Raw genomic sequence first — 56,783 nt, forward strand, 5'->3', positions numbered from 1 at the left:
AGAGCGCAAAAACCGCGGCGAGCGCGCCGGCGAGCGCGTAGTCACCACGAAGTTGCGAGATCATCGTCACGATTCCGATACCGATCATGGCGATCGGCAGCCTTGCGACAAATCCGGCGGCCGAGAAGGCGACCGATCCGGGGGCGGCAAAGATCTCGCGGTAGGCGCTCAGCAGGCCTTTGTTGGTGGATTCGCTCATGTCAGCTTCTCGTGCACTGAACAAGGTTCACAGAGCCGAGGCCGACTCGACAAATCGTTTTCACTGTGCGCTCGGGTTGACCTGTCGGTAACTTGCCTTACGATTGCGCGAATGAGTGTCCTGGTGTGTTTCCACGCCCATCCCGATGACGAAGTTTTCACTACGGGCGGCGTGATGAGAATGGCCGCCGACGCAGGTCACCGCGTCGTAGTCGTCACCGCTACCGACGGTGCTCTCGGTGAATTCCCCGACGGACTGTTGGACGAATACGAGACGTTGGCTCAGCGCCGCAGCCGTGAGCTCGAGGCGTCCACCGACGCGTTGGGTGCCAGTCGCGTCGTGTCCCTGCACTACCCGGATTCGGGGATGGTGGGTACGCCCGAGAACGAGAATCCGGAAGCGTTCTGCAACGTCGACGTCGAGAAGGCCGCCGAGCGTCTGGCCGAGGTTCTTCGTGAAGAGAACGCCGATGTCCTGACCATCTACGACCCCAACGGCGGATACGGCCACCCGGATCACATCCAGGTCCACCACGTCGGCGTTCGTGCTGCAGAACTCGCGGGCACGCCGTTCGTCTACGAGGCGTCCACCAACCGCGATCACATGAAGATGCTGATGCAGGCCAACCCCGAGTGGACCGAGGAGGCGCAGCCGCCGGACATCGAATCGTTCGGGCTTCCGGCTGACCAACTCACCACCGCGGTCGATGTCAGTTCGGTGATCTCGTCCAAGCGCGCGGCCATGTACGCGCACGCAACGCAGGTCGGCGATTTCGGCCCGTTCCTCGAAATGCCAACGGAGCAGCTCGCCGCGGCATTCGGCACCGAGTGGTTCCGTCGTCGCAACGCGCCGGAAGGGCTGTCGGAAACCGCCCTGCCCCTGTGAGTCACCGCCCTCGATAAACCGAAGTCCCGACGGAGGTTTCGGCGGCTCGTTAACATCGGTAGGCATGGACCTCGAACAACTTGTCGCGAGCATGCCTTTTGCAGTTCACACCGGAATTCAGTTGGACAGCGCGGCACCCGAACAGGTTGTCGGCCATCTGGATTGGGACAGCCACCGCACCACCGCCGGCAACGGAATGCACGGCGGCGCCTTGATGACGCTGGCAGACAGCGTCGGCGCCGTCTGTGCATTCCTCAATCTGCCGTCCGGCGCAAGTACGTCCACCACCAGTTCGTCGACCGTCTTCACTCGCGGCGTGCGCAAGGGCACGGTCACCGCCACCGCCCGGCCACTGCACGCGGGGCGCAGCACCGTCGCGGTGGTGACCGAGATCCGCGACGACGAGGGCCGCCTCGTCGCTCAGGTCACCGCATCACAGGCAGTACTGGGACCGTGAAGCTTCCCGCGTACCGCGCCTCGGGTGCCACCCTGCCGTACGGCAATCTGCTTGCCTCCCATGACGTTGCGATGGAGGGTTACTTCTGGCGATTCACGATGCCAGACAGCGGACGGGTGGTGATCGCGCTCGCCGGAATCAACAAGGCCGACGGCGGCAGCTGGTCGACGCTCGGTCTCGCGGCACACCCAGGCGGATTCCTCCGCACTGCTGAGCATCCGAACGGATCGGCCGATCCCCGTATCCTGGGGGCCTACGCCGACAACGCTTTCCGCGGCAATGCCGATCGACTCCAGGTCGATTTCGGCGACAGTCATCTCGACGTACGCATCAGTAATCAGCGATTCTGGCCGCACCGCCGCTTCGGGGGGTCGAGTTACTTCCAATCAGTTCCCGCACTCAATCAGTACTGGCATCCGTGGCTGCTCGGCGGCCGGGTCGAGGGAAGAGCCGTCATCGACGGACAGAGCTGGGATCTCACCGGAGCGCAGGTGTACGGCGAGAAGAACTGGGGAAAGGGAGGATTCCCGGAATCCTGGTGGTGGGGACAGGCACAGGGGTTCACCGATCCTCGAGCCTGCGTGGCGTTTGCCGGCGGACAGGTCAGCGCCGGACCTCTGCGCACCGAAGTCACCGCCGTCGTTGCCGCGCTACCGGACGGAACGGTGTTGCGGCTGGGTAATCCTCTGACGTCACAGGTGGAGACGACGGTGTCCGACGATCGCTGGACGCTTCGGGGTTACAGCCGGAAGTGGAGCGTCGACATCGACGGGACCGCACCCATCGCCGACGCACACATACTTCCTGTTCCGATACCTGCCGAGCGTCGAAACGTGCCAGGAGCGCTCGAGCATCTCGGTGGAACGATGTCGGTCATCGTCCGGCGACGCGGCACCATCGTCTGGAAGGACAGGTCGAGGTTGGCTGCTCTCGAGCACGGCGGATTGGATCGGGCGCAGGCCGAACTCACTCGGCGGGAACAGCTCTCGCAAGATCGATGAGAGCGGAGGCCGCAGGATTCTTGCCGCCCGACGAACGCCAGACCAATTCCAGCCGAGATCGCGCCTCCGGTTCGAGATCGATCCGATGCAACTCCCCCACTGCCGACTCGGGAAGCACGGCCATTCCCAGCCCCTGCGCTGCCAATGAAACGATGATGCCGAGGTTGCTTGCCTCGAGCGCAACCGTCGGCGTGGTGCCGGCCGCGGCGCACGCGAAGTTCAGACACGTCCTGATACCGGTTCCCTCCGGCAGACAGATGACCGATCGCGTGGCGAACTCGGCAAACGGTAGAGACGACACCTCGGCCAGCGGATGATCCGTTGCCACTCCGGCCACCAGTCGTTCGTCGGTGATCACCCTCGATTCGAGCCCTTCCGGCAGCTCTCCCGCCACCCCGATGACGGCTATGTCGAAGGTTCCGTCCAACACTCCGGCAAGCAGACTGCGCGAATCGTCCTCGGCCAGCGAAATGTCCAGTCCGGGGTGTTTGTTGTGCAACCGACTCAGCAGATCTGTGAGGTCGGCGGAAGCGCAGGCGGTAACCATCCCGACCGAAACGGAACCCCGGACCAGTCCGTTCAAGGCATCGACAGCGTCGCGGGTGCTCTGAACGGCAGCAAGTGCAGCGTAGGCGTGCGGGAGGACAGCTCGCCCGGCGTCGGTCAGACAAACGGTTCGACCACTACGATCGAGCAATTCCTGCCCCAACTCACGTTCGAGCCGTTTGACCTGGGCACTCACACCGGGTTGGGCTACGTGAAGCCGCTCGGCGGCGCGAGTGAAGTTGGCTTCCTCCACTACCGTGACAAAGTATTCGAGCTGCCGAAGTTCCATAACTGCTGATTCTAGCTGCGAGACAAACTAGATCTTGGACTTATCGCCGGAGTACTAGAACGATGGAAGCATGACAACAACAGATGACGTTCAGAAGGCCGGAACCCCGGAAGACATCGCGAAGCTTTTTGTGCAGTTCGCCAACGCTGGTGACGCAGACGCCGTCGCCGCACTCTACGAGGAGGATGCGGTGATGGCCTTCCCTCCCGGATCCCTCACCGTGGGCCGCCAAGCCATCCGCGAGGTGATCTCTCAGATGCTGGCAGCTGCACCGAGATTCACCGTCGAGGAATCTCTACCGACGGTGATCAGCGGCGACCTGGCCATGACCTCGACCAAACCTTCCGACGGAACCGGCGGGCGCACGCAGGTCGCGCGCCGCCAGCCCGACGGATCATGGTTGCGAGTCTTGGATCGACCGGAACTCTGACTGCCCTCTTCGCAGTCAGACGGCCGACGCGCGGCGCATAGCCGCAGCGGGATCAGCAAACAGTGAGCTCAGTGACACGACCGTGGAAGCGTATTCCTGAACCCGATTGCCGAAACCGGTAATTCGAATGTCCTTACGCTCCAAGGAGGATGCCGTCGAGAAAGCCTCGGCGACATGGGGCACCCCGGCCGGATAGTCGGTGAATGCCTGACCACCCAGAATCACACGATCCGGGTTGAACAGGTCACGCAGCATCGCCACTGTCCGGCCGAGGACGCGTGCTCGATCAACCAGAAGCTCGTGTGCCGGAATGGAACCCGACGACGCGGCCCGGTAGACGTCCGCGATCGTGACACGCTCGCTGCCCTGGATCACGGCGCCCGAAGACAAAGCCTGCGCGACTACGGCGCGGTCACTGATCGTCGCTTCAAGGCAACCCACGGCTCCGCAGGTGCACCGTGCGGACGAACCGGTGGGGAGGTGCGCGATCGAACCGGGTCCGCTGGACGGCGTGTGCACTCGCCCTTCGAAAGTGATTGCGATGCCGGCAGTTTCACGAGCGTAGAAGTACAGGCCGGTAGTGCCCGGCGTCGGGGCTTCGGCACGGTCGGTGCTGAGCAGTAGTTCCGACGCGGCCATCGCCTCGACGTGGGCGGCTACCGATACAGGGAGATCCAAGCCGGCTCCGATGATGGACCCGACCTTGGCGCCCTTCCATCCCAGACGCGGGTGATCGACGACTCCGGTCGCTGAATCGACGCGACCGCCGATGGCCACGCCGACGGCGAGCGGACGACGCTTGTGCCACCGCGAGGCAAAGGATTTGGCCGAGCGCGCAATGGTGGCAAGCGCGACAGCAGAATTGGTGGCAGGCGTCGGAATCTCGACGGCGCCGAGCACCTTTCCACGAATGTCGCTGGCGATGATGCTGGTGACGACGGCACCGATGTGGATGCCGACTGTCAGATAAGGCTCGTGGTTGACCTCGAACGGAACTCGCGGACGCCCGATTGCTCCGGAGGCCGTCAGGTCCGCGCGTTCGCGCAGGATCCCGAGGTCCAGCAGGCTCGTGACCTGCCGGTTCACGGTGGCGATGCTCAGCCCTGATGCCTTTGCCGCAGTGTCACGTGAGAGCGGCCCACGGGATCGAGCAATACGCAACACAGTCGCGGACGGACCGTCGGCGATGCGTAGTTCGGGCGCAACTATCTGGGTACGGGTCCGGGTTCCCGAGAGCGCGGTTCGCGATCGGATGTTCGGAATGGCGGAGATTGTGGGTGTCGACATGGCTGTCCCTTGCAGAAGGAGGAGAAGGCGCATATCTCTGTCGACCGAGAAATCAGCGTTTCCACTGGTCACACGAAGAAATAGACAGAAAAGGCGCAGAAATTAGCTGCAGAAAGAACGGCGGCGACAACACAGCTCTCGCGCCAGAGGCAGACGCGAACCAAGCGCAGCGGTCACATAGGTGACCCGCAAAGCGGCAGGCTGGTCGGTCGACATGGCTCCAAAAGTAGCAGCTTCACCGAGATTCACAAATCAGGTGCGGTAACGATCACACTGAACGCAACCCTGTCGGGGCGAAATCTCGCGTGTTTGGGTGGGCACACTCCCCACGAAAGGTGCACCATGTCTACAGCTTTCGCCAAGCCGACCCTCACGAATTCGGCATCAACGAACGGAGCGGCCGTTGACGCCGCTCGCGGCACTGTCACCACCCTCGGCGCGCATATCGGCGCCCGAATCGACGGAATCACTCTCGGCGGGCATCTCGACCCGGCGACGATTTCCCTCATCCGGCAAGCACTTCTCGAACACAAGGTGATCTTCTTTCGCGGGCAAGACCACCTCGACAACGATTCGCAGTACGAGTTCGCCCAGCTGCTGGGTACCCCGACCACTGCCCACCCCACCGTGAAGTCGCACGGCGCAAAAGTTCTGCCCATCGACTCGGACCTGGGCAAGGCCAACAGCTGGCACACCGACGTCACCTTCGTCGACCGCATCCCCAAGGCTTCGATCCTGCGCGCGGTGCAGCTACCCGAATACGGCGGTTCCACGACGTGGGCGTCGGGGGTAGCCGCCTACAACGGACTGCCGGATCCGCTCAAGGCGCTCGCGGAGAACCTCTGGGCTCGCCACACGAACGTCTACGACTATGCGGCAACCAGCGCCGAGCGGCTCACCGAAGATCGCACGGCCGCCTACCGCGAGGAGTTCCAGTCCACGTACTTCGAGACGGAACACCCGGTGGTGCGGGTCCACCCCGAAACCGGAGAACGCACGCTCGTCCTCGGACATTTTGTCAAGAACTTCGTCGGGTTGAGCACCGAACAGTCGAACGGTGTATTCAAGCTCTTGCAGGATCACGCCATCAAGCTCGAGTACACGACGCGGTGGAACTGGGAAGCCGGTGACGTCGCGATCTGGGACAACCGCGCCACCCAGCACTACGCGATCGCCGACTACGACGATCAGTACCGGCGTCTGGAGCGCATCACCCTTGCCGGCGACATCCCGGTCAACATCCACGGGGAACGAAGCCGCAGCATCGCCGGCGACGCTTCCGAATACTCGATCATCGAAGGCGCCTCGACTCTCCCATGACTTCACCGGATTCCGCCCCTCCTCCGCACGCCCGCGGATACGAAGGCTTCGAGGGTCGAATCGGCCGCACCGCAGCCGATTCGACCCCGTCGTGGCCCACCTCCACGACCCCGATTCCCGGATCACCCAACATCGTCGTGGTTCTGATCGACGACATGGGGTACAGCGACATCGGGCCGTTCGGCTCCGAGATCGAGACTCCCACCCTCGACCGCCTTGCCGCGCAGGGCATTCGGATGACCAACTATCACACGACGCCCCTCTGCTCGCCGTCGCGCGCAGCTCTTCTCACCGGCCTGAATCCGCACCGCGCCGGGTACGGTTTTGTCGCCAACGCCGACCCGGGCTACCCCGGACTGCGTCTGGAATTGGCCGACGACGTCCAGACACTCCCCGAAATCCTCCGCGGCGCGGGCTATGCGACCTATGCCGTCGGCAAGTGGCACCTCGTACGCGACGCCAACCTGGCCCCGGGACGAAATCGTGACTCCTGGCCGACGCAGCGCGGTTTCGATCGCTACTACGGCTCACTCGAAGGCCTCAACTCCTTCTACTATCCCAATCAACTGATCTCCGACAATTCTGTGGTCGACGTGGACGAGTACCCCGAGGGGTACTACCTCACCGACGATCTGACCGACAAAGCGGTCGGGTACATCAAGGACCTCCGCGCCCACGATCAGGACAAGCCGTTCTTCCTCTACTTCGCACACGTCGCCATGCACGGACCGTTGCAGGCCAAGCCTGCCGACCAGGAAAAGTACCGCGGCCGCTACGACGAAGGGTGGGATCGAATCCGCGAGTCGCGGTTCGCCTCTCAGCTCGTGCAAGGCCTCTTTCCGGAAGGTACGCAACAAGCACCGCGAAACTCCGAACCCGGCTTCGACGTCCCCGAATGGGAATCACTCACGCCGGAAGTGCAGTCCAGGTTCGCCCGCTACATGGAGGTGTACGCGGCGATGGTCGACTCGATCGATCAGAGCGTCGGACGCATCGTCGACACCCTGGACGAACTCGGCGAGCTCGACAACACGATCATCGTCTTCACCTCCGACAACGGCGGCACCGCCGAGGGCGGTTCGGACGGGACCCGAAGCTACTTCGCACAGTTCGCGCATATTCAGGATCCGGACTGGGTGGGCGATGTCCCCCACGACGAATCCCTCATCGGCGGACCTGCATTGGGCGTCCACTATCCACGTGGATGGGGACAGACGTCCAACACCCCGTTCCGGTTCTACAAAGGGCAATCCTTTGCCGGCGGGATCCGTGTTCCTTTTCTCCTGTCCTGGCCCGCTGGATTGAAACCCGGAGCAGACGACAACGGGATTCGCGACCAGTTCGCGTACGTCACCGACCTGACCCCTACGCTGCTCGAACTGGCCGGAATCGACGCACCCAGTGTGCGAAACGGGCTCCCGGTGAAAGAGTTCGACGGGGTGTCTTCCGCGCCCGTTCTGCGTTCGTCTGCCGCTCCGAGCACTCACACCGAGCAGTACACCGAGATGACCGGCAACCGTGGCTACTACAAGGACGGCTGGAAACTGCTGGCTCTCACCCCGGCGGACATCGACAAACCGCACTGGCAGTTGTTCGACGTCCGCACCGACCCGACCGAGCTCGACGACCTGGCATCACGGTTTCCCGACAAGGTTCGCGAACTCGCCGAGGCCTGGGACCACTCGGCGTGGGCGAACACCGTGTTTCCTCTACTCGGCAATACCGTCGGCGCGGTTCGCCGTCCGGAGGAAGGAGCACTCTCACGCCCGGTGCGACTACTTGCCGGAACGCCCCCGCTGGAGCGCTACCGCTCATCCAAGCTGATCGGGTTCCGCGACTTCGACATCACGGTCGAACTCGACGGTTACCGCGAAGGTGACGCCGGTGTCCTTGTCGCCCATGGCGATCCGCAGGGTGGGTACCTTCTCTACGTCGAGGACGGGCACCTGCATCTCGGGTACAACGCGTTCGGTTCCTACTCCGTTGTCGACGCCGGACCGCTGGCGCTCGGCACCGAACGCATCGAGCTGTCGGTGACGGTGGTACCGCGGTTGCGTTGGGATCTCCACGTCAGCGTCGACGGCATTCACGCGGGCCGGCTGCTCGGGCAAGTACAACTGGTGGGAATGGCGCCGTGGACCGGTATCTCGGTCGGTGTCGACGCCAGGGGACCTGTGTCGTGGGAGGTACGACGACGCCATGGTCCCTTCCGGTACAGCGGCGCGCTGCGCGCCGTCACCTACACACCCGGTCGGATACAAGTACCGCGTCGTCACATCGAATCCATCGAACGGGAAGCAGAGTATGCCGCCGACTAGCCCTACGATTGCATCATGACCATTTCTTCCGATGCCCGCATCGCCGTAGTCACCGGAGCCAGCTCCGGAATCGGTGAGGCCACCGCCCGCACCCTGGCAGCTCAAGGATTCCACGTCGTGATCGGTGCTCGCCGCGTCGATCGTCTCGAGAAGATCGCCGAGGAAATCGGTGGTACCGCTCTCGAACTCGACGTCACCGACGAGGATTCCGTCGACGCGTTTGCGGCCGTGGTCCCACGTGTCGACGTGTTGGTCAACAACGCGGGTGGTGCAAAGGGTCTGGCAACAGTCCTGGACGCGGATCTGGACGACTGGCGGTGGATGTGGGAGACCAATGTTCTGGGCACGTTGCGTGTGACGAAGGCACTGCTGCCCAAGCTGATCGATTCGGGTGACGGTCTGGTCGTGACCATCACCTCGGTGGCCGCGCTGGAGGCATACGACAACGGCTCGGGCTACACCACCGCCAAGCACGCTCAAGCCGTCCTTCATCGGACATTGCGTGGTGAACTGTTGGGCAAGCCCGTTCGACTGACCGAAATCGCGCCGGGAGCCGTCGAGACGGAGTTCTCACTCGTCCGGTTCGAGGGCGATCAGGACAAGGCCGACAAGGTGTACGAGGGAATCACACCGTTGGTGGCGCAGGACATCGCCGAGATCATCGGTTTTGTCGCGTCGCGGCCGTCACATGTGAACCTCGATCAGATCATCGTCAAGCCGAGGGATCAGGCAAGCCCCGGTCGGTTCCACCGCACCACCAGCTAGTTCGAATCGTTCTGACTAACCAGTGCGAATCACCCGGTGCAGGACGAGGCCGAGATTGCGCGCAATCTCGGCCTCCGTCATTTCCGTGGAAGCGCTACGGGCACTTACGGTTTCACCAGCGGTGATGATGTACCGACCATCTCCGGCATAGTCGTACCAGTGGAACGTTATGCCGTCGTCTGTCGGTCTGCTGTCCACCGCTCCTCGCGGGTATGTGGTGACTTCACCGATCGAGGTCCGCTCTCGGTCGAAGAATCTGCTCACTTCCTCGCTCCCGCGCGCACCGGCAGCACTGCTCAGGAAGCTCGCTCTACCGGAAGTTTTCGGCCTTTCGATGCTCACACCACGCTCCGATCCAGCGGGGCAGGTCGGCAGGTGATCGACGAGCATCCGTGGAATTGCCGATGGGCGTACCACGGTGAAAACCACGTCGGAGCCACAGTCGACAGTCCTGCCGGGCAGTTGAGTCAGGAGCACCCCCAGGTCGCCGGCAACAACGCCGTGCAATCGCGTCACCGTACTCATGTTCTGCCCGTGAAAACCGGAAACCTCCACGCGAGCATCAGGATTCGCAAGAGCACCGAGAACGTGATGCAGCCGATCGTCGAGCAACCAAGCCAGGTGTGCTCCCGCTCGACGTCGCTCTTCTGTCAGCTCGTTCATGGTTTCGGCCGTCGGACGAAACCGCAGCGGGTACGGGAGTCGGTCACGTCCGACCGCTTCCCAGAGAATCTGGAATTCGAGGCCGGTGAACTGCCACTGCATGGTGGTCATTCGCCCAGCACCGCCGGGGAGACCATCGGTAGGTCGCCGACCAGGGCGTTGCCGTTCTCGACTGTGACGAGGTAGCCGGGGGTGTCGTGAACGTTGTCTTCGTCTTGCCCTTGCCCTCGTCCCGGTGCCATGCCGCCGACGCCACCCATCGCACCCCGACCGCTCTGCGCGCCCGTCGCCGAGGTACCGCCAGTTCCGTTGACGCCCCCACGCCCGCCATTGGCGAGGCCGCCCACGCCGCCAGGGCCGAGAGCGCCACCTCCGGTTCCACCTGGCCCGAAGCCGCCGGTACCGATTCCACCTGCGGAACCACCACCCGAACCGCTACCCATGAGGCCTGAAGGCACTCCGGAACCGAGCTGAGCACCATTCGGAGTTGCACGAGCTAGGCCATCTGGCGCTGCACCGGCGGACAGTGGACCGGCATGTGCCGCGGTGGTCCCGGCCTGGTCGGAATCGGTTCCGGATCGAACTGCATCGACGTTCGGATTCCCTTGGGCATCAACACCGCTACGGTTGTCACCATTTCCGGAATCGGTGCCGGATGGATTCTGACCGGAACCGTGTCCGGGCGGGTTTGCCCCGCCGGAGTTTCCACCGTCCGCTCCCCCGCCAACTCCGCCACCCGATGTAGATGGCGCGCCGAGCCCGTTTCCTGAACCCGAAAAGTTCCCGCCGTCGGCACCACCACCACCGAATGCGCCGCCACTTCCAGCCCCGCCACTTCCAGCCCCTCCACCGCCGGTGACCGGATTGAATGCGGCCGGGAGGATCGGCACCTGATCGTCCGCACGCTTCATGGACGGCAGATACACGTCCTTCATCACCTGGCGCGCTTGACGTTCGGCTTCTTCCGCTTCGTATTGGGCCTGCTTCCATGTAGCCCCGGGAACCATGCTGAGAAACCTCTCGACCGTCGAGGCGCCGTCGGGGGCCGGAATCGAGCGTTTGGCCTCGTCGAGTGCGATCTTCGCCTCCTCGATCTTGTTCGAGATCAGATCGACCCGCACCTTCAGCTCACCCGCATCAGCCGAGTAGGCCAGCACTGCTTCCAGCGCAGCCGAGCCGCCGCGCCCCTGCCAGCCTTCGGTGATCGCACCGTTCACGTCGTTCTGGAACTTCCCGATGCCGGCTTCTACCCGGCCTGCAATGGCCTTCCAAGCCTCACCGATCGCACTCAGGGTTGCCGGATTCATCTCGTTGACGTGGTCGAAGATTTCGGAGTGCGACATCGCATCGAACGGATCGTCGTCCACGATTGCGTGTTCGCTGTACTCGAGCGACGACGTCTGGGCGGTGAGGGCATCGCGCTCACCCCAGGCTCGTGCGCGCTCCACATCGGCGTCGACGGTCGCAGCAGCCATCTCGTCGTCGAACGCGCCGCGGTCGTCGGTTATGGATTGCACCAGAGCAGATGTAGCGATTGCGCTCGCGATGGGAGTGCCGACAACTGGCAATGCCGCCACGCCAGGAGGCACGGCCTGCGTCGCTTCGGAGATTCTTCCCAGCACGTCTTCCAGAAATGGAATGCCCACCGCTGTCCCCCTGAAGTCGAAAACCCCCGTCGGACTCCCCCGAGCCGACAGCACTTACCTGTACAGACGCAAGCAGAGCCCGGACGGTTCCCTCATCCACGGATTTACCGCAGTACAGAGTTACGGCAGTGCCGACATCGACTTCCAGGTCGGCAGATCGATTGCCCAGTCGTAGATGTCGCCGTCCGCAGGAGACAGGTCGATCGACGTGCCGGTCACCTCGACGGGGTCACCGTAGAGGGCGGTTCCGAAGTATTCCTGCGCGTCGGATGTCGACAGGTTGATGCAACCGTTCGTGACGTTCGACGAGCCCTGCACCCCGGTGGTCTCAGGATTGGCGTGGATGAATTCGCCGTTGTTGGAGATGCGCACGGCCCAACGCTCACGCACGTTCTCGTAGAACGGCGGATTGGACATCATGAAGTCTTCGTACTTCTCCGTCACCATGTGAATGCCGCTGCGCGTGACGTTGCGAGGTTCGTTTCCCTCGCCGTAGCTGACGGGAATGTCCATGATCGTCTGACCGTCGCGCACCACCTGCATGCGGTGGCTGGGCGCATTCGCCTTCACGATCTGGCTACGACCGATCGTGAAGTCGAGCGTGAGATCCTGGTCGCCGAAGGCGCCACCGCCGTAGTTCAAGCCGTAGAGCTTGGCGTCCAGATGGACAGTCGTGCCCGGCACCCAGTAATCGGCCGGACGCCAATGGGCCCGCGATCCGCCGTTGTCGTCGGCCAGCCAAGCCCACGATCCGGCGGTGGGCGGCACGGTGGTCACGACAAGCGCCTTCTCGACGGCCGCCTTGTCGACGACGGAGTTGTCGAACTGCAACGTGATCGGTGCCGCGATGCCAACTTCTTGGCCGTCGGCGATGTTGAGGGTGGCGCCGGTGGTCGACTCCGGGGCAACCGTCGTAAAGCTCCCTTGGACTGGCACGGATTTACCGTCGGTTCCGGTTGCCGAGCCCGACCACGAATACGTGGTGCCGTAGCCGAGTGCCTCACTGACGGTGAACGATGTCTTGTCAGGCGACAATTGTCCTGCAACGGCTTTACCGGCTGCGTTGCTGAGGCTGACGTCGGACAGCGTTCCCTGGGTCACGGCTACCGAGACGGGGGCGACCGGGCTGACATCTTTGGTGCCGGGCGCCGGCGTCGACACCACGGTCGCCACCGGTGCTGGTTCGGCGGCCGCCGCGCCGCCCTGTCCGTCCTTGCCGCCGATCGTGCAGCCGACGACGGCCACCATCACAGCGAGCAATACAGCTACCAACGCAACAAGACGCGAACGACTTCTCCTACCACCCAGCTCATGCACTTCAACAGGCTACCTGCGGGCTCTGTCAGGAATCAGACGGTGCAGCCCACAGTTACCGGTTCCGGTTCCAGGTGCACACCGAACGCGGCTTCGACGCCGTCGCGCACTGTCCGCGCGAGCGAGACCACATCCGCGCTCGTTGCCGACCCTCTGTTGGTCAACGCCAAGGTGTGTTTCGTCGACAGCCTGGCCGGTGCATCTTCACCGGGATAACCCTTCGAGAATCCGGCCCGTTCGATCAACCATCCGGCCGAGAGCTTGGTTCCACCACTGCCCGGGAACTGCGGCACGGTGACGTCTCCGAGCTGTTCGGTTATTGCTCCGAGCACAGCGGGCAGCTTGTCGTCCGGCACCACGGGGTTGGTGAAGAAGGAACCCGCGCTCCAAGTGTCGTGGTCGTACGGATCGAGGACCATCGCCTTACCCGTCCGAAGACCCAGAACTGCCTCGCGGACCTGCGACGCAGGTAACCGCTCGCCTTCTTCGGCCCCGAGTGCGGTGAACAGTTCGCGGTACGCGAGCGGGGCACTCAGTCCGTCGGTCGACGCATCGAATTCGACGGCGAGAACCACTGCTGCATCGGAATGCTTGAGGACGCTCGACCGGTAACCCAATTCGAGTTTCGACGGTTCGACCCACGACACTTCGCCACTGCGTCGGTCGAGCAATTGAACCCGCCGGAGCCGCGAGCCCACCTCGACGCCGTACGCGCCGACGTTCTGCACCGGCGTCGCACCGGTCGAGCCCGGAATCCCGGACAGGCACTCGAGGCCACCCAGTTCCGCGGCGACCGATTGACCGACTACTTCGTCCCACACCGCGCCCGCTTCGGCGACGACGCGGTCCGTGTCGAGGCTCACGGTGGTGTTGGCCACACGAACGACAACTCCGTCGAATCCCGAGTCGGAGATCACGAGATTGGATCCGCCGGCGAGAATCAGCGTCGGGATCTGCTCGCGATCGAGCAGCGTCACGACGTCGATCAACGACTGCGTCGTCGGACATTCGGCGAGCAGCCGCGCCGGTCCCCCGATTCGGAGCGTCGTCAATCCCGACAAGTCAACGTTCTCGGACACGAAAGCGCCTGATTCCACGACGCGTCTGCCAATGGTTACGTCCCACACATCGATAAACGGTAGCCTCCACAATCGTGAGCCGTCGCATCGAGCATTCGTCGAAGTACACAGTCCCCGCCGAGAAGGTCCATGAGGCGGTGACCTCCGAGCAGTACTGGCGCGACCGAATCGTCGCTGTCGGTGGTCCCGGCGCAACGATCGAAGAGCTGACCGTTCGCGACGAAACCGTCGCGGTCACGATGTCGCAGATCATTGCCGCAGAGCATCTCCCCAGCATGGTGTCGAAAGTCGTCAACGGCGACATCGTCATCAAGCGCAGTGAAACGATGGCGCCTTTCAAGGACGGCAAGGCCACCGGCACCTTCTCCGCCCACGTCGACGGCGTTCCCGCCCGTGTCGAGGGCACGCAGGTGCTGACAGGTGACGAGAACTCCGCCACTCTCGAGATCGACGGTGAGGTCGAGGTCAAGATCCCGTTCCTCGGCGGAAAGATCGAAAGTGCGATTGTCGACGAGGTTGTCCGGCTCATCCAGGCCGAACAGGACTTCACCCGGGAGTGGATCGCGAAGTAAAACCCTGCGGGCGGCGGCAGTTGTGGATACAGCCGATTTGGCTTGTCACAGCGTGTAACCGGTATTCTTTTCGATCATGGCTCGCCGCATCGACTACTCCGCCCGCTATCAGCACTCCCCCGAGCAGGTCTATGCGGCGCTGGCGGACCGCTCGTACTGGGAGGCCCGTGTCGAGGAGATGCGCAAGCATTCCGAGAACCATGTGGAACATTTCGAGGTCACCGATTCCGGAATCGATCTCGTGCTCCACCACATTCTTCCGCGCACGGATTTGCCTGACATCGCTCAGACAGTGATGAAGAAGGATCTTGTCATCACTCGTAAGGAGTCGTACGGCGCCTTCGGTGACACCGTGACCGGAACGTACGAAGCGTCCATCCCGGCCGGGCCGGGGAGTTTGTCCGGCACCATGGAGTTGTTCGCGACCGATACCGGGTCCACGCTGCGAACCACGTCCGAGGCCAAGGTCTTCATACCGTTCATCGGCGCGAAGTTGGAGCAACTGATGCTCATCAACCTCGTAGATCTGTTCCGCACCGAAGCCCAGGTCACCGCGACCTGGCTCGCCGCACGCTGAACCCGGCGTGAAGAAAGCTCCACCCCCGAAGATCGAGGGGGTCATCACCCGTGGCACGACGGGAATCAACAGACTGCGACGTAGTGACCGGTGGATCGTGCACAACCGCACTATCGCGCACGCCCTGAACAACGCGACCGATCCGTTGATCGTCGACCTCGGGTACGGGGCGAGGCCGGACACCACCTTCGAGATGGCAAGCCGCCTCACCGCTGTCCGGCGGGATCGACGCGTCATCGGGCTCGAGATCGACCCCGCCCGCGTGGTCGAGAGTCGTGACGGTGTCAGCTTCGCCCGTGGTGGATTCGAACTTGCCGGTCTCACACCCGTCTTCGTACGCGCCTTCAACGTGCTCCGGCAGTATCCGGAGGAGGCTGTGGACTCTGCGTGGGCACACATTCAGTCCGGTCTCGCGCCGGGCGGGCTGCTACTCGACGGAACCTGCGACGAACTCGGGAGACGTTGCGCCTGGGTGCTTCTCGACGCTGATCGTCCATTGACCCTGACACTGGCCTGGGATCCCTTCGACATCGAGCGCCCTTCCGACATCGCGGAACGTCTCCCGAAGGCTCTCATCCACCGCAACGTTCCCGGTGAGCCGATCCACGCGTTGCTCAGCGCGGCCGATCGAGCCTGGGCCACCGCCGCGCCGCACGCCTCGTTCGGACCTCGCCATCGTTGGGCTGCCGCATTGGAAATACTTCGGGCGCAAGGAATTCCCGTGCAACCCGCGCGGCGACGTCTTCGTGACTGCATCCTGACCGTGCCCTGGCACGTCGTAGCGCCGAATCCCTGAACTCACAGACGGGAAACGCCCCGCCGCGGAGGTGTTCTCCGCAGCGAGGCGTCCGTGTGCAGGCGTCGGGCTAGGACCCGAAGATGTTTTCCAGGCTTCCCAGTGAACCGGTCGAACTGCCGCCGTTGCCCGGATCGCCGCCGTCGGACGCTGCCGTCACCTTGACGGTGACTGCGGCCTGGGTCTCGGAACCGAGATAGCCGTCAGTTCCACTGAACACCGCGGTGATTCGGCGATCTCCGAGTTCAGTGAAGGTGTGCGAGAGCGTGGCCTTACCGTTCACCACCGCAACTGGTCCACCGATCGGGGTGGTTCCGTCCATGAACTGAACCGTTCCTGCGCTGAGCGTAGGTACCACTGCCGCAACAAGATCGACCTTCGCGCCCTTGACCGCTGACGCCGGAGCGCTCACGGTGATGGACGTTTCCTGATCCTCCGCGGCCGGAGCCGTGACCGAAACCGACTGAGCAGCCGAGGTAGAGGTGAGGAATCCCGCGGCACCCGAGTACACGGCCGTGATGTCATGCGTGCCGACGCTCGCGAACTCGTGCATGATCGACGCCTTGCCCTCGACGACCGGCACCGGCGAGCCGAGATTGCCCGAGCCGTCCTTGAACTGCACTGTGCCGCCCACCGGCGTCGGCGTGACGGTTACCGACAGACCAACTGCCGTACCGGTTTTTGCATCCGCCGGAACGGTCAAGACCGTCTGGGTCTGCTGGTCGGTGGGAGCCGGCGCCTTGACGTTCACGGTCTGGGCGTTCGATGTCGAACCCAAGTAGTTACCCGAACCCGAGAACACTGCGGTGATGCTGTACTCACCCGCCACGTTGAAGGTCGGCGTGGTTGTTGCCTTACCTGAGGCATCCACGGGAACCGGGGATCCCAGATCCCTGCCACCTTCCTTGAACTGCACGGTTCCGCCTGCAGCACCGGTCGAGACGGAGGCAGTGAACGACAAGGCCTCCCCTGTCGAACCTGTCGACGGGCCGACGAGGGTAGTCGTTGTGTTCTCCTCGACCACCACCGGAGCGACTGTCAGCGCATGTGGCGCCGATGTCGAAGTCTGGTAGACACCGGAACCGGAGTACACCGCCACGATCGAATGCGCTCCGACTGCATAGGAATTCGTCAGCGAAGCCTTGCCGTTGGCATCGACGGGAACGGCGCCGCCGAGGTCGGTTGCACCGTCCTTGAACTGCACCGTGCCACCCGCCGGAGTGGGCGACACCGTAGCCTCGACGGTCACGGAATCACCTGCAACTGCACTTGCGGGACCGGTGATCGCGGTTGCAGTGCTCTTGTCCGCTTCGGACACTACGACGTCGACAGCTGACGACGTGGAAGACGCCACCTTTGCATTACCGAGATACTTGGCCGTCACGCTGTGGGTTCGGACGTCAGCCGGTGTCCAGGCAAGCGTTGCAACACCATTGGCGAGCGCGCCCGCACCGATCTTGGTGGCACCGTCGAAGAACTCCACCGAATCACCGTCGGCACCACCGGTCACCGTCGCGCTCAACGTCACCGGCTGTCCCAACTTCACGCCACTGGTCGGTGACAGCGTCGTCGTCGAGATGTTCTTCTGAACGTTGATCGACGGACCACGACCATTCGTCGTGTCGTCAACGAACACCGTCCCGTCGAAATGCACCGTCGTCGACAAATCAGTACCACGAGCACAATCCGCACCGACGCGATACTGGAATTCGAACGTCTTGACGTCACCACCCCACATCGGCCATTCGACATACGTCATACACGCCGGATGAAAATCGCGCACCGCATACAGATTGTGAACCGCGGCAGTTCGCTTGAACACCGTCTTCGACGTGATCACATCACCCTCGGACGGCGTCCCGTTACTGATCGTCCGAGTCACCTTGTACCCGTCGGAATTGAACTCCGCCGTCACCGGAGCCGCACCAGCAACCCCGACACCCGCAACCACCGCGAAACCCGCAGCAACAGCAAACACACTCAAACCTGCAACTGCACGGCGTGCAGAACCTACAGACATAGCTTTTCCTTCTCGAGAAGTGAGCGAAATGGGTGATGCCCCACCGCCGAACGCGGGCGGGGCATCACCAGGTGTCGGCGACTAGGAGCCGAAGATGTTGCCGAGGCTGCCGAGCGAACCGGTGCCGTTGCCTGGTTCTTCACCGTCGACGGGTGCGGCGATCTGGACGGAGACCTGATCGGACGATGCCGTCACCGTGCCGGCGCCCGAGTACTCCGCCGCGACAACTCGCTGCCCTTGAGTTGCGGGCTTCCACGAAAGGCTGGCCTTTCCGGATGAATCGACCGTGGCCGTGCCGATGACGGTCTCGCCGTCCTTGAAGGTGACTGTGCCACCCGCATTGGCGGGGCTGATTTGAGCGGAGATCGTCTGGGCAACGCCGACCTGGCCCGCCACTACGCTGAGATCTGTTGTGGAGCTTGTTGTTCCGGCGGGCTGTTCGGCGACTGTCACATTCGCGGTGGTACTCGACCCAGTGACGCCGGATCTGCCGGAGAACACAGCCTCGACGGTCTGCGCACCGGCAACCGTCGGAACCCAGGCGTAGGTCGCTTCACCGTTGCCTGCCACCGGCACCGAAGCGAGCACCGTTCCGCCGACCTTGAACGTGACCGTTCCACCGGTGCCCGACGCGGACACAGTCGCTTTGAGATTGGTCGACTTGCCGACCTGCGCGCCCGAGATCGGCGCCAGCGTCGTACTGGACTGAGCATCGGCCTGCGAAACGTTCACGATCAGCGCTGCCGAAGCGGAACCGACGGCACGCGCCGTGTCGGCGAACTTCGCTGTGATCGAGTGGTCTCCACGGGTGGTCGGTGTCCAGGCAAGTGTTGCAACACCATTGGCGAGCGCGCCCGCACCGATCTTGGAACCGGCGTCGAAGAACTCCACCGAATCACCGTCGGCACCACCGGTCACCGTCGCGCTCAGCGTCACCGGCTGCCCCACCTGAGCGCCACTGACCGGTGACACGGCGGTCGTCGACACGTTCTTCTGAACGTTGATCGACGGACCACGACCATTTGTCGTGTCGTCAACGAACACCGTCCCGTCGAAATGCACCGTCGTCGACAAATCAGTACCACGAGCACAATCCGCACCGACGCGATACTGGAATTCGAACGTCTTGACGTCACCACCCCACATCGGCCACTCCGTAACACCCGCACTCAAACGAACAGAATCAGTAGCCACCTCGTTGACACGGAACGCACTACCGTTCACCGTCGCCGAACCATCGACATACGTCATACACGCCGGATGAAAATCGCGCACCGCATACAGATTGTGAACCCCAGCAGTTCGCTTGAACACCGTCTTCGACGTGATCACATCACCCTCGGACGGCGTCCCGTTACTGATCGTCCGAGTCACCTTGTACCCGTCGGAATTGAACTCCGCCGTCACCGGAGCCGCACCAGCAACCCCGACACCCGCAACCACCGCGAAACCCGCAGCAACAGCAAAAACACTCAACCCACCGACAACACGACGAACACCACTCACGGACATCCAGATCCCTCTCGACAACGGGGCAGACAGGCGTCCAGGACAAGCGTCCGTCTGCTTTCGATGCCGTGACGTTATCCCATTGACTGTAAAGTAACTACGCTTTTCGCAGATTTAGTTCATCGGCGACATCGCCGAACTGCAGTAACAGTGGGCTGAACGTCCCGAACCGCACATCTGGATGCGTTCTTACCTGCGCTAAAGACAAAACAGTCGCCCGAAAATAGCGATTTACAAATCTCTGATATCGGCGTCATATTCGATTTCGGGCGTGATGCCAGAAGGTCGCAGGAGCCTCGAAGATCTCTCTCGGCTACAGGCTTGCGGCCAGAGCCAACTCGACCCGAACAGCAACGTCGACGCTCGCGTTCTCACACGAGAGATACAACTCGTGCGCGTCCAGTCGGCCTATCGCGACCGCATCGGCGACTACTTCGTTGAGCAGAACTTGAGAGATTCCACCGGAAGCGAGGTCGTGCACGGTGCGCAAAGGCGTGGTGATGCGGATGGGCCCGATCTGTTCACACTCGTCGTCCGCGAGCGGCAGTCGGTGCAGTGCTACCTGGCGGGTCGGCGCCGCGAGAGGGTGCGCAACGGAGAGGTGGATGAAGCGAGGTTGCAGGTGCCCGAGGCCATGCAGATCTGCGGCACTGTAGTGCGAGACGGTGGCGCTACCGGCGAACCACGTGCACCACTTCGCGAACTCGTCCAAGGCGGTATGTCTGACGCGTTCGAGGCGAAAAAGCCCGCGGCACTCACATGTCCATGTTCCGGATTCCGTCATTTCTTCCATCAACGCCAGACCGAAACCCAGTTCGGATGCCTGGAGAGCCGTGACAAATCCGCACTGTCGCAGCGCCAGCAGCTCGAGTGATTCGTAGTCCGAAGCCATGACCACCTCCGGTGACCGTCGAAAACGCCGTTTCGAACAGACTACGGGCGAGTGTGTCGCGCATCACAGGAATGAGGAAGTGCGTATTCACAGAGTTCGTTCAGACTCGTCGGGAAGAATCTGGCGAATGACTGTCGCAGCGAACAATCCTCGTCCGCGCAACCGAGTGCTCATCATCCTTCTCGTGGTGATCGCCGTACTCGTCGCGGCGCTCGTCGGTGGAGAACTGTACGTACGCAACCAGGTGAAGACCTGCATGGCCGATCAGTTCCAGAGCGAACTGGGATCCCAGGTCGACGTCGGGTTGAGCTGGAAGCCCGTACTCCTGCAGGCAGTCGACAAGAAGGTGCCGTACATCAGCATCGACAGTGACGACTCTTCGTTCGGCCCCGCAACGGGAATGCAGGTTCACGCGAAGGTGAACGACATCAACTTGCAGCCCTCGGCGGGCAACAGCGGCACCGTCGGCAGCTCCAGCGCCGACGTCACCTGGTCTACCGCAGGCATTCTCGCCACCTTGCAGGAACAGACCTTCGGCGGGCTCGTCTCCGGCGTCACCGCCGACTCGAGCGCCGGAACACTCGCGTTCGACGTCGGTCCGGTCGGGCTCGCGAAGCTCACGGTCAAGCCCACCGTCACCAACGGTGTGGTCGACGTCCAGACCGTCGGCGCCGAGATTCTCGGATTGGGTCTGCCGACCGATCTGGTCGACGGCATCGTCCAGACACTCACCGACAGCCTGCAGACCTACCCGCTGGACATGAAGCCCACGAAGCTGACCGTCACCGACGACGCTATCCAGATCTCGTTGGAGGGCGGCGCTTACGCCATGCCCGTCGCCGACGCGAACAACCAGAACACCTCGGCGGTTCCGGACAGCTGCGGCCTGCTGACCTAGTCGGCCAGACCGTCCAATACTGCTCGACTTCCGGATAGTCCGAGGCGGGTGGCGCCGGCCGCGATCATGTCGAGCGCTGCCTGCGTCGTACGTATTCCGCCACTGGCCTTGACTCCCACGCCCGGGCCAACCGTCTGCGCCATCAGTGCGACGGCCTCGACCGTCGCTCCACCCGCGGGGTGGAAGCCGGTGGAGGTCTTGACGAAGTTCGCCCCGGCACGCACAGCTGCGCGGCAACATTCGACGATGGCCTCGTCGGACAGCGCTGCGGTTTCGAGGATCACTTTGAGGATCGCACTCTCCCCCATCGCCTCGCGGACGGTGAGGATATCGGCCAACACCGCGCTGTAGTCGCCGGCGACCGCCGCTCCTACGTCGATGACCATGTCGATCTCGGCTGCGCCTTGATCGACGGCCAGTCGCGCTTCAGCACCCTTGACCAGCGAATGATGCTTCCCCGACGGGAATCCGACGACGGCCGCCGTCACAAGTCCCTCGGCGCGAATCGGCAACATCGACGGCGAGACACAGACAGCCAGCACACCGAGGCTGCGTGCTTCGTCGATCAGGGCGGTCACATCGGCCGCGGTGGCTTCGGGTTTGAGGAGAGTGTGGTCCACCATCGCGGCAACCTGGGAACGAGTGAGTGCAGCTTCAGACATGTTGGAAAGCTTGGCACACCACCACGCGACCGTCGCTGCAGCCGCACCTGAGAGACTAGGCCGCATGACCGCTGCACCATCGATCGATGATCGTCGCTATGTTCTGTCCCTCGGCTGCCCCGACACCACGGGCATCGTCGCACGCATCTCGACCTTTCTCACCGACGTCGGTGGATGGATCGTGGAGGCCGCATACCACGCCGATGCCGACACCGGATGGTTCTTCACGCGTCAGGCGGTCCGTGCATCGTCGGTGAGCATGAGCATCGACGAGCTTCGTGAACGGTTCAAAGCTGTTGCGGCCGAGATCGGTCCGGAAACCGAGTGGACTCTTCACGACTCCGGCGCACCCAAGAAGATCGTGTTGCTCGTGAGCAAGGAAGGTCACTGCTTGCATGACCTCCTTGGCCGCGCCGCGGGCGGGGAACTCCCCGCAGAAATCAGCGCCGTCATCGGAAACCACGAAGATCTGCGCAGTGTCACCGAGCGCCACGGGATCGACTTCCACCATGTTCCGTTCGCCAAGGACCCGGCAGAACGGGGACCGTCCTTCGAGAAGGTCCGCGCCCTGGTCGACGCTCACAATCCCGACGCCGTGGTGCTTGCCCGATTCATGCAGGTGCTGCCCGAATCACTGTGCGAGCACTGGGCCGGGCGCGCGATCAACATCCACCACAGCTTCTTGCCGTCGTTCATCGGTGCCCGCCCCTATCACCAGGCGTTCGCCCGCGGCGTGAAGTTGATCGGCGCCACCTGCCACTACGTGACCGCCGAACTCGATGCCGGTCCGATCATCGAGCAGGACGTGATCCGTGTGGACCACGCCGACGATGTCGCCGACATGGTCCGTCAGGGTCGAGACATCGAAAAGCTCGTACTCTCCCGCGGACTGCGCTGGCACCTCGAGGATCGTGTGCTGGTCCACGGGCGCAAGACGGTCGTCTTCAGCTAGAGCTGCGTTGCGCTAGAGATTGCGCAGTCGCACGATTTCCTTGTCGAACTCGTCGATGTTCTCGATCGACGACATGTGACCGACGCCCGGCAACACGATCAACCGTTCGAGGTTGCCGGCGTCGTCGAGGACCTGCGCAAGCTTGCGCGCATGGACCGGCGGAGTGAGCCGATCGAGCGAACCGACGAGCACGGTGGTCGGCACTTCGAGATTGTCGAGTCCCTCGTGAATGTCGAGGGTGCTCAGCGCTGCTCCCCAACCTCCACGGATGCGGGGCTTGCACTCACGAACGATGTTCTCGCAGAACTGAATCTCGGCCTTGGTCGCGTTCGGTGACATCGAGACGTACTGGATCGCCTTCGTCATGGCGCCCGAGGAGACGAACGGAACGGGCGAACTGAGGATGGCGCGGCCCACGGGGACCGGCACGCGAGGGAAACGATTAGGCAGTGGGATGACCGTGGTCTCGGCGATCAACCTTTCGCTCGCGGTGCTCGCGAGCATGACCGCCGACGCGTACTTCTTGACCTCGTCGGGGTGACGACCCGCCCAGGCGATGATACTCATCCCGCCCATGCTGTGACCGACGATGACGGCCTTCTTGTCCTCGCGAACCGTGGCCGCCAGCACTGCAGAGAGATCGTCGGCAAGGACGTCCGGGCCGAGCGGAAGATTGCCGACGGTGCTGCGGCCGTGACCGCGCTGATCGTAGGTGATGACGCGATATTCGCCGGCAAGCGCATTGACCTGCGGGTACCAGAATTCGGTGGAGCACGTCCAGCCGTGACTGAGAACGATCGGATCGCCGTCGACGGGACCGTAAGCCCGGACATTGATGATCGCACCGTCGTCGGTGGTCAGTTCGCTGATGTCAGCTTTGAGCGTCGGAGTCTTCAGGAGTGCATTGGGCTCGACGTCGCTCGACAGAGTCAACCCTCGCGTGGATCGCCGATGACGGATCCCAGCGACGGCCGCGACGAGTGCTCCCACTCCGACGGCGCCTGCCAGTACTCGAAGCTCTGTGGTGCGCGAACGACTGGACATGCATTTACCCCTGACTGCTGCTGACGACAGACGGATGCAATCTATGTGTGACTGCCGTTAACCGACACTATCACTCGAACAACGCCCGTTGTCAGCGTTGGCGAGAAGAGTGGGGCAGCACACCATGAGCCGGGAACCACGGCTCGGAATGAGCGGGAGTGCGGCAAACTACCAGCGAGAACCGCCGTGCTGAATGTCGTCCACCCGCGGGCGAACGTCGACGAGATACACGCACACTGCAACGACCGCGATGATGCCCAGGAGCCCGACAGGGGACGTCGCCAAGAGGATCAACGCCGCGACGATCAGAATTCCCAGCCAGATCGGCTTGGTCAATTTGTTGACCGCGGTGAAAGCGTCAGGACGCTGCCTGACGGCATGAACGATCGCGTAGACAGCACCCACCAACGCGAGCACTTTGAGTGCGAGAAAGATCAGACCGACTAGCCCATCGACTTGAGTCACAACTACATCCTAAGTTCTCATCCGGTTCCCGACGAACACGAAGGCTCCCACGCTCGGCTGAGTGAGGGAGCCTTCGTCAGGCGGAGCTGGGCAAATCAGGCCTTCTTGGCCGGAGCAGCCTTCTTGGCCGGAGCCGGTGCGGTGGCCTTGGCCGGAGCAGCCTTGGCGGGTGCAGCCTTGGCCGGAGCGGCCTTCTTCGCGGCGGTGGTCGCGCGCTCCTGGACGTCGGAAGCAGCAGCGGTCACGCGAGCGGCAGCTTCCTTGGAAGCCTCGTCAGCCTGGTCACCGAGGTCGAGGACCTTCAGTGCAGCCTCGTCGCCTGCGTCGGCGATCTTCTCACCGGCGTCAGAGATCTTCTCGCCGACCTCTTCTGCGGTGTCGGAGATGCGTCCGGCAGCGCGGCCGGCCAGCTTGGCAGCCTGCTCGCCCACGGCGCGCGTCTGACGAGCAACGGTTCCGAGTGCGTCTTCGGTCAGCTCGACGGCGTCGCCGAGTGCCGACTCTGCAGCAGCGATGCCTTCTTCGACTGCGGGCTGCTTGCGGATGCGCTCGACTGCGTCTTCGCCACGTTCTGCGAGGGAGTTGTACAGATCTCCGGCAACCTTGAGGTATGCCTCGGCGACCTTGCGGAGTTCCTCGGGTGAGAACTTCTCGCGCAGCTCGGCAAGCTCTTCGGGCAGCTCGGACGGCAGGCCGGCGAGACGCTCGCGCAGCGCATCGACGCTCTCGGCAACGTCACCCTGGACGGAAGCGAGCTTCTCGCGAGCACCGTCGACACGGCCGTTGACATCGCCCTGGGTGTTCTCGGCGCGCTCACGAACCTGAGCAACTACATCGGCCACGGCCTGGACAACCAGGTCGCCTGCGCCGACGGCGGCGTAGAGCGAGGTCTTGACGCTGTCGATGGCGTTCTTGTCAGTCATCTTGTTCTCCTAGTGAAGTCTCGGTGTCTGGAATTGCGGCCGATTCAGCGAAATCGGGCGCTGCGGCTGGTCTTGACGACTCGTTCTCGCGACAGAACGAGTCGTAGATTTCGAGCAGTACTTGCTTCTGCCGTTCGTTGATGGCCGTCTCGGCCAACACCGCGTCCCTGATGGGACTGTGCGGGCGTTGCTCGAGATATCCCGCTTGGACGTACAGCACTTCTGATGAGACTCGAAGGCCCTTGGCGATTTGCGCCAGTACGTCCGCCGACGGTTTGCGCAATCCGCGTTCGATCTGACTCAGATACGGATTGCTGACGCCGGCGAGTTGAGCGAGTTGGCGCATCGAAACTTGGGCGGCTTCCCGCTGTGCACGAATGAACCCCCCGATGTCGTGTGCCGCAGAGCTGACGACGCGAGCTGCCAAGTCGCTTGCTCCGGCTGCGGCACCGGATGATTCACGATCTCCGTCATCGGAGTTCGTCGACTTCGCTGGCATTGCGTCCTCCCTTTCCAGTGGACATTTCCCAGGATAGGAGAGGGTGCTAACTATTGCAAGCACTACTGCTAGCACTCGTGGTGGACGTCACATACTGGACAGCTCAGCCGAAGATGAGCGTCGAAATCGTGTAGATCAGCAGTCCGGCGATCGAGCCCACAACGGTGCCGTTGATACGGATGAACTGAAGATCTCGACCGACCTGCAACTCGATCTTCTGGCTCGCTTCGTCGGCGTCCCACCGCTCGACGGTGTCACTGATGACTCCAGTGATCTCGTCGGTGTAGTTCTCCGCGATGTACTTGGTGCCCTGCACCAGCCAGCCGTCGACCTTCTCACGCATGGACTCGTCGTCACGCAGCCTGACTCCGAAGCCGGCGACGTTCTCGGCGACCTTGGTCCGCAGGGTGCTGTTCGGATCGTCGACGGACTCCATGATGAGCCGCTTGGCAACCTGCCATGTCGACGACGCCAGACCCGTCACTTCCTCGCGACCCATGATCTCGGCCTTGATCCCCTCGGCCTTCTTGATGGTCTCCGGGTCGTTCTGCAGATCATCGGCGAAGTCGATCAGGAAGCGGTTGGCGGCGAGGCGTACCTCGTGTTCGGGGTTGGAACGGACCTTCCAGGTGAACTCGACGAGTTCCTTGTATATCTTCTCCCCCAGCATGGCGTCGACGAACTTCGGCGACCACGCGGGCGAATCGCGAACGATCACACGATCGATCGTCTCCTGGCTGCCGAGAGCCCACTGATGTGCCCGCTCGGCAAGCAATTCGATGATCGGCAGTTGCTTGTTGTCCTTGAGAAGTTCACCGAGCACTCGGCCGATCGGCGGTCCCCACATGGGCTCGGCCAGACGCTTCACGATCGTGTTGTCGATGATCTGGGCGATGTCCTCGTCGCGAAGAACCTCGACCATGCCGCGCAAGACCGTCGACGTCTCGGCGGCGACGCGAGCGGCGTTGGCAGGTTCGGCCATCCACGTGCCGAGGCGGAGCGGAATCTGCGCCTGCTGCACCTTGGCCGACACAACTTCGGGAGCCAGGAAGTTTTGACCGACGAATGAGCTCAGGCTGGCTCCGAGCTGGTCTTTCTTACGCTTGATGATGGCAGTGTGCGGGATGGGAAGGCCCATCGGATGACGGAAGAGCGCGGTGACGGCAAACCAGTCGGCAAGCGCGCCGACCATGCCTGCCTCGGACGCGGCCCGGACGTACCCGACCCACTCTCCGGCGCCGCGGGATTCCTGCCACCGGCAGAAGATGTAGACCACCGTCGCGAAGCCCAGAAGGCCAGTAGCGAAGACCTTCATCTTGCGAAGGTCCCGACGCTTGGCGGCGTCGTCGAAGGCGGAGAGGCTCAGTTGCTGCACCCTCGCCATTGTGCCGAAAGGTGTGACGCGGCGTAGCGCGAGCGACACGAAGTCCGATTCTGCAGGACCTAATCCCCCGAACTGCGGATGTGAGTGCCCGAGATAAAGGCGCGGACATTAAGCTGGACCGGAAAGTAGACCGATCGGACGTGGCTCGCACCACAGATATGAGATGACTCGTGGCCAAGAATGCCGTGCAGGACAACGAGCAGGTAGACGGCCCAGTCGTTGCTGATGCGAAGCCCGAGAAATCCGACGGTCGGAAGCGTCGTTGGCGTGAGCACAGGATCGCTCGCCGCGAGGAACTCGTCGACGGCACCATCGCCGCCATCCGCGCGCGCGGCCGTGAGATCGGCATGGACGAGATCGCGTCCGAGATCGGTGTCTCCAAGACCGTGCTCTACCGATACTTCGCCGACAAGAGCGACCTCACGACCGCCACGATGATGCGGTACGTCGAGACCATCCTGTCGCCGCGTATCTACGAAGCGATCAGTGGCGATCTCGACGATTTCGAACTCACCCAGGCGAGCATCACCGCATACGTCGAGACGGTGGCATCCGACCCCGACATCTACCTCTACGTCATGGCCAACGGCGCCGGCGCCAACCGCGACGTCGTTGCCGATTCCGAGCGCATGATCGCCGAATTGCTCTCCACGGTGTTGGGCAATCGTCTTCGCGAGATGGAGATGGATTCCGGCGGTTCGCTGCCGTGGGCGTTCGGGATCGTGGGCGGAATTCAGCTCGCGACGCACTGGTGGATCTCCAACAAGTCGATGTCCGCGGAATCGCTGATCGACTACCTCACGATGATGACGTGGGGCGGCATCACCGGCATAGCGGCGGTCAACGGATCACCGGCCAAGTTCAAGTCGGTTCCGCATCCCCTCGTCAAGCCTGCCGAGGACTGACTCGCCCGAGACCGAACTTTCGAGCCGCCGGGCGCGATCCTGTGGCACTCTTTCGGCATGGCACAAGACTCGCTGTGGGAAACACCGGCCGCCAAGACCCTGCGGGCGGAGCCCGGGTTCGAACTCGATCAACTCGATCGCAACAGCACTCCGGGATTCACCGGAAACAAAGCTGACGGCGAACGTCTGCTCGAGGAGCGCGGCGCGGTTCTGTCCGACCTGCAGGAGTTGCTGTACGCCAACGGCCGGTCAGGGGACAGTCGTTCAGTCCTGCTGGTTCTGCAAGGAATGGACACCGCAGGCAAGGGCGGCATGGTCCGACACGTGATCGGTCACGTGGATCCTTCGGGAGTTCAGCACGCGGCCTTCGGCGTCCCGACCGAAGAGGAAAAGCAACATCACTACCTTTGGCGGATCAAGAAGGAACTCCCCCGCGGCGGCTATCTCGGTGTGTTCGATCGCTCCCACTACGAGGACGTCCTGGTAGTGCGCGTCCACGATCTTGTCCCGGAGGATGTCTGGAGCAAGCGCTACGACGAGATCAACCAGTTCGAAAAGGAACTCGTCGACGCCGGAACCACTATCGTGAAAGTCGCGATGTTCGTCTCGCTCGACGAGCAGAAGAAGCGACTCGAAGAACGTCTCGACCGCCCGGACAAGTATTGGAAGTACAACCCCGGCGACGTGACCGAACGCGGTTTGTGGCCTGCATATCAACAGGCGTATCAGGCAATGCTCGACAAGACGTCGACCGAGCACGCGCCGTGGTACGTCGTGCCGTGTGATCGGAAGTGGTACAGCCGCATTGCGGTCACGGAGCTACTGATCGACGCTCTGGAAAAGCTCGATCTCGACTGGCCCCCTGCCGACTTCGACATCGAGGCGGAGAAGGCACGACTCGCACAGTCTTGATCAGAAGCAGGCCTGATCAGAACAGGTGTGGGGATTCGCGGTGCACTTTGTGGTCGTGACGCACAGTACTGGCGTACAGGGCTACCGCGAGGCCGATGCACGCGACGCCGGCGAGGCCGGCGATCAATGCCCAACCACCCTGGCCTGAACCTGCCGCCACCAGAAAACTGCCGAGGCAGACCACTGTGGCCAGCACCAGGAAATACGACGCCCACGCTGCAAAGAGATTGAGCTTCATCGTTCGCTCCTCCGGTCGGATCTCTTTCGTTTCGACCGTACGCCGGAGCATGACGGTCGACAAGACACTGCCGCCTCGAGGTTTCCCGACGTCTACGCCGGGTAGCCGAATTACATGGACATCGGAACTCTTTATCGCGGAATCGAATCCGCTCGCGGACTGGACGGTCCGTCCACTGGCCTCAGGCGCAGAATCCTCGAGATCACGGAGCGATCCGACCGATCGCGCACTGTCGCGGCACTTCTGCGCGGCGCCGCCGTCGGGCATCCCATCCATCCTGCCCTCGTGACCATTCCCGCGGGCGCGTGGACGGCTTCGTTGATCTTCGATGTTCTAGGCGATCCGCAGACTGCACGACGGCTGATCGGGCTCGGATTGGTTTCGACTCCGCCGGCTTTGCTGACGGGATGGCTGGACTGGTCCGAACGTGGCGACGTCGCACGCCGAGTGGGGCTGGTGCACGCGGCGTCGAATGCAGTGGGGATCTGGTCTTTTGCGGCGTCGTACAGGCTACGCGGAAAGGACTCACTCGCGCTGGCGCGAGTGCTGTCGGTGCTGGGGCTCACCGCGGTCGGTGTCGGTGGCGCGCTCGGTGGTCACATCGTTTTCAAGCTCATGGACGATCCGGCCGTCGAGGCTGCAGCGACTCCGGTTCTCGATCCCATCCTGGATGTAGTCAACTGAGCCGATCGGACCTCGATACTGTTCAGGCGTAAGCACTTCCGGAGTAGCTCCGCAGTTCTCGCGCGGTCTCGTCCGAATCCGCCAATGGTCTGTTCATGACCCAGTGTGGGCTGCGCGTGCCCAGTGTCGCGGCAAAATCGGCGACGGCGTCCGGGGTCGGCACTGCGTGTTCGCCCAGATATCCGAGAACGATGAGGTCCTCCCCTGATCTGGTCTCCACGGCCAGGGCCCAACCGCACGTCTCCTCCCACAGCAAAGCCACCTCGCGCCCGGGGAAACGCGGCACAGTTCGGTCCAATGCGATGTAAGCCTCCAGAGGGTGCTCGCGCCTGCAACACCACTGCTCGATGCCGGCCCCCACACCGACCGCCACCCGTTGTACGTACCGCTCGAACCCGAGTCCGACGGTTGCGTCGACCAGCATTTGTTCTGTCATCGAACCTCACTCCTCGCCATCGTGTTTGGAATGTGCCCAGCGCTGACCGCGTCGAAACCCGGTTCAGATCACGGACTCCGGGTATCCCCAGACGAACCGATCAAGTGGAGAGGGGACCCGATGAAGTACTCGCCCGCTATGGCTCCCGGACGAATGCTGAAGATCTCCATGGTGTCGGTGAACGCCGATCCACTCGCACCGGTGGGCTGCTCGGCAGCCGGTGCACAGAACCTGCACGTCGATGAACTGTCTGCCGCCTTGGTTCGTGCCGGACACGACGTCACCGTCTTCACCAGGCGTGCCCACGTCGGTGGGCCGGACCGCGTTCGCGCCCGCGCCGGGTACTCCGTCGACTATCTCGAGGCCGGCCCGACGCAGGCTCTCCCGGATGCCGATATCCTCCCTCACCTGGGAACCTTTGCCAGCATTCTGCGCGCTCAGTGGAGTACCGACCGACCCGATGTGGTGCACTCGCACTTCTGGATGTCCGGTGTGGCAACGGAACTCGCGACCCGATCGCTCGGCATCCCCGTACTTCAGACATTCCATTCCCTGGGATCTGCGGCGCACCGCCACCTCGGAGCAGCCGACGACAGCCCCTCGGAGCGGACTCACCTGGAACCGTTGATCGCCAGGGGCGCAACCCATGTCATCGCGACCAGTTCGGACGAAATCTTCGATCTGGTCCGGCAGGGATCACCACGATCACGGACCACGATGGTGCCCTCGGGCGTGGACACCGAAGCATTCACCCCGGAGGGACCCGCCGCGAAGAAAACCGCACCGCATCGATTGATCTGCGTCGGAAGACTGGTGGAGCAGAAGGGCTTCGATGTTGCCGTCGCCGCGCTGGCTTCGCTGCCGGATACGGAGTTGGTGGTGATCGGCGGGCCACCCGTCGCGCAACTGAGCACCGACGAAGTGGCGATCCGCTTGGTCAAGCTCGCCGAGCGCCTCGGCGTCGCAGATCGAGTCCAATTGTTGGGACGGGTTCCGCACCGCCAACTACCGAAACTGATGCGATCGGCCGACGCCCTCGTGTGCACCCCTCGATACGAACCGTTCGGAATCGCGGCACTGGAAGCAATGGCGTGCGGAGTTCCCGTAGTCGCGACTCCTGTTGGCGGACTGCGGGATACGGTGATCGACGGACTCACCGGGCGTCGGGTCCCGGTCAACAACCCGGTGGAAACCGCGCGCGCAGTCCGCCATCTTCTCGACGACGAGGACGAAGGCGCGGCGTTTGCACGGCAGAGCCGGGCCCGAGCGTGCGAATCGTATTCGTGGGATCACGTCGCCACCGAAGTGGTCCGCACCTACGGCCGCTGCGTCACAGCACCGCCGAGAGCCCGCCAACACAAGGGCACTCACCGAAGTGAAGTGCACTGACGCTGACGGGCTCTACGAAACTGAATTCACGAAGGTGATTTCACGAAGCTTGGACTGAAACTGCGTGATCAAGCGGGGAAACGTCGGGTCTCTTCGAGTCCGATTGCATGATCGAGCGACTCGTAGCAGGCAAACATCGACTCCTGACCAGCTGCTTTGAGCAACCTTTGCACCGGGCGGGCGCAGACGAGCGCGAGTGTGCCGCCCACGTCGCGTGATCGCGTCGACAGGACCGACAGCACGGACAAGCCGCACGTCCCCATGAATTCGAGTTCGGATAGATCGACGACCAGCGTCCGGTCCGCGGCCACGTGGTACGTCAAGAAGTCACGAAAAGCATTGGCGCTCATCAGATCGATCTCACCACGAACTTTGATCACAGCGGTGTGTGCACTGATGCGGTGCGCGTGAAACGATGCGGTCGCTGTCCCGGTCGCGGGAGGTCCGTAGTCTACCGATCCCTTCGCCGCGTTCGTAAAGCCTGAAATAGATGATCCTGGAACAACAGTCATGGTTCTCCCATCCCGCAACGGTTTACACTCTGCAAAAGAGAAGGGACCTCCGAAGGAGACGCACGATGAACGGGTCTCCAGAAATACGGATAAATCCCTCATCGGCTGTGTGCTCAACCTCGGTTTGAAACAGTACGCCAGCATGACGGACGTCACAAGTGCGTTGCGACCATTCGTTTCGGTGTTCCGAACAAAAATGTGGTTTGGTCTGCGGTTCCGCGAGGTAATCCGATGTTGCGATCGCCAACGGTCGTGAGCAGAATCGTGTCGTTTACCCCGGCACCACCATCGACCAAATTTCGTGTTCGGGGGTCACTGTGAAGGTCGGGATGGGTATCGTTCTCGGCACCAGACTTCACCGCGACCCCTGGTACGACGATCCGGAGAACTTATGGCACACCTCAGCGCACTCGAGCCCGATCAGGATCAGACTCAGCCAGTTGTGGAGTTGAGGATTCAAGCGACTCTCGATCAGCTGTCGATTTTGCGTGCACTGGCCGCCACCGTTGCCATTCAGGAAAACTTCGACCTCGACGCCATCGCCGACATCAAACTGGCCATGGACGAAATCTGTACGCATCTGATCGTTCGCGCTGCGCCTGATTCGGTTCTGGTGTGTCGGTTCGTCTTCACGCCGCCGCAATTGCACGTGTCCGTGTCCACGACGACCACGGAGTACGAGGACAGCAGTCAGCGTTCGTTCGGGTGGCACATCCTCACCGAACTCACCGATTCGATTTCGCTCGACCAGGAAGAGAACCTCGGCGGCGTCGGCTACATCACCACCATGAAGTTCACCAAGGCCCTCAGCGGGCGCCTGTGACCGCTTCCGCAGACGGCCCGTCACGCCCGCGTCGGCGGTCCACCGACGAATATCGGGACGTAATACCAGTTTTCGAGGAACTGCGGACCCTCGAGCCCCACAGCCCGGAGTACGAACGAGTGCGCACTGCACTCATCACCAGATGCCTACCGTTGGCCGAGCACATCGCCAGACGATTCGACGGTCGTGGCGAGGCACACGACGATCTGGTTCAGGTGGCGCGTCTCGGTCTGGTCAACGCCGTCGACCGTTTCGATTCCACGCGCGGATCCGATTTCGTCTCCTTCGCAGTTCCCACCGTGATGGGCGAGGTTCGACGACACTTCCGCGACACCGGTTGGGCATTGCGGGTTCCCCGCCGGATGAAGGAGTTGCACTTCCAACTCGGGCAGGCCATCAGCGAGCTGTCACAACAGCTCGGGCACGCGCCGACCGTCGACGAGTTGGCCGAGACGTTGGGGATCGAACGCGAAGAAGTTGCCCAGGCCTTGATCGCCGGCAACGCGTATCAGACGGTCTCGGTCGACGGTGCCGCGTCCAATCACACCGACGATCTCCCGCTCGTGGAAACACTCGGTGACTACGACGCAGCACTCGAGAACGTCGAGAATCACGAGGCGTTGCGTCCGCTTCTCGACAAGCTTCCCGAGCGAGAGCGGACGGTGTTGATGCTCAGATTCTTCGGAAACCTGACGCAGACACAGATCGCCGAGAAAGTCGGTGTGTCCCAGATGCACGTGTCGAGGTTGCTCGCGAAGACATTGAGTAATCTTCGCGAGCAACTCGACTGAGCTCCGCGAACAATTCGACTGAGCAGGACCGGGCGGGTCAGATCGTTGCGGTGTCGATCACGAATCGGTATCGGACGTCGCTCTTGATCACGCGCTCGTAAGCGTCGTTGATGTCGCTCGCCGGAATCAGTTCGATTTCTGCGCCGATGCCGTGCTCGGCGCAGAAGTCGAGCATCTCCTGTGTCTGCGGGATACCTCCGACCATGGAACCGGCGAGGCTACGACGGTTTGCGGCGAGCGAGAATGCTCGAACTTCGATCGGCTTCTCGGGCAGGCCGAGTTCGACGAGAGTGCCGTTGATGGCAAGCAAGGACATGTAGGCGTCGATGTCGAGGTTGACCGAGACCGTGTTGAGGATCAGGTCGAACTCGCCGCGAAGAGCCTTGAACGTCTCACGGTCGTTGGTCGCGTAGTAGTGATCGGCGCCGAGGCGAAGCCCGTCGTCTTTCTTGCCGAGCGTCTGGCTCAGGACGGTGACTTCCGCTCCGAGCGCCTTGGCGATCTTCACGCCGACGTGCCCGAGGCCGCCGAAACCGATGATGGCGACCTTCTTGCCGGGGCCGGCGTTCCAGTGCCGCAGCGGTGAGTACAAGGTGATGCCCGCGCACAGGAGCGGCGCTGCAACGTCGAGTTCGATGCCCTCCGGGATCGAGAGCACGAAGTGCTCGGTGACGACGATGTGCGTCGAGTAGCCACCCTGAGTGCGCTCGCCGTCGCGGCCGGTGGCGTTGTACGTACCCGTCACACCCTTGCGGCAGTACTGCTCTTCACCGGCGGTGCAGGCGTCGCACTCCCCGCACGAGTCGACGAAGCAGCCGACGCCCACTCGGTCGCCGACCTTGTGCCTGGTGACATCGGACCCCACGGCGGCGACGACGCCGGCGATTTCGTGTCCGGGGACGATCGGGTACTTCGCTCCGCCCCACTCGTTGCGAGCGGTGTGGATGTCGGAATGGCAGATGCCGGCAAATTTGATGTCGATGAGAATGTCCAGTGGACCGAGCTCGCGGCGTTCGACAGTGGTCTTCTCGAGGGGACCGTCAGCGGACGTCGCGGCATAAGCAGCAGCAGTAACCATGCACACATGCCTACCCGTGCATGGAGGGACCTGCAACTCGCAGGCCCCTCCATGACTTGTTCTTTACGTGACTTACCCGGCGTCGCGCTCGGCTTGCTCGGCCCGACGACGCAGGCGCCTCGCGGCCGCAACCATATTGCGCAGCGAAGGCTCGAGTTGCCACGGATGGCGGGTCTTGAGGCCGCCGTCCGGATTTGCCCACAAGCGATCGAGAGAGATCGATTCGCTTGCCTCGGTGAGCAATTCGTCGAGTTCGTCGATGTCGGGAATCCGAGCTGAGCGAGATTCGTAGACACCGGGGCCGACGCCGTGCGTGAGCGCGCCTTCCTTGAGTGCTTCGAGAACCCACGTGATGGAGCGGGTCGCGACGATAGCCGTCACATCGGCGTCCAACCGTTCGATGGCGTCGACCACCGACGACCGAGCGGAGTACGTCAGATGTGTGTGGATCTGTGTTTCCGGCTTCGCTCCACCTGTTGCCAGACGGAACGCGTCGACGGCCCACTCCAGGTAGGCCTCCCGGCCGTCCTCACGCAGTGGCAGCAGTTCACGAATTGCCGGTTCGTCCACCTGGATGATGGCGATTCCGGCAGCTTCGAGATCCGCGATTTCGTCTCGAATGACAAGTGCCAGTTGCTCTGCCGTTTCGTAGAGCGGCTGATCCTGGCGAACGAACGAACGGGCGATCATGGTGACCGGACCCGTCAGCATGCCCTTGACCGGCTTGTCGGTCAGCGACTGCGCGTACGCAATCCACTCGACCGTCATCGGCTTCGGACGTGCGATGTCGCCGTAGAGAATCGGCGGACGCGTGCACCGAGATCCGTAGGCCTGAACCCAACCGTTGTGCGTGAAGGCATAGCCCTCGAGCAGTTCGGCGAAGTACTGGACCATGTCGTTGCGCTCGTGCTCGCCGTGCACGAAAACATCGAGACCGATGTCCTCTTGCAGACGGATTGTGCGCTCGATCTCTTCCTGGATGCGCTTGTAGTAGTCGTCCCACTCCAAACGCCCCTGGCCGAGTTCGTAACGAGCCTGGCGAATCGCGTCGGTCTGCGGGAACGAACCCAGTGTCTGGGCCGGCACCAACGGCAGATTCAACCGTTCCTGCTGAGCTTTACGACGCTCCTCGTACGGTGCACGCACACGATCTTCGGGCTTGATCGCGTTCACCCGAGCACGGACAGCGTGCTTGAGCTTGAAGTGCACCTTCGTCGGACGCTTACGCCACTTGTCCGAAGGACCTTCGGTGAGCGCCTTCGCCAGTGAGACGACTTCGCCGACCTTCTGCTTCGCAAAAGCCAGACGGTCTGCGACGTCTCCCGGAATGTCGTACTCGGAGAGCACGTCGTACGGCACGTGCAGCAGCGACGACGACGTGGAGACGACGAGGTCAGGCACAACATCTTTGAGTTCGTTCAGGTACGTCAAGGTGTTGAACCGGTCGACGCGCCAGACGTTGCGACCGTCGACGACGCCCGCGTAGATGCGCTTGCGCTTGATGTTCGGCACCGCGGCCAGTTCCTCGGCCGTGATCTTGCCGTGCACCAGGTCCAGACCGAAGGCTTCGATCTTGGTGGGCGCCAAGATGTTGAGGGCTTCGCCGAACTTGCCGTACGGACCCGTCACCAACAGGCGCGGGCGCAGCGGGGCCGTCGAAAGCTTCTCGTACGCACGTCCCAGAGCGGCTAGCTCCTCGGGGGTGCGGTCCTCGGTGACCGAAGGCTCGTCCAACTGAACACAGGTCGCACCGGCCTTGGCGAGCTGCTCGAAGAGCTTCTCGTACTCGGGCAGGAGCGCGTCCAACAGGTCGAGCGGGGTGAAGTTCGGATCGGACTTCTCGGTGGCAGGTCCGACCTTCGAAAGCAGAAGCAGCGAGACGGGCCCCATGATGACGGGGCGCAATTCGATGCCGCGCGCCTTCGCACGTTCGAATTCGTCGAGAAGTGCATCCGAGTTGAGCGCGAACACAGTGTTCGCGTCGATCTCGGGCTGACGGTAGTAGTAGTTCGTACCGAAGAAGCGCACCAGCTCGAGAGGCGGGAAGTCCGGGCGGCCGCGGGCCATCGTGAAGTAGAAATCGAGCGGCTCGAGGGCGCCCTCGAGCGGCTTGAACCGCTCCGGCACTGCGCCGAAGAGCAGCGCATTGTCGAGCACGTGATCGTAGAAGGAGAAGGTGTTGCCGGGAACCTGGCTCAATCCCGTCGCAGCCAATTCGCTCCAGGTCGATTCCTGGAGTTCCTTGGCGACCGCGAGAAGTGCGTCCTTGTCCGAAGTGCCGTGCCAGTAGGACTCGAGGGCGCGCTTGAGCTCACGGCGCGGCCCGATGCGCGGATACCCCAGGACGCTGGAGCCGAATGCTGCAGTGCTGCTGGACATGCGGTCGACCTTTCTAACCGAGGGGCGCGAGCGCCCTGTGCGCCTTTGTGGTAGCCGGAACTACCAGAAAGGCGCACAGGGGCTTTGGGCCTTAGCTTGCCTGCTTGGTGGAGCGACCGTTGTCGGCGTATTCGTAGAAGCCCGCGCCGGACTTCTTGCCGGTCAATCCGGCTTCGACCATACGCAGGAGCAGCGGCGGAGCGGAGTACAGCGGCTCCTTGAACTCTTCGTACATGGAGTCGGCGATGGACTTGACGGTGTCGAGTCCGACCAGGTCCGTCAGAGCCAGCGGACCCATGGGGTGCGCGAGGCCGAGAACCGTTGCCTTGTCGATGTCTTCCTTGGTCGCGAAGCCCGACTCGACCATGCGGATCGCCGAGAGCAGGTACGGCACCAGGAGTGCGTTGACGACGAAGCCGGAGCGGTCGGCACTGCGGACGACCTGCTTGCCGAGGATGTCGCTGGCAAAAGCCTCGGCGCGCTGCGAGACGGAGGCACTGGTCTTGAGCGTCGTCACCAATTCGACGAGCGGCAGAACCGGAACCGGGTTGAAGAAGTGCATGCCGATGACTCGCTCGGGACGCTTGGTCGAGATGCCGAGCTTCATGATCGGGATCGACGACGTGTTGGACGCGAGAACCGCATCCGGGTCCGTCACGACCGCGTCGAGCTCGGCGAAGATTTCGCTCTTGATCTTCTCGTCTTCGACGACGGCCTCCACGACGAGCTGGCGGTCCGCGAAATCTCCCAGATCGGAGGTGAAACGCAGACGCCATGCGGCCTGCTCACGCTCACGTTCTGTGATCTTTCCGCTGCTCACGCCGCGGTCGAGCGAACGCAGGATGCGTGAACGCCCGGCTGCTGCAAGCTCGCGAGTCTGCTCGAAGACCAGAACATCGACATGTGCGCGGGCGCACACCTCGGCGATTCCGGCACCCATGATTCCGGCGCCGATAACGCCGACGCGCTGAATTTTTTCGCTGGTCACGTCAGCTCCTTGTTTGTCTCGTGGAGTTTGTCTGGTGAAGGTGTTGCAAAACAAGCACTTCGAACTGCGTCGACGCTGGTGGCCGACGCAATCGGAACTGCCTTGAAGACGAGAGAAAGTAGTGCGGTGATACAAGCAGGGGAGAGACCCGAAGCCGAGCCTCTCCCCCACCCGAAGTCAGTTCTTAGTGGAACTGTCCCTCTTCGGTGGAGCCCTTGAGAGCTGCCGTCGAGGTGTTGGGGTCAACGGTGGTGGCGATGGTGTCGAAGTAGCCGGCGCCAACCTCACGCTGGTGCTTGATGGCGGTGAAGCCACGCTCTTCGGCAGCCTTGAACTCGCGCTCCTGCAGGTCGACGAATGCCGTCATGCCTTCGCGGGCGTAGCCGTAGGCAAGGTCGAACATGCCGTAGTTGAGCGAGTGGAAGCCGGCCAGCGTGATGAACTGGAACTTGAAGCCCATTGCGCCGAGCTCCTTCTGGAACTTCGCGATGGTCGCGTCGTCCAGGTGCGCCTTCCAGTTGAAGGAAGGGGAGCAGTTGTAGGCCAGGAGCTGGTCCGGGAATTCGCTGCGAACGGACTCGGCGAACTTCTTTGCAACCTCGAGATCCGGCACGCCGGTCTCCATCCAGATGAGGTCTGCGTACGGTGCGTAAGCCTTGGCGCGAGCGATGCAGGGCTCGATGCCGTTCTTGACGCCGTAGAAGCCTTCAGCCGTGCGGGTTCCGTCGAGGAACGGGCGGTCACGCTCGTCTACGTCGGAGGTGATGAGGGTTGCGGCCTCAGCGTCGGTGCGGGCGATGATGACGGACGGAACGTCCGCGACGTCGGAAGCCAGGCGAGCCGAGGTCAGGGTGCGGATGTGCTGCTGCGTGGGGATGAGCACCTTGCCGCCGAGGTGGCCGCACTTCTTCTCCGAAGCGAGCTGATCCTCCCAGTGGACACCGGCAGCGCCGGCGCCGATCATGGCCTTCTGCAGCTCGTAAGCGTTGAGAGCGCCACCGAAGCCGGCTTCGGCGTCGGCAACGATCGGAGCGAGCCAGTTGCTGACGGAGGTGTCACCCTCGGTCTTGGCGATCTCGTCGGCGCGCAGCAGTGCGTTGTTGATGCGACGGACGACGGTCGGAACCGAGTTGGCCGGGTAGAGGCTCTGGTCCGGGTACGTGTGGCCCGAGAGGTTCGCATCGCCGGCAACCTGCCAACCGGAGAGGTAGATGGCCTTCAGGCCGGCGCGAACCTGCTGCACAGCCATGTTGCCGGTAAGTGCACCGAGGGAGTTGATGTAGTCCTCGTTGTTCACGAGATCCCACAGGATCTCGGATCCGCGACGAGCGAGGGTCTGCTCCTCGACGACGGTGCCCTGGAGCTTGACGACCTGATCGGCCGTGTAGTTACGAGTAACGCCCTTCCAGCGAGGGTTGGTGTCCCAATCCTGCTGGAGCTCAGCTGCGGTCTTCGGGGTGCCGGTGGTCGACATCAAGACTCCATCTCTTTGATCTGCTGGTCCGGCCTGTTGTGAGCAGTACGTGCGTACTACTTCACATACTTGCCAGGCCCTTCTTGTGTACTTACCGAGAATGGCACATCGAAAAAGTGCCGTCTACCTGTTGCTAATGCCAATCTTCGCTACCTTTTCAACACACTTTGCTAAGTCTGTGAAGATTCCTACGCGGCTGGTACTACCCAATCGGACAGGTTCCGTACTGGCGAGTAGGAAAGAAACCGCAGGCTGTGAACGAAATGCACTCAACTCTGCCGCTTGCGAATTCCGGCAGTTCGCACGCCACTCGGAACAGGCCTGTCCGCTACTTCGGAGCCAACTTCACTACCCGCGAGTGACCGCAATCACTCCTCGGCAACAGCCTTCGCTCGGGCGATTCCAGGGATCTACCCGTCAGAAAGCCACAGACAACCCATTCGCCGGCCATATGCTGTCGAACCATGACTTGTCGTTCGACGCCCCCGACCGGGCGATAAAGCGGTGCCGGACAACTATCAGCGGCCACCGAACAACCAGGCATGGTCGCAATCCGGTCCACAGCCGCCGCAGTTGGGCTACCGAGCCGCGCCGCAGTCGTATCCCCCGCCCCAGGGATTCCCGCCTGCACCGCCACGTGGAAATCCGCCGCCGCGTCGGCCCGGCTGGGTGATTCCGGTATCCGTAATCGGAGTCATCACTGTGTTGGCTCTCTTCGGCGGGCTTGCCTGGGTCCTCTGGCCGAAGGACGTCCCCAACTCGGCCGCCGGTGGCGCCGCCCACACCACCATCAGCGCCGCGAACACACCCGACACCACGACAACCGCTCCCAGCACGACATCCCCGACGACCACACGCGCCGCGAACTTCCCGGCCGGTGCGTCCGCCTGCCCCGGCGGGCAGCCGGCCGGAAGTTACAAGGAGTCCGCGACAAGTGGGGGCAAAACTTCATGTGAGTTTGCCGAGGCGGTTCGGATCGCCTACGGGAACTCCGGTGCAACCGGTGCATCCAGCACCGTGTCCGCACGTAGTCCGGTGACCGGCAAGGAGTACACGATGGCATGCAAGGTGACCTCCGGCATCGTCACCTGTACCGGCGGAGACAACGCAGTTGTGTACTTGCGCTGACGGGCGCAATTGCGGCATCGGCAACCCGGTGCGTGTCGTTCCAGTGTCGCACTTACGGATCCTCCGATAGCGTGACCGCATGCCTCTGTACGAGTTTCGCTGTACCGGCTGCGGCCCGCTCGAGCGGTCGTTCGCGATGGCCGAAGTGCCCCAGTCGATTACTTGCCCCCAGTGCAGTCTCGAGTCCAAGCGGGTGGTCTCGTCTCCCCGGTTGAGTCACGCGTCGTCGGCCGCGATGGGTCTACTGGACAGCACTGCTCGATCGGCTCACGAGCCTGCCGTGGTCAGTGGGTCGCTACCCGGCCGCGGCCGGCAATCTCCGCCGACGACATCCAATCCGTTGCACCGCAAGCTACCTCGCCCCTGAGCGTCTTCACCGCGCGTCCTCGCCGTGAGTCCCGATCCGACACGAAAGTCCTGCCGCCACGAGTTTTCCGTTTCTTCGAGAATGAGGAGTGCATATGCCTGAACTGCTGTTTCCACTCGATTCCGCCAAGAAATTCACCGACCAGGCAATCGTCGGCCACAATCGGTGGCACCCGGACATCCCAGCGGCGGTGACGGTGAAACCCGGTGATGCGTTTCGTGTCCATTGCCGCGAATGGTTCGACGGCGCAATACACAACGACGACTCGGCCGACGACATTCTCAATGCGCCACTGACCACGGTCCACACGCTGTCCGGCCCCTTTGCCGTCGAAGGCGCGAAGCCCGGCGACCTCTTGATCGTCGACATCTTGGATATCGGGCCTATCCCCCAAGAAGATTCGGGTCCGTTGGCCGGCCAAGGCTGGGGGTACACCGGCATCTTCCCTCGGAACAACGGCGGTGGCTTCCTCACCGAACAGTTCCCCGACGCGTACAAAGCCGTCTGGGATTTCTCCGGCCAAACGGCGACGTCGCGTCACATTCCGCACGTCTCGTTCACGGGCATCGTCCACCCGGGACTCATGGGCACGGCTCCGTCGGCAGCCCTGCTCGCCAAGTGGAATGCCCGCGAGGGTGCCCTCATTGCCACCGATCCCAATCGGGTTCCCCCGCTTGCGCTTCCGCCCGAGCCCCGCGATGCAGTACTGGGAACCTTGACCGGTGACGAGTACACACGCGTGGCCGGCGAGGCGGCTCGCACCGCTCCCCCGCGTGAGAACGGCGGAAACCAGGACATCAAGAACCTCACCAAGGGCAGCCGAATCTTCTATCCGGTGTTCGTGGACGGTGCGAATCTGTCGGTCGGCGATCTCCACTTCTCCCAGGGCGACGGTGAGATCACTTTCTGCGGTGCCATCGAGATGGGCGGCTTCATCGATCTTCGTGTGGACATCATCAAGGGCGGAATGGATACCTACGGTGTTTCCGAGAACGCCATCTTCATGCCGGGCAACACGGATCCGCAGTATTCCGAGTGGCTTGCGTTCTCGGGCACTTCCGTCACGTTGGACGGCGAACAGAAGTACCTGGATTCACATCTGTCCTACCAGCGTGCGTGCTTGCATGCGATCGAGTATCTGACCAAGTTCGGGTACGCGCCAGAGCAGGCGTACCTGCTACTCGGTGCGGCGCCGATCGAGGGTCGCCTGTCGGGTGTCGTGGATATCCCCAACTCGTGTTCGACGGTCTATCTCCCGACTGCGATCTTCGACTTCCCCCTTGCACCCTCGTCGAGCGGGCCGTTCCAGATCGATCCCGGAATCGGAGCTCCGCGTTCGGAGAACAGGGTCTAGGCCTCCGGCCCCGTGAGTGGTTGAGGAGTGTGAGGACTCCTTAACCACTCACAGGGGGTACCGGTGCGAATTCTGCGAACCCACCTTTGCGAAGCCGGACTGTCACTCGTATCCTGGGAAAATGTCGAAAACCTTTGTCGGTGTCCGGCTCCGCCAACTGCGGACCGAGCGCGGGTTGAGTCAGGCTTCGCTGGCCAAGACGCTGGAGATCTCGGCAAGCTATCTCAATCAGATCGAGCACGACGTCCGGCCACTCACCGTGCCGGTCCTCCTGCGAATCAGTGAAGTCTTCGGCGTCGACACCACCTTCTTCTCCCCGCAGGACGACACGCGCCTGATCGCGGAAATGCGTGAAGTTGCCCTCGATCAGGAGATGGGCATCGACGCCGACGCCCACGAAATCGCGGAGATGGTCTCCACGCACCCGGGCCTGGCCAAGGCGATGGTCAACATGCATCGCCGCTTCCGCAACACGACGGCGCAGCTCGCCGCAGCCACGGAAGACCGTTTCTCGGACGGCAGCGGCAGCGGTTCGATCACCATGCCGCACGAGGAAGTGCGCGACTACTTCTATCAGCGGCAGAACTACATTCACGATCTCGACACCGCGGCCGAAGAACTCACTGCCCGGATGCGCTTTCATCGCGGCGACGTCGCCGGCGAGATCGCCAGACGCCTCGAAACCGTCCACGGCGTGCAGATCGTTCGACGAGTCGACCTGGGCGAGAACATACTTCATCGTTACGACCCGGATACCAGGGTCCTGGAAATCTCCGCACGGCTCTCCGGCGGGCAACAGGTCTTCAAGTTCGCGACAGAACTCGCGTACCTCGAGCACGGCGATCTGCTCGACTCGTTGGTGGCCGAAGGCAACTTCACCAGCGAAGCTTCGGTCTCTTTGGCGCGACTTGGATTGGCCAACTACTTCGCGGCGGCCACCGTGCTCCCATACAGCCAGTTCCACGACGTCGCCGAGGACTTCCGGTACGACATCGAGCGCATGTCCGCCTTCTATTCCGCGAGCTACGAGACGATCTGCCACCGCCTCTCGACTCTGCAGCGCCCCAAACTTCGCGGGGTTCCGTTCATGTTCGTGCGTGTCGACCGTGCCGGAAACATGTCGAAGCGTCAGTCCGCCACCGGATTCCACTTCTCCACCAGCGGCGGTACGTGCCCGCTGTGGAACGTCTACGAGACGTTCTCGTATCCGGGCAAGATCATGCCCCAGATCGCACAGATGCCCGACGGCCGCCGATACCTCTGGGTTGCTCGCACGGTCGAACGTCGAGCGGCTCGATACGGACAGCCCGCAAAGATCTTCGCCATCGGATTGGGATGCGAGATTCGACACGCCCACCGACTCGTCTACAGCGACGGTCTGGATCTGGACGAGTCGAATCCGGGAACGCCGATCGGCTCGGGCTGCCGCGTCTGCGAACGCCTCAACTGTCCGCAACGTGCCTTCCCGCCCTTGGGTAAAGACCTCGACATCAGCGAGCACCGAAGTTCGATTTCGCCTTACGTGATTCGCTGACCGCGCTAACGCACGTAGTTGCGCAGGAACGCGACTGTGCGATCGAACGCGACCATCCCGTCCACGGTATCGAGGTCGAACTGATATTCGTGGTCCAGCGCAGGCTCGTGATCTTCGGGGTAGAACAGTGCGTCTACTTCGACGCCCAGATCGGCGAGCCGTTCTGCCAAGGGTTTCGACTGGCTGGCGGTCAGTGGGTCGATGTTTCCGCCGGTGATGAACGTCGCTGGAAAGTCCGAGGTCACATGGCCCAGTGTCGACATCTGACCCACTGCAGTCGACCCGTCGAAGTCCCTCGTTCCGAGATACCCCCACAGCGACTGCTTGTCGACGCCCCAACCGAAGTACTTCCCCTGCGACAGCAGGGGTTTCAGATCGAAGACCCCACAGTCGAGGACAACTCCGCGTATCTGCTCGGGACGTAATGCCGGCTCCACACCCATTTCCGACGCGTAGTCAGGGCTGGTCATGACGGTCGCCAACTGACTGGACAACTGCGCGCCTGCCGAATCTCCCGCAAGAAAGAGATTGGTCGAATCGACATGCAACCTGTCCGCATTGCTCACGATAAATCGATACGCGTCGTTCAGCTGATTCACTGCGGTGGGGTAATACGCATCTGGTCCCAGTGAGTAGTCCACCGAAATCACAGTGAAGCCTTGATTTGCCAACAGTTTGTAGTAACCGTCGGCATCAGTTCTCGATCCTGATATCCAGCCACCGCCGTGCACCCAGACCACCGTGGGTAGCGCCGAAGTGGACTCCGACGGGTAGTACGCGTCGAGTTGTGCATCGTCGTCGCCGTCGCGGTACGACTGATCGAGAATCGAGACGATTCCTGACGGTGCATGCCTGTCGAGTTATGCGTGAGTCGATTCGGAGCCACCCGCCGACATCCACCGTACGAGGAGAACTCCTGGCCACGGACTGACGAGTGCCGCGGTTACCCCGGACAGCAGAATGACGACGAATACCGCCGCGGTTCCGACAATGCGCCTTCGCCGTCTGTCGGGGGAAGGCGCGCGCACAACAACTCCTGGGGTCGGATCGGATTCACCCAGGCTAGACCAAAAGGACTAGTTGAGAATTCCCTGGCAACGCACCCGCGGAGCTTTGTCCAAAATGACCATTTTCGCAGTGGTTCACCACAATCCGACATTTAGCCGGTATGAGCCTCAAGAAACTGAACCGTGCGATCGAGCGCAGTGAGACCGTCGGCATTGTCCAGATCGAACTGATACTCGTGACCGAGCGCCGGAACGTGATCGGCCGGATAGAACAGTGTGTCGACCGCAACTCCCAACCCGGTCAATTTGTCAGCCATCGGTTTCGACTGAGAATCCGTCAACGGATCGGCGTTGCCGCCGCTGATGTAGGCAGGCGGAAATCGATCGGTGACGTAGTTCAAGGTCGACATCTGATCCGCTGCGTCGGTACTCATGAAGTCACGCACGCCGGTATACGCCCAGAGGGACCGATCAACTCCCCAACCGATGATGCCGGGTCCGCCGACCATGTTCCCGACGTCGTAGATTCCACAGTTCAGTATTACTCCACGTAACTGATCCGGCCGCAGCGACGGGACCACGCCCACACGGTTCGCATAGGCGGGATCAGTGATGAGAGTGGCGAGCTGACTCGAGAGTTGCGCTCCCGCAGAATCACCGGCCAGAACGACCGTCGTCGGATCAACATGCAGCCGTTCCGCATTCGCGACGACGTACGCGTGAGCGTCGTTGAGCTGCCGCACTGCCGTCGGATAGTGGTGCTCAGGTCCGAGTGAGTAGTCCAGGGACACAACGGTGTAGCCACGAGAGGCCAGCAACTCGTAGTACGGCGCGTAGTTGGACTTGCTTCCCGAGATCCAGGCACCGCCATGAGTCCAGATCACCGTAGGCAATGCGGTCGTCGTCGCTGCGGGAAAGTAGACATCCAGGTATGCGTCGTCGTCATCGGCGCGGTACTGCTGGTCCTTGATCGAGTCGACGCCTTCGGGCGCGTGCTTCTCGAGCGCCTCGGTGACTTTCACCGCATCACGATCGAAGACCCATCGCACGGTGAGTGCGCCAGGTCTCGGGCTCAGAACGAAGGCCAGAACCACGGCTCCGACCAGAACGAACACAATTGCCAGAGCCCACAGCAAGCGCCTGCGCCACCGATGCGGTGAAGGGTTCGTCATCGGGTTTCCTTCACTCTCGGCACAATGTCCGGATCAGCGTAACGCGAAGCCGGTACCGCCAAGTGCGATCAGCCGAGTTCAGCGATCCGCCTCTGCGCGAGTGCCTTGACTTCACCCTTGGCTACTTTGCCGCCTGCCGCCATCGGCAATTCGGCGACCGTCATCACGTACTCGGGTATGTACTCGCGGGTCACTCCTCGGCTCTGCAGCCAGGCGGTCAGATCCTCCGAACTCAGATCGTCATCGGCGGACACGACGACCGCACAGACCTTCTCACCAAACAGCGGATCGTCGACCCCGACCACGGCGACCAACTCCACCGAAGGGTGCGCGCGCACGTACTCCTCGACTTCGACCGCGGAGATGTTCTTGCCGCCACGAATGATGATGTCGGCTTTGCGCCCGACCACACGCACCCGTCCTGTCTCGTCGATCTCGACGATGTCGCCGAGAAGCATCCAACCGTCGTCGGTGTACAACTCGTCGTTCGCATCGGTGTCCCCCCAATAGCCCTGACACATCAGCGGTCCGTTCACCCCAGGCTGACCGCGGCGGACGGAGCCGGTCATTTCCTTTGCCGCATCGTCGAATACACGAACTTGCATGCGATCGATGACGTGGCCGCACGTCTTCAGTCGGGTATCGGAACCGTCCGAAACCGTCGTCACCGAGACGGCGCCGGTTTCGTTCGATCCGTAGAACTGCAGGACAGCCGCTCCGGTACGTTGTTCGAATGCCAGCGCCTCCGAATAGGGCACGGCTTCACCACCGGTGAACATGAAACGAAGTGACGAGAGATCGGCCGATTCCGCGGCCTCCGAACGCAACAGCATCTTGAATTGTGTACTCACACAATTCAAAGCAGTCACCCGTTCGCGCTCGATCAACTCGATCATCACCGAAACGTCGAAGCGTTCCATGACGACATTGCGAGCACCGAGTAGTGCCGGCAGGAAATGCGAAGTCCAGAGGCCGAATCCGAAAGGTGCTGGAACCGCGCCGAGGAACACCTCATCCGAACCGATCGCCGCCGCCTCGGCGGCAATCTCGGAGAAACCAACCCAACGATCCTCGGTTTGTGTGACCAGTTTGGGTAGGCCCGTTGTGCCGGAGGTCGAGTTCAGCATCGAAACGGCTGACGTGACAAAACACGGACTGGTTGCGGGGAACTGCTTTAGCTCGACCGGCAACGAGGTGAGTTCGCCGTTTGCGCTCACGCGTTCGAAACTCACGTCGGCGCGTTCGTCGGCGAAGACGACGTCCAGTCCGGGATGCTCTGCCCGCAGACTCGCCACGAGTTCGGCGGTATCGACGCCGCGCAGCGTGCGAGTGGTGACGAGTACGGAGGCTTCCGAGCGGGCGATCAGATGAGAGATCTCGCGAATGCCCGAGCGCGAACCGATTCCGACGGCGACGCGGCCGGTACGAAATGCTGCGCAGAGAGCCGCATGGAATACAGCGGTGTCGGGGAGCAACACGGCTACATGTCCGTATCCCTCACCAGCTAGATCCAGCGCCGACGCGATCGCATCGGCAGCCGCGTCGTACTGTTTCCACGACACCCTCGATTCCGGAGTGACAAAGGCGGTTTCGTCCGGGATGGTCTCAGACCAATGCCTGACCATTTCGCTGATGCTGACGCCGGCGAACCGGTCCGGATTCGTGGCGAATTCACCGACGGTGAAGTCGAGTGTCTTCGTTTCCAGCATGATCGTCGATCATCTCCCGTCGGCGCTGAGTACGCCCATCGATTGTTTGTACGCGTTGTCCAGTGTCGCTGCGGAATCGCATTCGCGGACGAGTTCGCCGCGCTGCATGACATATCCGCGGTCGACAACCGATTTCAGTGCAGTAAGTGCCGGTTCCGTCACGATGACGGTCACACCCTCGGCGGCCAGACCCCCGACCAATGCTCGCAGCTCCGCGACGATTTTCGGTGCCAGTCCTGTCATCATCTCGTCGAGGAGCAACACCTTCGGGGTTTCCAGAAGGGCCCGCCCCAGAACCAACATCTGCTGCTCACCACCGCTGAGGACCCCGGCATAACTCTCCGAGCGTTCACGCAGGATCGGGAACCTCTCGAAAGCTGTTTCCACGGCTTCGGCTTTCAATCCCAGCAGGTCTGCGCCGACGCGTAGGTTCTCGCGAACGGACATTCGCATGAACAGTTGCCTGCCTTGGGGAACGTAGGCAAATCCGCTGCGGACACGATCCAGTGCCGATAATTTCTGGATCTCTCGACCATCGAATTTGATTGTCCCGGTGGCGGGAACCGAGCCGTAGATGGATCCCGCCAAGCTGGTCTTGCCCGCACCGTTCGGCCCGACGATGGCTGTCACTTCACCGGCGGGAGCGGCAAGGGAGACTTCCCGGACGGCGACAGCGGATCCGTATCGAACTGTGACTCTGTCGAGTTCGAGCATGTCAGGCGCCTTCCTCGTATTCGGAACCGAAATAGACTTCTCGCATCGCGTCGCTGGCCAAGCACTCCTGCGGTGGTCCGTAGAACGCCACTGATCCGAAATTGAGCAGCACGATCTTGGTTGCGAGCGCCGCGATGAGATCGACGTTGTGATCAACCAGGACTACTCCTTTGCCCTGCGCGGCAATCGATCGCACGGCACCGGAGATGGCAGCGATGCCGTCGTGATCCGCGCCGGCAAACGGTTCGTCCAACAGGAGGACTTCGGGTTCGGTCGCCATCGCCCGCGCCACCTCGACCAGACGCTGCGCCCCCAAACTGAGATCCCCGCAAGCACTCTCGACGTCGGTGACCGAGTATCGCGCAGCAATCTCCCGGGCCCGCTGTGCTGTCCGGTCCCAGTTCTCGAAAGGTCCTTTGATCGCCCACCACAGCGAGTGCAGAGGTGAGGTGATCTTGTGCCCGTACAGTCCCGGGATGATGTTGTCGACGGCGTCGAGTTCCGCCGCGAGCTGCGGATGTTGAAACGTGCGCGAGAGCCCTTGCCGTGCACGGCGCTCCGACGGCCCGGTCAAGGGAGCACCCGCGAGCGCGACGGTTCCGGAGTCTGCTTGCTGAGTGCCGAAGATGCAGTCCACCAGTGTGGTCTTGCCTGCCCCGTTCGGGCCGACCAGTCCGATCACCTCTCCCGGTCCGACGCTGAACGAGACATCGTCGACAGCGCGGACGCCTCCGTAGGACTTGTGGAGCCCGCTCACTTCGAGTAGCCGAGTCATCGATTGCCACGCTCCTTGTACAGACGGTTCATTCGACCCAGAACGTTCTGACTCCACCCGATCACCCCACCAGGCGCGACGATGAGGATCACCAGGACGGCTCCGGCAAGCAGGAGTTCGCCACTTCCCTGGTACCCGGGCATATTCAGCGTCACGATCACCACGATCAATGCACCGAGCGGAGCACCCCACGCCGAACCGCGACCGCCGATGATCGGCATGAAGATTGCGAGGAAAACAATACTGAGAGTGAAGGTTTCAGGAGTGACAGCCTGCACCGACACGGTGAACAGCGATCCGCCGGTCGACGCGATCGCAGCACCGATCGCCAGCGCCACGACGGTCAGGTGCGCAGGATTGACGCCGGAAGACCGTGCGACATTACGATTGTCGCGGGCAGCTTGCAACATCAGCCCCCACACCGATTTCCGGAGTCGATCCACAGCGACCGCGATCAGACACACGAACAAGATCGCGAACACGACCAACAAATAGCGCGGTGGCTCCCAGCCGAACATCGTCACAGTCTCGACACCCGAGATCCCGGCCGACCCGCCGGTGAAACTCGGCCCGTCGATCAACCAGTGCTCGAAAGCGATACCGAACAACAAGGTCACCGCGGCAAGGTAGAAGCCGGAGAGTTTCTGTGTTGCCAAGCTGAGGAGTACTGCAACCGCTGCAGCGGCGAGGGCGCCGAGAATCCATCCCCACCACATCGACAACCCGGTCCGAACCGAGATCAGCGCAACGGCATACGCGCCGATCGCCGCATACGCGCTGTACGCCATCGACAGTGATCCCGCGAGCACGAATGGCACGTACATGCCGAGTGCGATCAGCGAATACGTCGCAGCGAGGAACACCAGATCCTGCCGGTACAGACTCGGCCCCATCCACAGCAGCACGGCAGCAACCACGACCACGGTGATCAGCGCTTCTCGTGACAGGGCGAGCATCCTCGTCCGGGAACGGCCGGATGTAGTGGGCGGATTTGACGTCAGCGGACTGGTAGAAAGCGAGGCCATCAGACGCGAACCTTCCTCGAGAGCAAGCCTTCCGGACGGAAAGCGAAGAACACCAGGGCAATCAACAGAATCGCGGTTTGCGCAGCACTCGCACCGAAGTAGTACGGGGCGAATACCTGGACGACGCCCAACACCATTCCGCCGATCAGCGGAGCCCAACTTCGGCCGGTACCACCGATGACGAGTGCGATGAATGCCGTCAGCGTCCATGACAGACCGCTCGTGAACTGAACACCGGCCTTGGGAGCGAACAGAAGTCCGGCGACGGCGGCGATCACACCCGCGAGGGTGAACGCGATGAGGCGTACCCGATCCACCGGCAAGCCCAGGACGCGGGCGGCATCCGGACTGTCGCCGACGGCGCGTAGCAGACGGCCCGAGGTGGACCGGTTCAGCCACAGTCCGATACCGACGAAGATCACGGCAGTTCCGACGACGAGTACAACGGTCGAACTGTCGACGGTGGCACCGAGCACCGATATCGGATCGAAGTCGAAGATCTTCTGTCCGGGAAGTGGTGTTCGGCCGAAGACCGTGCCGGCGAGCTGCTGGATCCCGAACAGTACTGCGGTCACCGCCACCAACGCCGGTAGTTCCCCACGACCCGAACGCTTCTGAACCTGTTTGACCACAAGCTTTTCCGTCAGGATCGACAGCGCCACCGCTACCGCGATCCCCAGCGGCATGGCAATCCAGAGAGCGAGCCCGTAATTGATCGCGACCCAACTCGACGCCATGGCCGCAGCCATCGCGTACGGGCCCATCGCAAAGTTGAAGAAATCGGCGCCGACCACCACGAGATACATTCCGAGGGCTATCAGCGAGAAGAAGGCACCGATCTCGATGGCTGCGAGCCACAGTTGTGCGTCTGTCATGTCAATGCTCCTCGGTTATCCGCACGGGGGCTGGTAGGAATCCCACGGACGGGCAGGCTTGTTGTCCTCACCGAATTCGACGAGTACCAGGCCGCAGAGGCTGTCCGGAGCCAGGTGATCCTGCGAGGAGAACGACAGTGTCAATCCGTCCTGGCCGAAGCTGGCGGGAAGTGCCGAAACCTGTTGAAGAGCATCACGAACGGCCGTCCGATCTCGGTGGTCGCCGGCAATTTCGATTGCCTCGGCCAACATCATGACGGCGTCGTACGCCTGTGCGTCGTAGGCGGTCAGTTGATAATCAGGCCCCTTCACCGCCTGCACCTTGCGACGCAGTTCGGCGGTTCTCGGGTTGTTCTCACTGAGCGAGCCCATGTACACCATGCCGCTCAACGCCTTCGGGTCCGCCAAAGCCCAAGATGCGGGCTGGTTTCCGATGGAAGCGAGTGAGAAGCGTTGCGTCTGCGGGGTGACCTTCGACAAGGTGTTGTGCGCGAGGATTTCGAAGTGCCCGCCGATACTGGCGACCAGAATCGCGTCCGGTTCGGTTTCCGCGAGACGTGAGACCTGTGCGGTGATGTCCGCGGCATCGACCGGCGCCTTTTCGACGCCCGTCACTCTCGCGCACTTCTCGAGCGCCGGCCGCAGGGTCTTGATGATTCCGTCGATGGACGCACTCGCGTCACCGAGAATTCCCAGGGACTTGTACCCCATCTTCTCGAAAGCCCCGCAGTACACCTGGGCGTACTGCTTCAACGAGTTCGGAATCATGAACGAGAAGTCGTTGTCGGGCGCCGAGGCAAAGGCGTCGCTGAGAACGACCGGAGCTATCGCAGGAATCTTCGACTGCTGGAGAATCGACTTGGCCTGCAGCACCGACCCGCTGCCCGTGGCGAGGATGACCGCACTGGACCCGTGATCGACCAACTTCCGAATGATCGACGGGGTTTTGGTGGGACTGCTCTCGTCGTTCTCGACAACCAATTCGACTTGCTTACCGTTGATTCCGCCCGCCTGGTTGATCAGGTCGACGGTCATCCGCACCGTCTTGCCGGCGATCGTGCTGTACGACGCACCGGGCCCGGTGGAGTCCTCGTCCAAACCGATGACGATGGTGTCTTCGGGAATGACACCGGCAGATGCGCACGCGCTCGCCCCGAGGACCACTGCCGCGCAGACGGCGATCGCCTTTCCGAGTCTCACATCGAACTCCCGTCCAAACTGTGCTTGGTAAATCAAACAAGCGCTTGATTTACGAGTGTGGACAGAAGTATGCACTGGGTCACACTGATAGTCAAAATCCGAACTACACGCGCAGGAACTGCGGTGTTACGGCTTCTGCAGCTGCCGGATCGACGAGCTGAGTTCGCGAATGACGGACTTCAATTCGTCGACATCAGAGCGGAGTTCGGCAAGGTCCGAGTCGGGAGATTCGGTCTGCGCTTCCTTCTTCGCCGTGCGCCGCGCAATGCGTGCCACCGGCTCACCGTCGACGGAACGTGCGGCAAAGCCGTCCAGGAAAACCGAAATCAGATTGCGCTGCAGATCTTCGGCCAATTCGGAAAGCTGTGGGCGATACTGCGCGACGGTGGACCAGACGGATTCACGCAGGAGACGGTGAAACTGTTCGGGATCGATGTCTTCCCGAAACTCCGCGTCGGCAATTCCGCGAGCGATAGCCGATCGCCAGTAGCTGTGTGCCTTCTGAACCAGGATGGTGATGGGCGCGTCCGCCGGTTGCGACGAAAGTATGGCTTCTCCCTGATAGACCTCCGTGGCATACGGGTGATCCACCGCCGAGGCAAAGGAGACCGACACCATCGTGGCCAGGCGATTTCGAGCCGAACCTTCCGGTTCGATCGAGTCCTCGTACCGGACGTTGAGATCTTCGAGGAACCGGACGACGATCTCGTTGGCTATCGCATCCTTGGAGTCGAAGTAGTGATAGAGGCTGCCGGAGAGGATCCCGACTTCGTCGGCGATGTCGCGCACCGTCGTCGCGGCGATTCCCCGCTCACTGAACAGCTTGGCCGCATGAGCGAGTATTTCGTCCCGTCGGGTCGAGCGCACGAGAAGATCCTTCCGACGTTCCGATCGTCAAGCGAGTGCTTGATCAATTTCTCGTCGATGCTAACACCGCACCCTCGCTGACCTGCGGTGTGAGGTCCTGGATACCCAATCGAAACACCGGACACACACTTGTCACCGACAGTCATTCCACCGCAACAACTTCCACCTACTCTGTGCACTCGACGAATACAGCGTTGTATACGCACTCCGGATACAGATCTGTCAGAGCCATTGTCTGCCAGAGCCATCGACACGAAAGGCCCGTACATGCGAACCTTCTCGAAGCGCACCCTTGCCGCGCCGGCCGCTCTCGCCGCGCTGGGCTTGGTTCTCACCGGCTGCGGAAGCAAGGCAACAGACACCGCATCGGGAGATTCGACGGCTACGTCGTGCGTCGACACCTCGGGGGACACGATCAAGGTCGGTTCCCTGAATTCACTCTCGGGCACCATGGCCATCAGTGAAGTGACGGTCCGCGACTCCATCTCGTTGGCGGTGCAGGAGATCAACGATTCCGGCGGTGTACTGGGTAAGAAGATCCAGATCGTGGCAGAGGACGGTGCGTCGGAGCCGACAGTGTTCGCCGAGAAGGCCGAGAAACTGATCAGCAGCGATTGCGTCGCAGCAGTTTTCGGTGGCTGGACCTCCTCGAGCCGCAAGGCCATGCTGCCCGTGTTCGAGGACAACAACTCTTTGCTCTACTACCCGGTCCAGTACGAGGGACTGGAAGATTCGAAGAACATCTTCTACACGGGCGCAACGACCAACCAGCAGATCATCCCGGCGCTGGATTACCTGAAGGAGAAGGGCGTCAAGTCGCTGTATCTGGTCGGCAGCGACTACGTGTTCCCGCAGACCGCCAACCGCATCATCAAGGCGTACGCGGCAGCGAACGGCATCGAGATCAAGGGCGAGGATTACACGCCTCTGGGTTCGACCGACTTCTCCACCATCGTGAACAAGGTCCGCACAGCCGACGCCGATGCCGTGTTCAACACACTCAACGGCGATTCCAACGTTGCGTTCTTCCGTGAATACTCGAATGTCGGCCTGAAACCCGCCGACATGCCCGTCGTCTCCGTCTCCATTGCGGAGGAAGAGGTCGGTGGTATCGGAGTCCAGAACGTCGAAGGCCAGCTGACGGCGTGGAACTACTACCAGACCATCGACTCCCCCGAGAACAAGAAGTTCGTCGCGGCGTACAAGGCGAAGTTCGGGCAGGACAAGCCCACGTCCGATCCGATGGAAGCGGCATATACCTCCGTCTACCTCTGGAAGAACACCGTCGAGAAGGCCAACTCGTTTGCGGTCAAGGATATTCAGGACAACGCCGACGGTGTGACCTTCCAGGCGCCCGAAGGACTCGTCACCATCGACGGCGACAACCACCACATCACCAAGACTGCCCGGATCGGCGAAATCCGTTCCGACGGACTGATCTACACGGTCTGGGATTCGGGACAGCCGATCGAGCCGGATCCGTACCTGAAGAACTACCCCTGGGCTGAGGGCCTCGGTAGCTGATCGACAAAAGGCGGAATTGACGGAATCGACGAGTAGAGAGGTGGAGCGTCTGTCATGGATGTTGTGATCGGGCAGTTGTTCACGGGTTTGAGTATCGGATCGATTCTCCTGTTGGCAGCGTTGGGGTTGTCTCTCACGTTCGGGCAGATGGGTGTCATCAACATGGCACACGGCGAGTTCATCATGGCCGGCTCGTACACCGCATACGTAGTGCAGCAGGTGATCTCGAATGCAACGGGATCGTTGATCATTTCTCTGCTCGTCGGTTTCGTCGTCGGCGGACTGATGGGTGTTGTGCTCGAAGTGGTCCTGGTATCGCGGATGTACCACCGACCCCTCGACACCCTGTTGGTGACATTCGGCGTCGGATTGATCCTTCAGCAGTTGGCGCGCGACATCTTCGGCGCGCCGGCAGTCAATGTTTCGGCGCCGAGCTGGCTTTCGGGCGGGGTCGATATTTTCGGCGCCGTGGTGCCGAAAACCCGCATCTTCATTCTGGTGTTGGCGATCGCAGCGGTGATCGCACTTTCGGTCGCACTGAAGCAGTCGTCGATGGGTAGACGCATCCGGGCCGTCGTCCAAAATCGCGATCTGGCCGAGACGAGCGGAATCTCCTCTCGTCGTACGGACATCACGACCTTCTTCCTCGGTTCCGGGCTCGCCGGCGTCGCGGGTGTCGCGTTGACGCTCATCGGTTCCACCAGCCCGACCATCGGCCAGTCCTATCTGATCGACGCCTTCCTGGTTGTTGTCGTCGGCGGTCTCGGTCAGATGAAGGGAGCCGTGATCGCAGCCTTCGCCCTCGGCATCTTGAACTCGTTCATCGAGTACTCGACGACAGCGTCGATCGCGAAGGTGATCGTGTTCGTCATCATCGTCGTCTTCCTTCAAGTTCGGCCGCAGGGCCTGTTCGCAGTCAAGACGAGGAGCCTCGTATGAGCATCCTGAACAATTCCCGAATTCGGGTGTGGGGCGGTTTTGCACTTGCCGCGATCGTGCTGTTCGCCGTCGCTCCGGCTGTGCTCTCGGACTTCAGGCTGTCACTGTTGGCAAAATTCCTGTGCTTCGCCATAGTCGCTGTCGGTATCGGTTTGGCTTGGGGCAGAGGCGGAATGCTCACGCTCGGCCAGGGCGTCTTCTTCGGAATCGGCGCATACGTGATGGCGATGCACCTCAAGATCGCCGATGCCGAACTCAAGGGCGACGCGGTCCCGGACTTCATGTCCATCGCCGGCAAGACCGAACTGCCGGGATACTGGCAACCGTTCGCCTCGCCATTCGTGGCGATCTTCGCCATCCTTTTCCTGCCGGCCGCTGTTGCCTTTCTCCTCGGACTCGGTGTGTTCAAGCGGAGAGTCAAGGGCGCGTACTTCGCGATCCTCTCGCAGGCACTCGCCGCGGCTTTCGCGATCCTCTTGATCGGCCAGCAGTCGATCGGTGGCAGCAACGGCCTCAACCGCTTTCGCACGTTCTTCGGTTTCAATCTCAACGATCCGGCGAACAAGCAGATGTTGTTCTTCATCGCCGCCGG

At 62.2% G+C, this 56,783-nt stretch carries 56 protein-coding genes and 1 pseudogene (2 of these 57 cut by a window edge); 25 read left to right on the forward strand and 32 right to left on the reverse strand.

Translation table 11 applies throughout. The annotated features are described in order from the left end of the window. Positions 1 to 199: the 5' portion of an MFS transporter gene (locus ATN37_RS31235; RefSeq protein WP_003942019.1), read on the reverse strand. 1,028 nt of this gene lie to the left of the window's left edge; 199 of the gene's 1,227 nt are visible here — the first part of the coding sequence; its start codon is at positions 197 to 199; the stop codon falls past the left edge of the window. A gap of 111 nt (positions 200 to 310) precedes the next feature. Here ATN37_RS31235 and ATN37_RS31240 point away from each other — a divergent pair, with 111 nt between their 5' ends. The 3 genes from ATN37_RS31240 (at position 311) to ATN37_RS31250 (ending at position 2,542) form a co-directional block, all read left to right on the forward strand. Further along, positions 311 to 1,084 carry a PIG-L family deacetylase gene (locus ATN37_RS31240; protein ID WP_003942001.1) on the forward strand — a complete coding sequence of 258 codons (774 nt, stop codon included), beginning with the start codon at positions 311 to 313 and terminating at the stop codon, positions 1,082 to 1,084. Between the two features lie 64 nt (positions 1,085 to 1,148). Further along, complete coding sequence (locus ATN37_RS31245; protein ID WP_007735335.1) at positions 1,149 to 1,541, forward strand: PaaI family thioesterase; 393 nt, start codon at positions 1,149 to 1,151, stop codon at positions 1,539 to 1,541. Continuing rightward, positions 1,538 to 2,542, forward strand: a complete 1,005-nt coding sequence (locus tag ATN37_RS31250; RefSeq protein ID WP_218696072.1) for a tocopherol cyclase family protein — start codon at positions 1,538 to 1,540, stop codon at positions 2,540 to 2,542. The genes ATN37_RS31245 and ATN37_RS31250 overlap by 4 nt, the downstream gene beginning before the upstream one ends. On the opposite strand, the gene ATN37_RS31255 is transcribed toward ATN37_RS31250, so the two are convergent. Next, entirely contained in the window at positions 2,508 to 3,377 is an 870-nt protein-coding gene (locus tag ATN37_RS31255; protein WP_218696073.1) for a LysR family transcriptional regulator, read from the reverse strand. The two genes, ATN37_RS31250 and ATN37_RS31255, sit on opposite strands and share 35 nt — an antisense overlap. A gap of 70 nt (positions 3,378 to 3,447) precedes the next feature. Here ATN37_RS31255 and ATN37_RS31260 point away from each other — a divergent pair, with 70 nt between their 5' ends. Continuing rightward, positions 3,448 to 3,807: a nuclear transport factor 2 family protein gene (locus ATN37_RS31260; protein WP_054187841.1), complete on the forward strand. Its 360-nt coding sequence runs from the start codon at positions 3,448 to 3,450 to the stop codon at positions 3,805 to 3,807. Between the two features lie 15 nt (positions 3,808 to 3,822). Here the strand turns inward: ATN37_RS31260 and ATN37_RS31265 are convergent, their stop codons facing one another. Continuing rightward, positions 3,823 to 5,094 carry an ROK family transcriptional regulator gene (locus ATN37_RS31265; protein WP_074447122.1) on the reverse strand — a complete coding sequence of 424 codons (1,272 nt, stop codon included), beginning with the start codon at positions 5,092 to 5,094 and terminating at the stop codon, positions 3,823 to 3,825. 342 nt (positions 5,095 to 5,436) lie between these two features. On the opposite strand from ATN37_RS31265, the gene ATN37_RS31270 reads away from it, so the two are divergent. From ATN37_RS31270 to ATN37_RS31280, 3 genes are read left to right on the forward strand one after another with little or no spacing between them, the layout of a single operon-like run. Next, complete coding sequence (locus tag ATN37_RS31270) at positions 5,437 to 6,414, forward strand: TauD/TfdA family dioxygenase (protein ID WP_042452972.1); 978 nt, start codon at positions 5,437 to 5,439, stop codon at positions 6,412 to 6,414. Further along, positions 6,411 to 8,732 carry an arylsulfatase gene (locus ATN37_RS31275; protein ID WP_218696074.1) on the forward strand — a complete coding sequence of 774 codons (2,322 nt, stop codon included), beginning with the start codon at positions 6,411 to 6,413 and terminating at the stop codon, positions 8,730 to 8,732. Before ATN37_RS31270 ends, ATN37_RS31275 begins: the two co-directional genes overlap by 4 nt. A gap of 15 nt (positions 8,733 to 8,747) precedes the next feature. Beyond that, positions 8,748 to 9,497 carry an SDR family NAD(P)-dependent oxidoreductase gene (locus ATN37_RS31280; protein WP_003942076.1) on the forward strand — a complete coding sequence of 250 codons (750 nt, stop codon included), beginning with the start codon at positions 8,748 to 8,750 and terminating at the stop codon, positions 9,495 to 9,497. Between the two features lie 15 nt (positions 9,498 to 9,512). Here the strand turns inward: ATN37_RS31280 and ATN37_RS31285 are convergent, their stop codons facing one another. The 4 genes from ATN37_RS31285 to ATN37_RS31300 form a co-directional block, all read right to left on the reverse strand. After that, positions 9,513 to 10,271, reverse strand: coding sequence for an ESX secretion-associated protein EspG (locus ATN37_RS31285; RefSeq protein ID WP_218696075.1), 759 nt, complete (start codon positions 10,269 to 10,271; stop codon positions 9,513 to 9,515). Next, positions 10,268 to 11,806 (reverse strand): hypothetical protein, encoded by a 1,539-nt coding sequence (locus ATN37_RS31290; protein ID WP_218696076.1) that lies wholly within the window; start codon positions 11,804 to 11,806, stop codon positions 10,268 to 10,270. The genes ATN37_RS31285 and ATN37_RS31290 overlap by 4 nt, the downstream gene beginning before the upstream one ends. Before the next feature lie 120 nt (positions 11,807 to 11,926). Further along, positions 11,927 to 13,123, reverse strand: coding sequence for an Ig-like domain-containing protein (locus ATN37_RS31295; protein ID WP_042452959.1), 1,197 nt, complete (start codon positions 13,121 to 13,123; stop codon positions 11,927 to 11,929). Between the two features lie 32 nt (positions 13,124 to 13,155). Beyond that, positions 13,156 to 14,199 (reverse strand): UDP-N-acetylmuramate dehydrogenase, encoded by a 1,044-nt coding sequence (locus ATN37_RS31300; protein WP_051649640.1) that lies wholly within the window; start codon positions 14,197 to 14,199, stop codon positions 13,156 to 13,158. A gap of 74 nt (positions 14,200 to 14,273) precedes the next feature. Between ATN37_RS31300 and ATN37_RS31305 the strand changes: the two genes are divergently transcribed. From ATN37_RS31305 to ATN37_RS31315, 3 genes are all read left to right on the forward strand, one after another. Continuing rightward, positions 14,274 to 14,771, forward strand: coding sequence for a DUF2505 domain-containing protein (locus ATN37_RS31305; protein ID WP_003942023.1), 498 nt, complete (start codon positions 14,274 to 14,276; stop codon positions 14,769 to 14,771). A gap of 76 nt (positions 14,772 to 14,847) precedes the next feature. Further along, positions 14,848 to 15,348: a DUF2505 domain-containing protein gene (locus ATN37_RS31310; protein ID WP_007735352.1), complete on the forward strand. Its 501-nt coding sequence runs from the start codon at positions 14,848 to 14,850 to the stop codon at positions 15,346 to 15,348. A gap of 7 nt (positions 15,349 to 15,355) precedes the next feature. Then, positions 15,356 to 16,144: a hypothetical protein gene (locus ATN37_RS31315; protein ID WP_007735354.1), complete on the forward strand. Its 789-nt coding sequence runs from the start codon at positions 15,356 to 15,358 to the stop codon at positions 16,142 to 16,144. Positions 16,145 to 16,214: 70 nt separating this feature from the next. Here ATN37_RS31315 and ATN37_RS31320 read toward each other — a convergent pair whose 3' ends face one another. The 3 genes from ATN37_RS31320 to ATN37_RS31330 form a co-directional block, all read right to left on the reverse strand. Then, positions 16,215 to 18,164 (reverse strand): Ig-like domain-containing protein, encoded by a 1,950-nt coding sequence (locus ATN37_RS31320; protein WP_218696077.1) that lies wholly within the window; start codon positions 18,162 to 18,164, stop codon positions 16,215 to 16,217. A gap of 81 nt (positions 18,165 to 18,245) precedes the next feature. Next, the gene (locus ATN37_RS31325; RefSeq protein ID WP_064074208.1) at positions 18,246 to 19,676 is read right to left on the reverse strand and encodes an Ig-like domain-containing protein; all 1,431 of its coding nucleotides are present in this window, start codon (positions 19,674 to 19,676) and stop codon (positions 18,246 to 18,248) included. Between the two features lie 310 nt (positions 19,677 to 19,986). Further along, positions 19,987 to 20,565, reverse strand: a complete 579-nt coding sequence (locus ATN37_RS31330) for a hypothetical protein (RefSeq protein ID WP_003941523.1) — start codon at positions 20,563 to 20,565, stop codon at positions 19,987 to 19,989. 127 nt (positions 20,566 to 20,692) lie between these two features. Here ATN37_RS31330 and ATN37_RS31335 point away from each other — a divergent pair, with 127 nt between their 5' ends. Next, on the forward strand, positions 20,693 to 21,463 hold the full coding sequence (locus ATN37_RS31335; RefSeq protein WP_058227464.1) for a DUF2993 domain-containing protein: 771 nt from the start codon (positions 20,693 to 20,695) through the stop codon (positions 21,461 to 21,463). On the opposite strand, the gene deoC is transcribed toward ATN37_RS31335, so the two are convergent. Further along, on the reverse strand, positions 21,460 to 22,125 hold the full coding sequence (deoC, locus tag ATN37_RS31340; protein WP_047268935.1) for a deoxyribose-phosphate aldolase: 666 nt from the start codon (positions 22,123 to 22,125) through the stop codon (positions 21,460 to 21,462). The genes ATN37_RS31335 and deoC overlap by 4 nt on opposite strands. A 64-nt stretch (positions 22,126 to 22,189) precedes the next feature. On the opposite strand from deoC, the gene purU reads away from it, so the two are divergent. After that, positions 22,190 to 23,077 (forward strand): formyltetrahydrofolate deformylase, encoded by an 888-nt coding sequence (purU, locus tag ATN37_RS31345; protein WP_003941509.1) that lies wholly within the window; start codon positions 22,190 to 22,192, stop codon positions 23,075 to 23,077. Between the two features lie 12 nt (positions 23,078 to 23,089). Here purU and ATN37_RS31350 read toward each other — a convergent pair whose 3' ends face one another. From ATN37_RS31350 to ATN37_RS31370, 5 genes are all read right to left on the reverse strand, one after another. After that, on the reverse strand, positions 23,090 to 24,121 hold the full coding sequence (locus tag ATN37_RS31350) for an alpha/beta fold hydrolase (RefSeq protein WP_021333908.1): 1,032 nt from the start codon (positions 24,119 to 24,121) through the stop codon (positions 23,090 to 23,092). Positions 24,122 to 24,289: 168 nt separating this feature from the next. After that, complete coding sequence (locus ATN37_RS31355; protein ID WP_003941505.1) at positions 24,290 to 24,586, reverse strand: DUF2516 family protein; 297 nt, start codon at positions 24,584 to 24,586, stop codon at positions 24,290 to 24,292. 95 nt (positions 24,587 to 24,681) lie between these two features. Beyond that, complete coding sequence (locus ATN37_RS31360; RefSeq protein WP_003941552.1) at positions 24,682 to 25,509, reverse strand: heparin-binding hemagglutinin; 828 nt, start codon at positions 25,507 to 25,509, stop codon at positions 24,682 to 24,684. Then, positions 25,502 to 26,008, reverse strand: coding sequence for a helix-turn-helix domain-containing protein (locus ATN37_RS31365; protein ID WP_003941483.1), 507 nt, complete (start codon positions 26,006 to 26,008; stop codon positions 25,502 to 25,504). The genes ATN37_RS31360 and ATN37_RS31365 overlap by 8 nt, the downstream gene beginning before the upstream one ends. A gap of 103 nt (positions 26,009 to 26,111) precedes the next feature. After that, positions 26,112 to 27,392 (reverse strand): DUF445 domain-containing protein, encoded by a 1,281-nt coding sequence (locus tag ATN37_RS31370; RefSeq protein ID WP_020968906.1) that lies wholly within the window; start codon positions 27,390 to 27,392, stop codon positions 26,112 to 26,114. A 170-nt stretch (positions 27,393 to 27,562) separates the two neighbouring features. On the opposite strand from ATN37_RS31370, the gene ATN37_RS31375 reads away from it, so the two are divergent. Then, positions 27,563 to 28,297, forward strand: coding sequence for a TetR/AcrR family transcriptional regulator (locus ATN37_RS31375; protein WP_218696078.1), 735 nt, complete (start codon positions 27,563 to 27,565; stop codon positions 28,295 to 28,297). Between the two features lie 57 nt (positions 28,298 to 28,354). Continuing rightward, the gene (locus ATN37_RS31380) at positions 28,355 to 29,209 is read left to right on the forward strand and encodes a polyphosphate kinase 2 family protein (RefSeq protein ID WP_054827968.1); all 855 of its coding nucleotides are present in this window, start codon (positions 28,355 to 28,357) and stop codon (positions 29,207 to 29,209) included. Positions 29,210 to 29,225: 16 nt separating this feature from the next. Here the strand turns inward: ATN37_RS31380 and ATN37_RS31385 are convergent, their stop codons facing one another. Next, positions 29,226 to 29,447, reverse strand: coding sequence for a hypothetical protein (locus ATN37_RS31385; protein WP_039973486.1), 222 nt, complete (start codon positions 29,445 to 29,447; stop codon positions 29,226 to 29,228). A 114-nt stretch (positions 29,448 to 29,561) separates the two neighbouring features. Between ATN37_RS31385 and ATN37_RS31390 the strand changes: the two genes are divergently transcribed. Further along, on the forward strand, positions 29,562 to 30,131 hold the full coding sequence (locus ATN37_RS31390) for a DUF2231 domain-containing protein (RefSeq protein ID WP_007735369.1): 570 nt from the start codon (positions 29,562 to 29,564) through the stop codon (positions 30,129 to 30,131). Positions 30,132 to 30,153: 22 nt separating this feature from the next. Here the strand turns inward: ATN37_RS31390 and ATN37_RS31395 are convergent, their stop codons facing one another. Then, positions 30,154 to 30,567, reverse strand: a complete 414-nt coding sequence (locus ATN37_RS31395; RefSeq protein ID WP_003941464.1) for a DUF6292 family protein — start codon at positions 30,565 to 30,567, stop codon at positions 30,154 to 30,156. 120 nt (positions 30,568 to 30,687) lie between these two features. Here ATN37_RS31395 and ATN37_RS31400 point away from each other — a divergent pair, with 120 nt between their 5' ends. Continuing rightward, positions 30,688 to 31,956, forward strand: coding sequence for a glycosyltransferase (locus ATN37_RS31400; RefSeq protein ID WP_003941555.1), 1,269 nt, complete (start codon positions 30,688 to 30,690; stop codon positions 31,954 to 31,956). Between the two features lie 68 nt (positions 31,957 to 32,024). On the opposite strand, the gene ATN37_RS31405 is transcribed toward ATN37_RS31400, so the two are convergent. Beyond that, the gene (locus tag ATN37_RS31405; RefSeq protein WP_007735372.1) at positions 32,025 to 32,468 is read right to left on the reverse strand and encodes an STAS domain-containing protein; all 444 of its coding nucleotides are present in this window, start codon (positions 32,466 to 32,468) and stop codon (positions 32,025 to 32,027) included. A gap of 391 nt (positions 32,469 to 32,859) precedes the next feature. On the opposite strand from ATN37_RS31405, the gene ATN37_RS31410 reads away from it, so the two are divergent. After that, positions 32,860 to 33,291 carry an ATP-binding protein gene (locus ATN37_RS31410; RefSeq protein WP_003941553.1) on the forward strand — a complete coding sequence of 144 codons (432 nt, stop codon included), beginning with the start codon at positions 32,860 to 32,862 and terminating at the stop codon, positions 33,289 to 33,291. Further along, entirely contained in the window at positions 33,288 to 34,082 is a 795-nt protein-coding gene (locus ATN37_RS31415; protein ID WP_003941515.1) for an RNA polymerase sigma factor SigF, read from the forward strand. Before ATN37_RS31410 ends, ATN37_RS31415 begins: the two co-directional genes overlap by 4 nt. A gap of 37 nt (positions 34,083 to 34,119) precedes the next feature. Here the strand turns inward: ATN37_RS31415 and ATN37_RS31420 are convergent, their stop codons facing one another. The 4 genes from ATN37_RS31420 to aceA form a co-directional block, all read right to left on the reverse strand. After that, positions 34,120 to 35,160: an NAD(P)-dependent alcohol dehydrogenase gene (locus tag ATN37_RS31420; protein ID WP_165639695.1), complete on the reverse strand. Its 1,041-nt coding sequence runs from the start codon at positions 35,158 to 35,160 to the stop codon at positions 34,120 to 34,122. A gap of 72 nt (positions 35,161 to 35,232) precedes the next feature. Beyond that, a complete protein-coding gene (gene metE / locus ATN37_RS31425; RefSeq protein ID WP_058038167.1) occupies positions 35,233 to 37,539 on the reverse strand; it encodes a 5-methyltetrahydropteroyltriglutamate--homocysteine S-methyltransferase in 2,307 nt (768 codons plus the stop codon). 91 nt (positions 37,540 to 37,630) lie between these two features. Then, positions 37,631 to 38,527: a 3-hydroxybutyryl-CoA dehydrogenase gene (locus tag ATN37_RS31430; RefSeq protein WP_003941541.1), complete on the reverse strand. Its 897-nt coding sequence runs from the start codon at positions 38,525 to 38,527 to the stop codon at positions 37,631 to 37,633. A gap of 184 nt (positions 38,528 to 38,711) precedes the next feature. Continuing rightward, positions 38,712 to 40,001 (reverse strand): isocitrate lyase, encoded by a 1,290-nt coding sequence (gene aceA / locus ATN37_RS31435; RefSeq protein WP_003941533.1) that lies wholly within the window; start codon positions 39,999 to 40,001, stop codon positions 38,712 to 38,714. A gap of 504 nt (positions 40,002 to 40,505) precedes the next feature. Here aceA and ATN37_RS31440 point away from each other — a divergent pair. The 4 genes from ATN37_RS31440 (at position 40,506) to ramB (ending at position 44,384) form a co-directional block, all read left to right on the forward strand. Next, on the forward strand, positions 40,506 to 41,129 hold the full coding sequence (locus ATN37_RS31440; RefSeq protein WP_256933584.1) for a serine/threonine protein kinase: 624 nt from the start codon (positions 40,506 to 40,508) through the stop codon (positions 41,127 to 41,129). Positions 41,130 to 41,208: 79 nt separating this feature from the next. Then, positions 41,209 to 41,496 carry an FmdB family zinc ribbon protein gene (locus ATN37_RS31445; RefSeq protein ID WP_082893160.1) on the forward strand — a complete coding sequence of 96 codons (288 nt, stop codon included), beginning with the start codon at positions 41,209 to 41,211 and terminating at the stop codon, positions 41,494 to 41,496. Positions 41,497 to 41,590: 94 nt separating this feature from the next. Beyond that, positions 41,591 to 42,850: a formamidase gene (gene fmdA / locus ATN37_RS31450; protein ID WP_042923284.1), complete on the forward strand. Its 1,260-nt coding sequence runs from the start codon at positions 41,591 to 41,593 to the stop codon at positions 42,848 to 42,850. A gap of 121 nt (positions 42,851 to 42,971) precedes the next feature. Beyond that, positions 42,972 to 44,384: an acetate metabolism transcriptional regulator RamB gene (gene ramB / locus ATN37_RS31455; protein ID WP_019744436.1), complete on the forward strand. Its 1,413-nt coding sequence runs from the start codon at positions 42,972 to 42,974 to the stop codon at positions 44,382 to 44,384. A 5-nt stretch (positions 44,385 to 44,389) separates the two neighbouring features. Here ramB and ATN37_RS31460 read toward each other — a convergent pair. From ATN37_RS31460 to ATN37_RS31500, 9 genes and pseudogenes are all read right to left on the reverse strand, one after another. Continuing rightward, positions 44,390 to 45,412: pseudogene (locus ATN37_RS31460) on the reverse strand (alpha/beta hydrolase). A 131-nt stretch (positions 45,413 to 45,543) separates the two neighbouring features. Beyond that, positions 45,544 to 46,563 carry an alpha/beta hydrolase gene (locus ATN37_RS31465; RefSeq protein ID WP_064074214.1) on the reverse strand — a complete coding sequence of 340 codons (1,020 nt, stop codon included), beginning with the start codon at positions 46,561 to 46,563 and terminating at the stop codon, positions 45,544 to 45,546. Between the two features lie 68 nt (positions 46,564 to 46,631). Beyond that, on the reverse strand, positions 46,632 to 48,272 hold the full coding sequence (locus ATN37_RS31470; protein ID WP_003941478.1) for a class I adenylate-forming enzyme family protein: 1,641 nt from the start codon (positions 48,270 to 48,272) through the stop codon (positions 46,632 to 46,634). A gap of 9 nt (positions 48,273 to 48,281) precedes the next feature. Then, the gene (locus tag ATN37_RS31475; RefSeq protein WP_007735382.1) at positions 48,282 to 48,986 is read right to left on the reverse strand and encodes an ABC transporter ATP-binding protein; all 705 of its coding nucleotides are present in this window, start codon (positions 48,984 to 48,986) and stop codon (positions 48,282 to 48,284) included. A gap of 1 nt (position 48,987) precedes the next feature. Next, positions 48,988 to 49,761 carry an ABC transporter ATP-binding protein gene (locus ATN37_RS31480; RefSeq protein ID WP_007735383.1) on the reverse strand — a complete coding sequence of 258 codons (774 nt, stop codon included), beginning with the start codon at positions 49,759 to 49,761 and terminating at the stop codon, positions 48,988 to 48,990. After that, positions 49,758 to 50,786, reverse strand: a complete 1,029-nt coding sequence (locus ATN37_RS31485; RefSeq protein ID WP_064074215.1) for a branched-chain amino acid ABC transporter permease — start codon at positions 50,784 to 50,786, stop codon at positions 49,758 to 49,760. Before ATN37_RS31485 ends, ATN37_RS31480 begins: the two co-directional genes overlap by 4 nt. Then, complete coding sequence (locus ATN37_RS31490) at positions 50,786 to 51,661, reverse strand: branched-chain amino acid ABC transporter permease (RefSeq protein WP_020906730.1); 876 nt, start codon at positions 51,659 to 51,661, stop codon at positions 50,786 to 50,788. The genes ATN37_RS31485 and ATN37_RS31490 overlap by 1 nt, the downstream gene beginning before the upstream one ends. 15 nt (positions 51,662 to 51,676) lie before the next feature. Continuing rightward, positions 51,677 to 52,861 (reverse strand): ABC transporter substrate-binding protein, encoded by a 1,185-nt coding sequence (locus ATN37_RS31495; protein WP_064074216.1) that lies wholly within the window; start codon positions 52,859 to 52,861, stop codon positions 51,677 to 51,679. Between the two features lie 126 nt (positions 52,862 to 52,987). Then, positions 52,988 to 53,728, reverse strand: a complete 741-nt coding sequence (locus tag ATN37_RS31500) for a TetR/AcrR family transcriptional regulator (RefSeq protein ID WP_003941474.1) — start codon at positions 53,726 to 53,728, stop codon at positions 52,988 to 52,990. Positions 53,729 to 53,995: 267 nt separating this feature from the next. On the opposite strand from ATN37_RS31500, the gene urtA reads away from it, so the two are divergent. The 3 genes in view from urtA to urtC are tightly spaced (at most 54 nt apart) and all read left to right on the forward strand, a layout consistent with a single transcriptional unit that may run on beyond the window. Beyond that, a complete protein-coding gene (urtA, locus tag ATN37_RS31505) occupies positions 53,996 to 55,252 on the forward strand; it encodes an urea ABC transporter substrate-binding protein (RefSeq protein WP_007735391.1) in 1,257 nt (418 codons plus the stop codon). Between the two features lie 54 nt (positions 55,253 to 55,306). Beyond that, on the forward strand, positions 55,307 to 56,191 hold the full coding sequence (gene urtB, locus ATN37_RS31510) for an urea ABC transporter permease subunit UrtB (RefSeq protein WP_003941514.1): 885 nt from the start codon (positions 55,307 to 55,309) through the stop codon (positions 56,189 to 56,191). Continuing rightward, positions 56,188 to 56,783 carry the 5' portion of an urea ABC transporter permease subunit UrtC gene (urtC, locus tag ATN37_RS31515; RefSeq protein ID WP_007735392.1) on the forward strand. The gene runs 511 nt beyond the window's last position, so the window shows 596 of its 1,107 coding nt (coding positions 1–596); it begins with the start codon at positions 56,188 to 56,190; its stop codon lies off the right edge, out of view. The genes urtB and urtC overlap by 4 nt, the downstream gene beginning before the upstream one ends.

This window comes from Rhodococcus sp. MH15 (assembly GCF_019266045.1).
Classification (GTDB): domain Bacteria; phylum Actinomycetota; class Actinomycetes; order Mycobacteriales; family Mycobacteriaceae; genus Rhodococcus_F; species Rhodococcus_F qingshengii.

Coding starts and splice junctions, on each gene's coding strand:
- ATN37_RS31240 (WP_003942001.1), top strand. CDS start 311: ATGAGTGTCCTGGTGTGTTTCCACGCCCATCCCGATGACGAAGTTTTC.
- urtA (WP_007735391.1), top strand. CDS start 53,996: ATGCGAACCTTCTCGAAGCGCACCCTTGCCGCGCCGGCCGCTCTCGCC.
- ATN37_RS31360 (WP_003941552.1), bottom strand. CDS start 25,509: ATGACTGACAAGAACGCCATCGACAGCGTCAAGACCTCGCTCTACGCC.
- metE (WP_058038167.1), bottom strand. CDS start 37,539: ATGTCCAGCAGCACTGCAGCATTCGGCTCCAGCGTCCTGGGGTATCCG.
- ATN37_RS31310 (WP_007735352.1), top strand. CDS start 14,848: ATGGCTCGCCGCATCGACTACTCCGCCCGCTATCAGCACTCCCCCGAG.
- ATN37_RS31285 (WP_218696075.1), bottom strand. CDS start 10,271: ATGACCACCATGCAGTGGCAGTTCACCGGCCTCGAATTCCAGATTCTC.
- ATN37_RS31320 (WP_218696077.1), bottom strand. CDS start 18,164: ATGTCTGTAGGTTCTGCACGCCGTGCAGTTGCAGGTTTGAGTGTGTTT.
- ATN37_RS31380 (WP_054827968.1), top strand. CDS start 28,355: ATGGCACAAGACTCGCTGTGGGAAACACCGGCCGCCAAGACCCTGCGG.
- ATN37_RS31265 (WP_074447122.1), bottom strand. CDS start 5,094: ATGTCGACACCCACAATCTCCGCCATTCCGAACATCCGATCGCGAACC.
- ATN37_RS31330 (WP_003941523.1), bottom strand. CDS start 20,565: ATGGCTTCGGACTACGAATCACTCGAGCTGCTGGCGCTGCGACAGTGC.
- fmdA (WP_042923284.1), top strand. CDS start 41,591: ATGCCTGAACTGCTGTTTCCACTCGATTCCGCCAAGAAATTCACCGAC.
- ATN37_RS31420 (WP_165639695.1), bottom strand. CDS start 35,160: ATGGTTACTGCTGCTGCTTATGCCGCGACGTCCGCTGACGGTCCCCTC.
- ATN37_RS31370 (WP_020968906.1), bottom strand. CDS start 27,392: ATGGCGAGGGTGCAGCAACTGAGCCTCTCCGCCTTCGACGACGCCGCC.
- ATN37_RS31465 (WP_064074214.1), bottom strand. CDS start 46,563: ATGACGAACCCTTCACCGCATCGGTGGCGCAGGCGCTTGCTGTGGGCT.
- ATN37_RS31485 (WP_064074215.1), bottom strand. CDS start 50,786: ATGGCCTCGCTTTCTACCAGTCCGCTGACGTCAAATCCGCCCACTACA.
- ATN37_RS31390 (WP_007735369.1), top strand. CDS start 29,562: ATGGACATCGGAACTCTTTATCGCGGAATCGAATCCGCTCGCGGACTG.
- ATN37_RS31275 (WP_218696074.1), top strand. CDS start 6,411: ATGACTTCACCGGATTCCGCCCCTCCTCCGCACGCCCGCGGATACGAA.
- ATN37_RS31365 (WP_003941483.1), bottom strand. CDS start 26,008: ATGCCAGCGAAGTCGACGAACTCCGATGACGGAGATCGTGAATCATCC.
- ATN37_RS31385 (WP_039973486.1), bottom strand. CDS start 29,447: ATGAAGCTCAATCTCTTTGCAGCGTGGGCGTCGTATTTCCTGGTGCTG.
- ATN37_RS31480 (WP_007735383.1), bottom strand. CDS start 49,761: ATGACTCGGCTACTCGAAGTGAGCGGGCTCCACAAGTCCTACGGAGGC.
- purU (WP_003941509.1), top strand. CDS start 22,190: ATGACCGCTGCACCATCGATCGATGATCGTCGCTATGTTCTGTCCCTC.
- ATN37_RS31395 (WP_003941464.1), bottom strand. CDS start 30,567: ATGACAGAACAAATGCTGGTCGACGCAACCGTCGGACTCGGGTTCGAG.
- ATN37_RS31270 (WP_042452972.1), top strand. CDS start 5,437: ATGTCTACAGCTTTCGCCAAGCCGACCCTCACGAATTCGGCATCAACG.
- ATN37_RS31350 (WP_021333908.1), bottom strand. CDS start 24,121: ATGTCCAGTCGTTCGCGCACCACAGAGCTTCGAGTACTGGCAGGCGCC.
- ATN37_RS31490 (WP_020906730.1), bottom strand. CDS start 51,661: ATGACAGACGCACAACTGTGGCTCGCAGCCATCGAGATCGGTGCCTTC.
- ATN37_RS31405 (WP_007735372.1), bottom strand. CDS start 32,468: ATGACTGTTGTTCCAGGATCATCTATTTCAGGCTTTACGAACGCGGCG.
- aceA (WP_003941533.1), bottom strand. CDS start 40,001: ATGTCGACCACCGGCACCCCGAAGACCGCAGCTGAGCTCCAGCAGGAT.
- ATN37_RS31280 (WP_003942076.1), top strand. CDS start 8,748: ATGACCATTTCTTCCGATGCCCGCATCGCCGTAGTCACCGGAGCCAGC.
- ATN37_RS31445 (WP_082893160.1), top strand. CDS start 41,209: ATGCCTCTGTACGAGTTTCGCTGTACCGGCTGCGGCCCGCTCGAGCGG.
- urtB (WP_003941514.1), top strand. CDS start 55,307: ATGGATGTTGTGATCGGGCAGTTGTTCACGGGTTTGAGTATCGGATCG.
- ATN37_RS31245 (WP_007735335.1), top strand. CDS start 1,149: ATGGACCTCGAACAACTTGTCGCGAGCATGCCTTTTGCAGTTCACACC.
- ATN37_RS31410 (WP_003941553.1), top strand. CDS start 32,860: ATGGCACACCTCAGCGCACTCGAGCCCGATCAGGATCAGACTCAGCCA.
- deoC (WP_047268935.1), bottom strand. CDS start 22,125: ATGTCTGAAGCTGCACTCACTCGTTCCCAGGTTGCCGCGATGGTGGAC.
- ATN37_RS31335 (WP_058227464.1), top strand. CDS start 20,693: ATGACTGTCGCAGCGAACAATCCTCGTCCGCGCAACCGAGTGCTCATC.
- ATN37_RS31400 (WP_003941555.1), top strand. CDS start 30,688: ATGAAGTACTCGCCCGCTATGGCTCCCGGACGAATGCTGAAGATCTCC.
- ATN37_RS31325 (WP_064074208.1), bottom strand. CDS start 19,676: ATGTCCGTGAGTGGTGTTCGTCGTGTTGTCGGTGGGTTGAGTGTTTTT.
- ATN37_RS31255 (WP_218696073.1), bottom strand. CDS start 3,377: ATGGAACTTCGGCAGCTCGAATACTTTGTCACGGTAGTGGAGGAAGCC.
- ATN37_RS31260 (WP_054187841.1), top strand. CDS start 3,448: ATGACAACAACAGATGACGTTCAGAAGGCCGGAACCCCGGAAGACATC.
- ramB (WP_019744436.1), top strand. CDS start 42,972: ATGTCGAAAACCTTTGTCGGTGTCCGGCTCCGCCAACTGCGGACCGAG.
- ATN37_RS31475 (WP_007735382.1), bottom strand. CDS start 48,986: ATGCTCGAACTCGACAGAGTCACAGTTCGATACGGATCCGCTGTCGCC.
- ATN37_RS31470 (WP_003941478.1), bottom strand. CDS start 48,272: ATGCTGGAAACGAAGACACTCGACTTCACCGTCGGTGAATTCGCCACG.